The 57,671-nt window shown below is 39.1% G+C and carries 52 protein-coding genes (1 of these 52 running past the window's edge); 27 read left to right on the top strand and 25 right to left on the bottom strand.

Annotated features, from left to right (window positions below; genetic code table 11):
- The 3 genes from R2S10_RS19630 to R2S10_RS19620 form a co-directional block, all read right to left on the bottom strand.
- Nucleotides 1-399 carry the 5' end (the start) of a Gfo/Idh/MocA family oxidoreductase gene (locus R2S10_RS19630; protein WP_316842116.1) on the bottom strand. 762 nt of this gene lie to the left of the window's left edge, so 399 of the gene's 1,161 nt are visible here — the first part of the coding sequence; the start codon lies at nucleotides 397-399; its stop codon lies beyond the left edge, outside the window.
- 101 nt (nucleotides 400-500) lie between these two features.
- Nucleotides 501-2,204, bottom strand: coding sequence for a GMC family oxidoreductase (locus tag R2S10_RS19625; protein WP_316842115.1), 1,704 nt, complete (start codon nucleotides 2,202-2,204; stop codon nucleotides 501-503).
- 19 nt (nucleotides 2,205-2,223) lie between these two features.
- Nucleotides 2,224-2,883, bottom strand: coding sequence for a gluconate 2-dehydrogenase subunit 3 family protein (locus tag R2S10_RS19620; protein ID WP_316842114.1), 660 nt, complete (start codon nucleotides 2,881-2,883; stop codon nucleotides 2,224-2,226).
- A gap of 403 nt (nucleotides 2,884-3,286) precedes the next feature.
- On the opposite strand from R2S10_RS19620, the gene R2S10_RS19615 reads away from it, so the two are divergent.
- Entirely contained in the window at nucleotides 3,287-4,237 is a 951-nt protein-coding gene (locus tag R2S10_RS19615; RefSeq protein ID WP_316842113.1) for an NAD-dependent epimerase/dehydratase family protein, read from the top strand.
- 28 nt (nucleotides 4,238-4,265) lie between these two features.
- Nucleotides 4,266-4,991, top strand: a complete 726-nt coding sequence (locus R2S10_RS19610) for a YebC/PmpR family DNA-binding transcriptional regulator (RefSeq protein WP_316842112.1) — start codon at nucleotides 4,266-4,268, stop codon at nucleotides 4,989-4,991.
- 6 nt (nucleotides 4,992-4,997) lie between these two features.
- Here R2S10_RS19610 and R2S10_RS19605 read toward each other — a convergent pair whose 3' ends face one another.
- The 11 genes from R2S10_RS19605 to R2S10_RS19555 all read right to left on the bottom strand — a co-directional run bounded on the left by R2S10_RS19605 (nucleotide 4,998) and on the right by R2S10_RS19555 (nucleotide 22,377).
- Entirely contained in the window at nucleotides 4,998-5,786 is a 789-nt protein-coding gene (locus R2S10_RS19605) for a prolyl oligopeptidase family serine peptidase (protein ID WP_316842111.1), read from the bottom strand.
- 86 nt (nucleotides 5,787-5,872) lie between these two features.
- Nucleotides 5,873-8,170 (bottom strand): beta-glucosidase BglX, encoded by a 2,298-nt coding sequence (gene bglX / locus R2S10_RS19600; RefSeq protein WP_316842110.1) that lies wholly within the window; start codon nucleotides 8,168-8,170, stop codon nucleotides 5,873-5,875.
- A gap of 24 nt (nucleotides 8,171-8,194) precedes the next feature.
- The gene (locus R2S10_RS19595) at nucleotides 8,195-8,854 is read right to left on the bottom strand and encodes a GDSL-type esterase/lipase family protein (RefSeq protein ID WP_316842109.1); all 660 of its coding nucleotides are present in this window, start codon (nucleotides 8,852-8,854) and stop codon (nucleotides 8,195-8,197) included.
- 109 nt (nucleotides 8,855-8,963) lie between these two features.
- Complete coding sequence (locus tag R2S10_RS19590) at nucleotides 8,964-10,313, bottom strand: glucoamylase family protein (RefSeq protein ID WP_316842108.1); 1,350 nt, start codon at nucleotides 10,311-10,313, stop codon at nucleotides 8,964-8,966.
- A 12-nt stretch (nucleotides 10,314-10,325) separates the two neighbouring features.
- Nucleotides 10,326-11,954, bottom strand: a complete 1,629-nt coding sequence (locus R2S10_RS19585; protein WP_316842107.1) for a glucoamylase family protein — start codon at nucleotides 11,952-11,954, stop codon at nucleotides 10,326-10,328.
- 76 nt (nucleotides 11,955-12,030) lie between these two features.
- Nucleotides 12,031-12,858 (bottom strand): LamG domain-containing protein, encoded by an 828-nt coding sequence (locus R2S10_RS19580; RefSeq protein ID WP_316842106.1) that lies wholly within the window; start codon nucleotides 12,856-12,858, stop codon nucleotides 12,031-12,033.
- Between the two features lie 19 nt (nucleotides 12,859-12,877).
- Entirely contained in the window at nucleotides 12,878-14,365 is a 1,488-nt protein-coding gene (locus tag R2S10_RS19575) for a RagB/SusD family nutrient uptake outer membrane protein (RefSeq protein ID WP_316842105.1), read from the bottom strand.
- An 11-nt stretch (nucleotides 14,366-14,376) separates the two neighbouring features.
- Entirely contained in the window at nucleotides 14,377-17,409 is a 3,033-nt protein-coding gene (locus tag R2S10_RS19570) for a TonB-dependent receptor (RefSeq protein WP_316842104.1), read from the bottom strand.
- 249 nt (nucleotides 17,410-17,658) lie between these two features.
- A complete protein-coding gene (locus tag R2S10_RS19565) occupies nucleotides 17,659-20,562 on the bottom strand; it encodes a triple tyrosine motif-containing protein (protein ID WP_316842103.1) in 2,904 nt (967 codons plus the stop codon).
- A gap of 16 nt (nucleotides 20,563-20,578) precedes the next feature.
- Nucleotides 20,579-21,517, bottom strand: a complete 939-nt coding sequence (locus tag R2S10_RS19560; RefSeq protein ID WP_316842102.1) for a rhodanese-related sulfurtransferase — start codon at nucleotides 21,515-21,517, stop codon at nucleotides 20,579-20,581.
- A gap of 74 nt (nucleotides 21,518-21,591) precedes the next feature.
- Entirely contained in the window at nucleotides 21,592-22,377 is a 786-nt protein-coding gene (locus R2S10_RS19555) for an SDR family oxidoreductase (protein ID WP_316842101.1), read from the bottom strand.
- A gap of 149 nt (nucleotides 22,378-22,526) precedes the next feature.
- On the opposite strand from R2S10_RS19555, the gene R2S10_RS19550 reads away from it, so the two are divergent.
- Together R2S10_RS19550 and R2S10_RS19545 are read left to right on the top strand one after the other, a co-directional pair.
- Nucleotides 22,527-23,723, top strand: a complete 1,197-nt coding sequence (locus tag R2S10_RS19550; protein ID WP_316842100.1) for an aminopeptidase C — start codon at nucleotides 22,527-22,529, stop codon at nucleotides 23,721-23,723.
- 107 nt (nucleotides 23,724-23,830) lie between these two features.
- Complete coding sequence (locus R2S10_RS19545) at nucleotides 23,831-24,811, top strand: D-glycerate dehydrogenase (protein ID WP_316842099.1); 981 nt, start codon at nucleotides 23,831-23,833, stop codon at nucleotides 24,809-24,811.
- Here R2S10_RS19545 and R2S10_RS19540 read toward each other — a convergent pair.
- Nucleotides 24,806-25,492, bottom strand: a complete 687-nt coding sequence (locus R2S10_RS19540) for a S24 family peptidase (protein ID WP_316842098.1) — start codon at nucleotides 25,490-25,492, stop codon at nucleotides 24,806-24,808. The two genes, R2S10_RS19545 and R2S10_RS19540, sit on opposite strands and share 6 nt — an antisense overlap.
- 123 nt (nucleotides 25,493-25,615) lie before the next feature.
- Between R2S10_RS19540 and R2S10_RS19535 the strand changes: the two genes are divergently transcribed.
- Entirely contained in the window at nucleotides 25,616-26,350 is a 735-nt protein-coding gene (locus R2S10_RS19535; protein ID WP_316842097.1) for a hypothetical protein, read from the top strand.
- Nucleotides 26,351-26,401: 51 nt separating this feature from the next.
- Here R2S10_RS19535 and R2S10_RS19530 read toward each other — a convergent pair whose 3' ends face one another.
- Nucleotides 26,402-28,852 (bottom strand): DUF5686 and carboxypeptidase regulatory-like domain-containing protein, encoded by a 2,451-nt coding sequence (locus tag R2S10_RS19530; protein WP_316842096.1) that lies wholly within the window; start codon nucleotides 28,850-28,852, stop codon nucleotides 26,402-26,404.
- A gap of 141 nt (nucleotides 28,853-28,993) precedes the next feature.
- Here R2S10_RS19530 and kbl point away from each other — a divergent pair, with 141 nt between their 5' ends.
- The 7 genes from kbl to R2S10_RS19495 all read left to right on the top strand — a co-directional run bounded on the left by kbl (nucleotide 28,994) and on the right by R2S10_RS19495 (nucleotide 34,923).
- A complete protein-coding gene (gene kbl / locus R2S10_RS19525; RefSeq protein ID WP_265843111.1) occupies nucleotides 28,994-30,181 on the top strand; it encodes a glycine C-acetyltransferase in 1,188 nt (395 codons plus the stop codon).
- A gap of 104 nt (nucleotides 30,182-30,285) precedes the next feature.
- The gene (gene pheS / locus R2S10_RS19520) at nucleotides 30,286-31,323 is read left to right on the top strand and encodes a phenylalanine--tRNA ligase subunit alpha (RefSeq protein ID WP_316842095.1); all 1,038 of its coding nucleotides are present in this window, start codon (nucleotides 30,286-30,288) and stop codon (nucleotides 31,321-31,323) included.
- Nucleotides 31,324-31,328: 5 nt separating this feature from the next.
- The gene (locus R2S10_RS19515; protein WP_316842093.1) at nucleotides 31,329-31,742 is read left to right on the top strand and encodes a hypothetical protein; all 414 of its coding nucleotides are present in this window, start codon (nucleotides 31,329-31,331) and stop codon (nucleotides 31,740-31,742) included.
- Complete coding sequence (locus R2S10_RS19510; protein ID WP_062546894.1) at nucleotides 31,742-32,317, top strand: TetR/AcrR family transcriptional regulator; 576 nt, start codon at nucleotides 31,742-31,744, stop codon at nucleotides 32,315-32,317. The genes R2S10_RS19515 and R2S10_RS19510 overlap by 1 nt, the downstream gene beginning before the upstream one ends.
- Before the next feature lie 403 nt (nucleotides 32,318-32,720).
- On the top strand, nucleotides 32,721-32,831 hold the full coding sequence (locus R2S10_RS19505; RefSeq protein WP_182961826.1) for a phenylalanyl-tRNA synthetase subunit alpha: 111 nt from the start codon (nucleotides 32,721-32,723) through the stop codon (nucleotides 32,829-32,831).
- 177 nt (nucleotides 32,832-33,008) lie between these two features.
- A complete protein-coding gene (gene rlmD / locus R2S10_RS19500; RefSeq protein ID WP_316842092.1) occupies nucleotides 33,009-34,511 on the top strand; it encodes a 23S rRNA (uracil(1939)-C(5))-methyltransferase RlmD in 1,503 nt (500 codons plus the stop codon).
- A 7-nt stretch (nucleotides 34,512-34,518) separates the two neighbouring features.
- A complete protein-coding gene (locus tag R2S10_RS19495; RefSeq protein ID WP_316842091.1) occupies nucleotides 34,519-34,923 on the top strand; it encodes a hypothetical protein in 405 nt (134 codons plus the stop codon).
- A 68-nt stretch (nucleotides 34,924-34,991) separates the two neighbouring features.
- On the opposite strand, the gene R2S10_RS19490 is transcribed toward R2S10_RS19495, so the two are convergent.
- The gene (locus R2S10_RS19490; protein ID WP_316842090.1) at nucleotides 34,992-35,708 is read right to left on the bottom strand and encodes a head GIN domain-containing protein; all 717 of its coding nucleotides are present in this window, start codon (nucleotides 35,706-35,708) and stop codon (nucleotides 34,992-34,994) included.
- Nucleotides 35,709-35,843: 135 nt separating this feature from the next.
- On the opposite strand from R2S10_RS19490, the gene R2S10_RS19485 reads away from it, so the two are divergent.
- The 5 genes from R2S10_RS19485 to hemH all read left to right on the top strand — a co-directional run bounded on the left by R2S10_RS19485 (nucleotide 35,844) and on the right by hemH (nucleotide 39,984).
- The gene (locus R2S10_RS19485) at nucleotides 35,844-36,353 is read left to right on the top strand and encodes a phosphoribosyltransferase family protein (RefSeq protein ID WP_182961830.1); all 510 of its coding nucleotides are present in this window, start codon (nucleotides 35,844-35,846) and stop codon (nucleotides 36,351-36,353) included.
- A gap of 37 nt (nucleotides 36,354-36,390) precedes the next feature.
- Entirely contained in the window at nucleotides 36,391-37,014 is a 624-nt protein-coding gene (locus tag R2S10_RS19480; RefSeq protein ID WP_316842089.1) for a 1-acyl-sn-glycerol-3-phosphate acyltransferase, read from the top strand.
- Complete coding sequence (locus tag R2S10_RS19475) at nucleotides 37,011-37,970, top strand: hypothetical protein (protein WP_316842088.1); 960 nt, start codon at nucleotides 37,011-37,013, stop codon at nucleotides 37,968-37,970. The genes R2S10_RS19480 and R2S10_RS19475 overlap by 4 nt, the downstream gene beginning before the upstream one ends.
- Nucleotides 37,971-38,028: 58 nt before the next feature.
- Entirely contained in the window at nucleotides 38,029-38,877 is an 849-nt protein-coding gene (locus tag R2S10_RS19470; protein WP_316842087.1) for a 4-hydroxy-3-methylbut-2-enyl diphosphate reductase, read from the top strand.
- A gap of 90 nt (nucleotides 38,878-38,967) precedes the next feature.
- Entirely contained in the window at nucleotides 38,968-39,984 is a 1,017-nt protein-coding gene (hemH, locus tag R2S10_RS19465; protein ID WP_316842086.1) for a ferrochelatase, read from the top strand.
- A 33-nt stretch (nucleotides 39,985-40,017) separates the two neighbouring features.
- Here hemH and R2S10_RS19460 read toward each other — a convergent pair whose 3' ends face one another.
- Nucleotides 40,018-41,235: a 3-deoxy-D-manno-octulosonic acid transferase gene (locus R2S10_RS19460; RefSeq protein ID WP_316842085.1), complete on the bottom strand. Its 1,218-nt coding sequence runs from the start codon at nucleotides 41,233-41,235 to the stop codon at nucleotides 40,018-40,020.
- A gap of 63 nt (nucleotides 41,236-41,298) precedes the next feature.
- Between R2S10_RS19460 and R2S10_RS19455 the strand changes: the two genes are divergently transcribed.
- Genes R2S10_RS19455 through rfbB form a run of 5 tightly spaced genes read left to right on the top strand, consistent with a single transcriptional unit; the run spans nucleotide 41,299 to nucleotide 46,289 of the window.
- A complete protein-coding gene (locus tag R2S10_RS19455) occupies nucleotides 41,299-42,609 on the top strand; it encodes a UDP-glucose/GDP-mannose dehydrogenase family protein (RefSeq protein WP_316842084.1) in 1,311 nt (436 codons plus the stop codon).
- On the top strand, nucleotides 42,609-43,598 hold the full coding sequence (locus R2S10_RS19450) for a UDP-glucuronic acid decarboxylase family protein (RefSeq protein WP_316842083.1): 990 nt from the start codon (nucleotides 42,609-42,611) through the stop codon (nucleotides 43,596-43,598). Before R2S10_RS19455 ends, R2S10_RS19450 begins: the two co-directional genes overlap by 1 nt.
- 9 nt (nucleotides 43,599-43,607) lie before the next feature.
- Nucleotides 43,608-44,630, top strand: a complete 1,023-nt coding sequence (gene galE, locus R2S10_RS19445; protein ID WP_316842082.1) for a UDP-glucose 4-epimerase GalE — start codon at nucleotides 43,608-43,610, stop codon at nucleotides 44,628-44,630.
- Nucleotides 44,631-45,197, top strand: coding sequence for a hypothetical protein (locus R2S10_RS19440; protein WP_316842081.1), 567 nt, complete (start codon nucleotides 44,631-44,633; stop codon nucleotides 45,195-45,197).
- A gap of 21 nt (nucleotides 45,198-45,218) precedes the next feature.
- Nucleotides 45,219-46,289, top strand: coding sequence for a dTDP-glucose 4,6-dehydratase (gene rfbB, locus R2S10_RS19435; RefSeq protein WP_316842080.1), 1,071 nt, complete (start codon nucleotides 45,219-45,221; stop codon nucleotides 46,287-46,289).
- 73 nt (nucleotides 46,290-46,362) lie between these two features.
- Here the strand turns inward: rfbB and R2S10_RS19430 are convergent, their stop codons facing one another.
- Nucleotides 46,363-47,595 (bottom strand): ABC transporter permease, encoded by a 1,233-nt coding sequence (locus tag R2S10_RS19430; protein WP_316842079.1) that lies wholly within the window; start codon nucleotides 47,593-47,595, stop codon nucleotides 46,363-46,365.
- A gap of 116 nt (nucleotides 47,596-47,711) precedes the next feature.
- Nucleotides 47,712-48,065 (bottom strand): HesB/IscA family protein, encoded by a 354-nt coding sequence (locus R2S10_RS19425; RefSeq protein ID WP_074608891.1) that lies wholly within the window; start codon nucleotides 48,063-48,065, stop codon nucleotides 47,712-47,714.
- 88 nt (nucleotides 48,066-48,153) lie between these two features.
- Here R2S10_RS19425 and R2S10_RS19420 point away from each other — a divergent pair, with 88 nt between their 5' ends.
- The 3 genes from R2S10_RS19420 to dnaA all read left to right on the top strand — a co-directional run bounded on the left by R2S10_RS19420 (nucleotide 48,154) and on the right by dnaA (nucleotide 51,859).
- Nucleotides 48,154-48,684 carry a hypothetical protein gene (locus R2S10_RS19420; protein WP_316842078.1) on the top strand — a complete coding sequence of 177 codons (531 nt, stop codon included), beginning with the start codon at nucleotides 48,154-48,156 and terminating at the stop codon, nucleotides 48,682-48,684.
- A gap of 2 nt (nucleotides 48,685-48,686) precedes the next feature.
- Entirely contained in the window at nucleotides 48,687-50,234 is a 1,548-nt protein-coding gene (locus R2S10_RS19415) for a methylmalonyl-CoA mutase (RefSeq protein ID WP_316842077.1), read from the top strand.
- 194 nt (nucleotides 50,235-50,428) lie between these two features.
- Nucleotides 50,429-51,859: a chromosomal replication initiator protein DnaA gene (gene dnaA / locus R2S10_RS19410; protein WP_316842076.1), complete on the top strand. Its 1,431-nt coding sequence runs from the start codon at nucleotides 50,429-50,431 to the stop codon at nucleotides 51,857-51,859.
- 106 nt (nucleotides 51,860-51,965) lie between these two features.
- Here dnaA and R2S10_RS19405 read toward each other — a convergent pair whose 3' ends face one another.
- The 5 genes from R2S10_RS19405 to R2S10_RS19385 form a co-directional block, all read right to left on the bottom strand.
- Nucleotides 51,966-52,517, bottom strand: coding sequence for an NUDIX hydrolase (locus R2S10_RS19405; protein WP_316842075.1), 552 nt, complete (start codon nucleotides 52,515-52,517; stop codon nucleotides 51,966-51,968).
- Between the two features lies 1 nt (nucleotide 52,518).
- A complete protein-coding gene (locus R2S10_RS19400; protein WP_316842074.1) occupies nucleotides 52,519-52,917 on the bottom strand; it encodes a hypothetical protein in 399 nt (132 codons plus the stop codon).
- Between the two features lie 5 nt (nucleotides 52,918-52,922).
- On the bottom strand, nucleotides 52,923-53,693 hold the full coding sequence (locus R2S10_RS19395) for a TPM domain-containing protein (RefSeq protein WP_316842073.1): 771 nt from the start codon (nucleotides 53,691-53,693) through the stop codon (nucleotides 52,923-52,925).
- A complete protein-coding gene (locus tag R2S10_RS19390) occupies nucleotides 53,690-54,139 on the bottom strand; it encodes a TPM domain-containing protein (protein ID WP_316842072.1) in 450 nt (149 codons plus the stop codon). Before R2S10_RS19390 ends, R2S10_RS19395 begins: the two co-directional genes overlap by 4 nt.
- Before the next feature lie 81 nt (nucleotides 54,140-54,220).
- A complete protein-coding gene (locus tag R2S10_RS19385; RefSeq protein WP_316842071.1) occupies nucleotides 54,221-54,802 on the bottom strand; it encodes a LemA family protein in 582 nt (193 codons plus the stop codon).
- A gap of 307 nt (nucleotides 54,803-55,109) precedes the next feature.
- On the opposite strand from R2S10_RS19385, the gene R2S10_RS19380 reads away from it, so the two are divergent.
- Together R2S10_RS19380 and R2S10_RS19375 are read left to right on the top strand one after the other, a co-directional pair.
- Nucleotides 55,110-56,651, top strand: a complete 1,542-nt coding sequence (locus R2S10_RS19380) for an NAD(P)/FAD-dependent oxidoreductase (protein ID WP_316842070.1) — start codon at nucleotides 55,110-55,112, stop codon at nucleotides 56,649-56,651.
- Between the two features lie 247 nt (nucleotides 56,652-56,898).
- On the top strand, nucleotides 56,899-57,258 hold the full coding sequence (locus R2S10_RS19375) for a CoA-binding protein (RefSeq protein ID WP_316842069.1): 360 nt from the start codon (nucleotides 56,899-56,901) through the stop codon (nucleotides 57,256-57,258).
- The last annotated feature ends 413 nt before the right edge of the window (nucleotides 57,259-57,671 follow it).

Here is a 57,671-nt window from a genome sequence, read left to right as displayed (position 1 = left end):
AACCAGTCCTGTTTCTTTTACTTTTTCCTGTAATTGTTTGGCTTCCTCAAGAGATAATGCAATTGGTTTCTCAATCACGACATTAAAGCCATGATCCAAAGCCATCATTGCCGGAGCAAAGTGAGCAAAGTTAGGCGTAACAATCGTCACGAAATCTATGCGTTTATCTGCTGGTAGCTGACTTTCTTTTTCAATCATTTCCTGATAATTCGCATAAATGCGGTCATCATCAAGGAAAAGCTCCTGTCCAGATTGTTTACCAACTTCAGGGTTGACGCTTAACGCGCCGCAGCAAAATTCAACCTGACCATCCATGTTTGCCGCAATGCGGTGAACGGCTCCGATGAAGGCATCTTTGCCACCACCGATCATCCCCATTCTCATCTTTCTGTTGTTCATCAGAATATTTTGTTTTTGTTGATTTCAAAGTGTCTAAACCGACTTAGCATGGTTTAAACATAAAACCTGCATACTGGCTTTTACCAATATGCAGGTTAATATTAAAGGTTACCTTTTTTAAGTTCACTAACTGCAAAATCACAAGCTCTTGCGGTCAATGCCATATATGTTAATGAAGGATTCTGACACGCAGCAGAAGGCATACAAGAACCATCAGTTACGAATACGTTTTTCACTTCGTGCATCTGATTCCATTTGTTTAACACAGACGTTTTAGGATCAAGACCCATACGTGCAGTACCCATTTCATGGATCGCCATACCTGGAGTAGAACCATTGTCGTATGTTTTCACATCTTTCATACCGGCAGCTTCCAGCATTTCAGCAGCATCGTTCATCATATCTGCGCGCATTTTTTGCTCGTTATCCTTGAATTCACAGTCAATTGCCAAAACAGACTGTCCCCATTTATCTTTTTTACTTGGATCGATATAAACACGGTTCTCATGGTAAGGAAGAGACTCTCCGAAACCACCTAAGCCCATATTCCATGCACCTGGTACTGTCATTTGGTCTTTAAAATCACCACCAAATGCCATTTCAGCGACATCAGCATGCCAGTTTCCGCGACTTGCACCCCCCTGGTAACCGAAGCCTCTTACGTAATCGCGTTTGTCATTACCAATATTTCTATATCTAGGAATGTAAATACCATTGGCTCTTCTACCAAAAGTGTATTTATCATCAAAACCTTCTGCTCTTCCCGAAGCTCCGCAACGGAAATGGTGATCCATCAGGTTGTGTCCAAGTTCACCACTACCATTACCTAATCCATTTGGATGTTCTGGGGAGGTAGAGTTTAGCAATAAGAACGTAGAACCTAAAGTAGAACCATTAACGAATACAATTTTTGCAAAGTATTCTATGTGTTCATTAGTTTCAGAATCAATCACTACTACACCTTTCGCTTTCTGTGTTTCTTTATCATAGATGATTGTGTTCACCAATGAGTAAGGACGAAGTGTTAAGTTACCAGTAGCCACAGCAGCCGGTAGGGTAGACGATTGTGTGCTGAAATAAGCGCCAAACGGACATCCTCTGCTACAAAGGTTACGGTATTGACATTTACCCCTTCCGCCATGCTCTACAGTTAAGTTAGCTGTACGACCAATAGTCAGAATTCTGGATTTATTCCATTTACTTTCAATTCTTTTCTTTACATCTTTCTCCACAACGTTCATGTCCATCGGTGGAAGGAATTGCCCGTCGGGGAAGTGAGGATAGTTTTCTGCCTGGCCACTGATTCCTGCAAATTTCTCTACATAATCATACCATGGCGAAATATCTTTATATCTGATTGGCCAATCTACACCATGGCCATCTTTTGCATTTTCTTCAAAGTTCAGGTCACTTAAACGGTAACTCTGACGGCCCCACATTAATGATTTACCACCTACATGGAAACCACGGTACCAGTCGAAACGTTTTACCTCAGTATATGGGCATTCCAGGTCATTCACCCAGAAGCTTTCATTAAATTCCTGATAAGGATAATCTCTTTTTTGTACAGGATGAGACTCTTTTTGTGCTTCAGTTAGTCTTCCACGGTGTTCAAATTCCCATGGCTTTTTCATAGCCGTAGTATAATCCTTGATGTGTTCAACGTTCCTGCCTCTCTCCAGCATCAGAACTTTTAAACCTTTCTCTGTTAACTCTTTTGCAGCCCAGCCACCACTGATTCCTGATCCTACAACAATCGCATCATAAGTGTTTTGCGCAGTTGCTTTCGTATTTAAATTGCTCATTGTTTAATTTCTAAAAGGTTTATGACCAAACTTTTTGACCTGTTTTTAAAGGCACATCGCCGTCGTAACGACCAGGAATTTCTACATAGGCCATAGCCTTGGTAGCACCAATTTCGGAAGTAAAGTAACCCAGTAAGGTTAAGTCCCTGATGATGGCAAAGAATTGAGGTGTGGTTTTAGGTTTGTCCTTTGGCGTCATTGCGTTGCCTGGAGCTTCCTTTTCAGATTTCTTCTGAGTGATGTTTTCTTGTTGTTTCTCTAATTCCTCTTTTTCAGTTTTGTTTGCTGCAATCGTAGCTTCTCTCACTTTGTTTAAAAGCTCCTGGCGCTGTGGTACAGAAATTTCAAGGAATGATTTTTTGAAGGTGTCCTGAGACTGTTTTTCCAGATCTTCCAAACCTTTCACAAACGCTTTTTGAGCATCTTCTGGGTAGCAGTCCTTCATCATCATAGCAATGAATGGACCTACTCCGGCTGCTTTGGCTCCTGGCGTACTCGTGGTAGGGATAATGACATCAGCAACTTCCGTGATGACCTTTTCCTGATCGGCAGAAAATAAGTTCCCGGCTGCTTTTGTAGATGGTGAAGTACAACTATCTAAAAATACTCCAATAGTAGTTGCAGACAATGCGCCTCCCATTAAAAAGGCAACACTTTTCACTGCTTCTCTTCTGTTCATACTTGGCTGTTTAGGTGTTTTTATATGGTTAAAGTGTGTTTTGTTTTGTAATAATAAGCAAAAAATAATGGTTAGTGTGCGAAATACACAATAAATCTAATATATCATGTTTTTGTTACTTAATCAACTTTCCCCTTATTGTAAGCTGAAAAATAACTCATGTTAAGGCATAATTTAATGCTTTTTTCAGCTTTGCTGATACTCCTAAAACGTTATTTCCTTCTAGTTTTTTTGCCTTTTTTTTTGAGAAAATCTATATCCCTTTTAGTTGGTTTTTGCTCTCTTTTTACCTAGAAATCGCGATTGAAAAGGAACACAAAAAAGACAAAAACGTATAAATCATAAACATTTTATAGAGGTTTGTTTCGTTTTTTTAACTTTGTCAAAATCCATACAAAAATTCATGATTGAGAAAATATTAGTATTAGGTTCTAACGGTCAGATCGGCACGGAATTAGTAACCGCCTTACGTAAGACTTACGGTGAAAGTAATGTAGTAGCTTGCGACATTCGCAGACCTGATTATGACATCAAAAATTCAGGTCCTTTTGAGTTCGTAAACGTACTTGAAAAAGACATTTTGAACAGCATATTTCAAAAATATAAGCCTACTCAGGTTTATTTATTAGCGGCATTATTATCTGCTACTGGTGAACAGAATCCTAAATTAGCCTGGGATCTGAACATGAATGGTTTGTTGAATATCTTAGATCTTGCCCTTGTTTATAAAACGGCTAAAGTTTATTGGCCTAGTTCTATCGCAGTATTTGGACCAAATTCTCCAAAAGATCGTACGCCACAATACTGTGTAATGGACCCAAATACGGTTTATGGAATCAGTAAACTTGCAGGTGAACGTTGGTGCGAATATTACCACCAGAAATTTGGTTTGGATGTGCGTAGTATCCGTTACCCAGGATTGATCAGCTGGAAAGCCGCTCCAGGTGGTGGAACTACAGATTATGCTATCCATATTTTCCATGATGCTCTAACAAAAGGTAGCTATGCCTCTTTCTTAAACGCAGAGACAGAATTGCCAATGATGTATATGGATGATGCAATTCGTGGTACGATTGAATTGATGGATGCTGAGGCCAGTAAAATCTCCATCCGTTCCAGCTATAATTTCGGTGGTGTAAACTTTACGCCAGAAGTATTAGCTTCAGAAATCAGAAAACATATTCCAGATTTTAAATTATCTTACACTGAAAATGATCCACGTCAGGCGATTGCCAATAGCTGGCCGCGTTCTATCGACGACAGTTTTGCTCAGAAAGATTGGGGATGGAAGCCGGAGTTTGATTTGTCGAAGATGACAACAGATATGTTAACGAACTTACAGAATAATCATTAATAAGGAAATTCCTTAAATAAAAGATACAATGGGAAGAGCATTTGAGTTCAGAAAAGAAAGGAAATTTAAACGTTGGGCTAAAATGGCCGTACAATTTACCAGGATAGGTAAAGAGATTGTAATGGCCGTTAAAGATAATGGTCCTTCGCCGGATACTAACTCCCGTTTGCGTACTGCGATCCAGAATGCAAAGGCAGTGAATATGCCGAAGCATACTGTAGAAGCTGCAATCAAAAGGGCATCTAATAAGGATGAGAATGGCTATGAAGAGTTTGTTTATGAAGGATACGCACAACATGGTGTAGCGATCCTGATTGAAACTGCAACGGATAACACCAATAGAACTGTGGCTAACATCCGTAGTTATTTCAATAAAACTGGTGGTACATTAGGTAAAACAGGTTCTTTGGATTTTATCTTTAGTCGTAAGTCAATCTTCCGTTTCTTACCAGCGGAGAAAGATCTGGAAGAATTGGAGTTTGAATTAATTGATGCAGGTCTGGAAGAATTGTATCTGGAGGCAGATGAAGAAGGAAATGAAATAGCAGTGGTACAAACTGCTTTCGAAGATTTCGGCAAAATGCAGAAAGCACTTGAAGATATTGGAGTAGAAATGAAAAGCGCGAAATTAGAGCGTATAGCATTATCTACTATTCCAGTAACAGAAGAGCAGGCTGCAGATGTATTTAAGCTAATTGATAAACTGGAAGAGGACGATGATGTTCAAGCTGTTTATCACAATATGGCTGAGTAATCGCTATTATTTCTTTTGATTAGAAAATAACCATGGCAATAGTTTGGGATCTGCAAATGCAGCATCCCAACTGTTGTGATGTGCATCCGGATACAAAGTAAGTTTAGGGTCTTTTCCTAGTACTTTGAGCTGATCCGAAATCATGGTAGAGAATCCAACTGGAACTACCTCGTCTTTCTCCCCATGAAAGATCCATAATGGAACATTTTTGTATTTCTGGACGTTGGCTACATTGTCGCCACCACAAATGGCAATGGCTGCTGCGAAAAGCTTTGGCTTTCTTCTTAACAATTCATAAGTACCCATTCCGCCCATAGAAAGACCTCCTATATACACTTGATTGTGGTTCACATAAGGTTTGTCTAAAAAGTTATCAATCATACCCAATAAAGCTTTCATTGATTTTGTAGGTTTTCCTCTCTTTTGAAAACTAATCGATCGTTTACCCTGTTCATCTTTGTCGAATTTTACATTTGCCCAAAAGCTATCTTCCGTACATTGAGGGAATATAATGATCGCAGGGAATTGTTTACGGATTTCTGGTTTCAGGAAGAGTTTTCCTCCATGAGTCAATTGTTTTTCATTGTCATTTCCGCGTTCTCCACTTCCATGTAAAAAGAACAAAACTGGATATTTTTTATCGGCACTGAAATTCTCAGGAAAGAGAATACGATAGTAAATACTATCCTTGCCTTTGATAAAGTTTCCTTTATCAAATTTTTTGAAATCCTGTGCTTTTGAACCGAGGCTAAAAACCAGGATTATTATGGAGAGTGTTATTTTAATGCCGCTCATAATTCAAACTTAAACAATTTAAGAATCATTTAAAAGTAAAGAAACCCTGTTGAATTTTCACCAACAGGGTAGAGGAGAAAGAGATATTATAGCGTTAGTTTAAAAGGTATTCCCAAATTATCTCTGGAATTGGTTCCTATAAATAATTTGAATTCGCCGGGTTCTGCCGCAAAATTTAAGGCTTCATTATAGAATTTAAGGTCTTCTTCTGAGATTTTAAAAGTAAGCGATCTGCTTTCTCCCGCTTTTAGCTCGATTTTTTGAAATCCTTTCAGCTCTTTAACCGGACGGGTAATGCTGCCTACTAAATCCCGGATGTAAAGTTGTACAGTTTCTTTTCCTGCGAACGTACCGGTATTTTTCACTGTAATGGAAGCAGAAATTGTCTCTCCGGCTTTAAAGCTGTTTTTACTAAGTTTAAGGTTACTATATTCGAAAGTTGTATAACTTAAACCGTATCCAAAAGGATACAATGGATCGTTACTCACATCGAGGTAGTTGGATCTGAATTTGCTGAACCACTTCCCTTCTTCGAGTGGTCGGCCTGTATTTTTATGACTGTAATACAATGGAATTTGTCCAATGTTTTGTGGGAACGTTGCAGTTAGTTTTCCTGATGGATTTACTTTTCCAAATAAGACGTCCGAAATGGCATTTGCAGCCTCTGTTCCACCAAACCAAACATTTAAGATGGCAGGAACATTTTCATCTTCCCATTTCAGGGTCAATGGACGACCTGTAAATAACACCAATACTACTGGTTTTCCTGTTTTTAGCAGCGCTTTTAATAAGCGTTGCTGAGTCTCTGGAATGTCCAGATTCGTACGACTGGAACTTTCGCCTGTCATTTCGGAACTTTCACCAAGAGCAGCGATGACAACATCTGCATTTTTCGCAGTAGCTACTGCTTCAGCGATCATTTCTTCTTCAGAACGGGAATCTCTTGGCAGATCTCTGCCGAACATTGTTGCTCTTTTTTGATATTCAGGATCGGTTAAAAGGTTAGATCCCTCACTGTGTAGAATTTTTAGTCCAGAAGCAGCATTGGCTTTTAATCCTTGCAGCAGAGAAATGGTATTTTGTAAATCACTATTTACGCTCCAGGTTCCAGGCATATTTGTTCCTGTATTTGCCAATGGGCCGATTACAGCAACCGTTCCTGTTTTCTTCAGTGGCAACAATTGTCCTTGATTTTTTAACAATACAAAACTTTGGGCAGCTGTTTCCCTGGCAATTTTCAGGTGTTCCGGTTTTAGGATTTCCTTTTTTGCACGTTCTTCGTTGCAGTAGCGGAAAGGATCTTCGAATAAACCCAATTTATATTTCGCTTCCAATACCAGTCGACAGGAGTTAGTAACTTGCGCTTCCGTTACTTTTTTTTCTTCCACTGATTTTTTTAGTGTGGTTAGAAATCCTTCGCCTACCATGTCCATATCTACTCCCGCATTTAGAGCAAGTGCAGAAACTGTTTGCAGATCTCCCAATCCATGGTCGATTAATTCATTCACAGCGGTGTAATCCGTTACAACAAGGCCATCAAAGCTCCATTGTTTACGTAATAAATCAGTCATCAACCATTTGTTAGCCGTAGCTGGAACGCCGTTAATGTCATTGAAAGAGGTCATGATACTACCTGCACCTGCATCTAGCGCAGCTTTATATGGAGGGAGGTATTCATTATACATTCTGTTCAGACTCATATCTGTGGTATTATAGTCTCTTCCAGATTCGGCGGCGCCATATAAGGCAAAGTGTTTTACACAAGCCATCATGGTGTTATATTTAGAAAGGTCATCGCCCTGGTATCCTCTAACCATCGCTTTACCGATTTCAGCACCCAGGTAAGTATCTTCTCCAGATCCTTCAGAAATACGGCCCCACCTTGGGTCTCTTGAAATATCCACCATAGGTGAGAATGTCCAGTTTAATCCATCTGCTGTTGCTTCAATGGCCGCAATTCTTGCTGTTTTTTCAATTAGCGATAAATCCCATGTACACGATAAAGCCAATGGAATTGGGAAAGTCGTTTTATAGCCATGGATTACATCCTGACCGAATATAATGGGAATCTTCAAGCGGGTTTGTGTTACTGCAATTTCCTGTGCCTTGCGGACTCTGGCGGGCGTAGTTAAGCTAAACATACCGCCTACCTGACCTTTTTTAATTTTACTTTCTACATCAGTGCTGACTACAGAGCCTGTCGTGGCTTCTCCGCCAGTTAACAGGTTTAATTGGCCGATCTTCTCTTCCAAAGTCATTTTGGACAGCAAGTCTTTTATGAATATGTTCATTTGCTGATCGATGTTTGCTTTTTTCTGTTGCGCAGAACTGCTGCCAAAGCTAAAAATTGCGGCCAGGAAAAATAGGTACTTCGCTTTTCTCATTATTGTTTTATTATATGTGTCTATTTAGGGTTTAACCAGGTATGGTTTGATTTCTTTAATCCAGATGGTATAACCTTCTGGTTTTATGTGTAGCATATCTTCCAGAAAAAGTTCAGGACGTAGTGCGTTTTTATTTAGCATTTTACTATTCACATCTACAAATTTGGTATTAGGGTAGTGCTGCAGGTATTCTTTAATCAGCAGGTTGGCATGTGCATTTGTAGCGGCATACTTGGTTCTGGAAGGGCTGTCTTTAATGGAAATGTATAAAACAGGAACTGCTGGAAATTTCAGTCTGATGTTATTAAAAAATGCAGCAAACCGATTTAGCGTCTCAAGCGCACTTACACCATCCGTAGCGATGTCATTTTCGCCACTATAAATTACCACTTGGCGTGGCTGATAAGGATAAACTAGGTCGGCAATGTAGTAATTTGCTTGTGCAAGCGTTGAGCCACCAAAGCCTCTGTTGATTGCCTGGTAATCTTTGAAGACTGTTTCCAGGTCTTTCCATTTCTCGAAGGAAGAACTGCCAACGAATAAAATACCGTTTTTAGGAGGCATCGAAATGCTGTCTTTATGCTTGAAATCCTGTATTTCTTTCCAGAATGCTGGTTTTTGCTGCGCTTTACTGATTCCAGCACTAAGAACGAATACAAGAAGGAAGTAATAAAATCTTTTCATTTTTTGTTGTATTTATTTAAAACTGTTTTTTTGCGAGTATAAAGGTTTCTTTTTCCTTTATACTCTTAAAACGAGTAAAAATAAGGATACACCTTCATCAGCTGACCTGCTATTTGATGACAGGGCTGCTGAATCCTAATTTTGTAAGCCCGTTTTGTACAGCTGGATTACTCATAAAAAGCTTCCATAATAAACCGCTACGGTAGTTTTCTATCATCACGATGATTGGTCCCTGATCTATCGCTAGGTGTGATTTTGCCACCCAATTGTGTTGCTCACTAAAAGCATCTGCAAATCCATATTCCGTCCATAGCTGATCACCTTTGTCTTCATAAAAATGTCTTAAGGCCTGCATAGAATATTCCGGAGTATAAGGGAATGCGGATAAAGCGGCGGTAGGAGTGATGACGCCAAGATCTTCTGTTGGAGAATGTGCCGCATAACCTTGCCAGCTATCGCTTGCGGTTAATCCCCAGCTGTTGGCGCCATAACCTTTATAATGCTTTGGGTTTTGCAGACAATAGGCTCTGTTGATCAGGGTATGATTTCTGTTTTGTTCCCAATAATCCGCATAACGATCTTTTAATCCTCTTGGGTCTAATCCCAGATAAGAGTATTGAGAAAAGAACAATGGACCTCCACCGTCGAAACCTAATGGTAAAGTGATGTCATTGAATTTTTTTCCATTGAAAAAAGTATTGCTCATTGCCCAGCCTTCATGGTAAACTTTTGGGTCTATGGAGTATTTTGGGGAGGATGCTGCCAGCACATAAGTGATCAGACATTCATTGTATCCTCTGATCTGGTGGTCCATACTCCATCCGTTATTTGGGCTCCAATGCCAGTACAGTACTTTCTGGCCTTGGGTAAACCAATTCCATTCAATTCCTTCCCACATCCATTGAATTTTATTTCTTATTGCGCTTTCTGTCTCATTATCGGCAGTGTAATATTGCGCTGCGGTCAGTAATCCCTGGAACAGCAAAGATGTTTCTACGATATCTGCGCCATCATCTTTCGGACTAAATCGGATCACTTTACCGGTTTCTCCATTTAGCCAATGTGGGAAAGCACCATGAAACATATCTGCTTTCCATAGAAAGTCTACAATCTTTTTTGTTCTTGCAGCAGCCTGTTCTCGACTGATAAAATGTCTTTCGGCAGCCACAATAGTGGCCATTACGCCGAATCCGGTGCCACCAGTGGTTACGACTTCATTCCCATATTCAAAAGCGACATTGCTCCGTTCTTTTGCCATACCACTTACTGGATGAGCGAAATCCCAGAAATAACGGAAAGTTTGTTTTTGAACCAAGTCCAGCAATTGGTCGTCTGTTAAGTTTTTCTTTATTTTCAGGTCGAATTTAATGCTTTCTGTATTTTTCTGCTGTGCATTTAGCTGATAAGTCGAACAGATCAGGCATAGCATTAAAAAGGTATGTTGTAAGTTTCTTTTCATTTTATCTCGTGGTTATAGGTTGGGACCATTAAAGCCTAATTTCTTCATTCCTGTTTTTACTTCCGGGCTACTCATGAATAGTTTCCATAACAACTGACTGCGGTGGTTTTCAATCATAATCAGGATTGGCCCCTGATCTATTGCTAATGTGGAACTGGCAAACCAGGCATCATGGAGCGAAAAGGCATCAGTAAATCCATAATCTCCCCATATCTTATCTCCAAGTTTGTAGTAATAATATTTTAAGGCCTGCATCGATTCTTTAGGTGTATAGGGGAAAGAGGAGAGTGCTGCAGTGGGGGAAACTACACCATTGTCGTTGGCGAGTTCATGGGCAAGGTATCCATTGATATCGTCGCTTGCGGTAAGGCCCCAGCAATTTTCTCCATAGCCATAAAAACCTTTCACATTTGTTTTTGCATAGTTATAATGGCTGAGGGCATGGGCTTTCGTTTGATTTTCATAATTGCCATAAGCATCGGATAAACCGTTTGGGTTGATGCCTAGAAAGGAATAATGGGAGAGAAACAATGGACCATTCGTACCGATTTTCATGGCGCCATTACTGGCCCAGCCATTGTCGTAAACCGATTTTGGAATTGGGTATGTTTCTGAGGATACAGCCATCACATAGGTGATTAAAGCTTCATTCCAGCCTTTGATGGGTAGGTTCATTTCCCAGCCTACGGTTGGACTCCAATGCCAGTATAGGCTGTTGTTTCTAACAAACCAGTTCCATTCCACTTCATTATAAATACGGGTAATATCAGTTCTTAACTCAGTTTCTGCAGGACTCGCAGCGTCGAAAAACTGTCTGGCGGTTAACATGCCCTGCATCAATAGGGAAGTCTCTACCAGGTCTGCTCCATTGTCCTTTGGGCTAAAGGGAATAACTGCTCCAGTATTGCCATTCATCCAATGTGGGTAGGTACCATGAAAGCGCTGAGCTTTATTTTTCAGGAAGGAAACGATCTTTTGCATGCGTTCCAAACCTTGGTCGCGGCTAATGAAATTTCTATGGATTCCTGTTACCAGGGCCATCATTCCAAAGCCAGATCCTCCGGAAGTAACGATGTCAGCAGAAGTATTTCGTTCTCTGGCAAGGCCACTAACAGGATGTGCGAAATCCCAGAAATATTTAAAAGTTTGTTTTTGCACTAAATTCAGCAAGGCTTCTTCAGCCAGGACAGGGAATTTATCCGCCTCATCTACTGCGGTGATGAGGTTTATGGTAATCGGTGTTTTCAGATTCTTCCCGTTATCGGAAGTTAAATTCGTTTGTACATCTAAGAAGTACTTGGTGATGGGACTAAGGGGTAGGGCAGGTTTTACAACGAGTGTTTGTCCCTGGTCCTCATAACTCAGTTCCAATTTAACAGGCAGGCCATTTTTATCTTTAATTGCCACTGCTTTTTCCGTAGAACTTTTATCTATTGCTGCGGAAAAGGAAAGTTTGAATACCGGACTGGTATTGATACCATAATAACTGAACCCAGCAGACAGCTCATTTACTTTTAGCATGTTAAAGGTAAATGAATCAGGCAGAGAAGCTATTGGTTCAATAGGCATAGCAGTATCTTGTTTTGAGCAAGAGAATAACAGCAATGAAATGAATACCAGAAGACGAGGTCTTAACTGCATGTGAGATTGGGGGCTTTTAGTGTAAAAAGCGTTGCAGAACCGAGCCTGCAACGCTTCATGATATTGAGGTCTGTGGTTATTTTCCTTTACTCTCTAATTTAGATAAGGCACCGATTTCATCAGCAGTCAATGCTTTGTTAAAGATTCTAACTTCATCCAGCTTACCGTTTAGGTTTGCGGCCCAGGATTCTTTACCTCCTCCAGTAGTTAAACTTGGAGTAGTTTGAAATTGTAAGGTTCCAAAAACCATTTTCGTTGCATTTTGAAAAGTTAGGGCTCCGTTGTTAGGAACATTCATGGTTTTGGTCTTACCTCCGTTGATGTACAGGATAAAATTAGAACTTATCTGGTCGTAACTTAAAGCCAGATGTGTCCATTTTTTCCAGATGCCAGGTACTTTAATGTTCTCAGAAGCAGTAAGCACACCATTATTATTAACACGGAATTGAATAACCCCATTTGCGGCATCGCCTCCATTTTCCAGGAATACGGTTAAATTACCCCAGCCTGCGGTGGTATTTGCAATGTCAATCAACCCTGTTGCACCAGTATTCAGGTCTGAATTAAACCATAAGGTAGTGGTGAAACTTTTTAATTTCTGCACTTCTGATGGTGTATCAGAAATTACATATCCTGCTGAGGATCCTTGTAGAGCATTGCCTTTGGTTCCTGCAGCAAAAGAGGTACTGGTAGATACGCCGCTAACTTTCGAAACACTGTCAATTAAGCTGCCATCGAAAGCCCAATGTGCAACGAGGTTAGCAGAAGCCACTTCTTTGCTACTCGTATAACCACCAATATTTAATGCTGGTGCATAACTGGAAGGATCGAATTTTTTTGTACAGGAGCTAACCGCTAAAGAAACGGCTGCTGCTGATAATATATAAAATAATCTTGTTTTCATTTCTTTTCGTTGAATGAGATTAATAACCTAGGTTTTGTGTAAGGACACCTACACTTAGTTCAATCTGAGTATTTGGAATTGGCCATACTTCATTTTTATTCGCTTTCCAACCTTTAGGACCGAATACCGCAGCTGCGCGTCCCTGACGGATCACATCGAAATAGCGATCTGACTCCATAGCCAATTCTACATGTCTTTCATGGTAGATGGCTGCGCGAAGTGCAATCTGGTCTGTGGTGGTTACTTTAGGAAGAATCGTTGGATTTCCCTGTCTAGCTCTTAACCTCACCTGTTCTAAAGAAGAAAGTGCCTGACCAGAATTCCCCAGTTCATTGGCAGCTTCTGCATTCATTAACAATACATCTGAGTAACGGATTACCCTAACATTTTGCTGTCCACCTCTTGGGTTGTTACCGTCAAAAGGCGTGGCAAAAGGCACGTAGGGTTTGTGGTTATACCTTACAGGATCTCCAGGAGCTGAAGTGATTAAATCACCTTGAGGAGTCGTATTACCTACAAAAAGAATAGTACCTTCTCTACGTGGATCTCCATCTTCAAAAGCATTTGACAATGCTAATGATGGTGCATTGAAACCCCAATAGCCGGTTTGATCCCTTACTCCTTGAACTTGTGAATACTGACTGTTACTGGCATCTTTTGTACCAGGATTATACTCACATTGAATCTCAAATACAGATTCTGAGCTGTTTTCATGATTCAAACGAAACAGTGACTGATAGTCTGGCAATAGGCTATATCCTAAACCCATTACGGTATTGGTTAAGCTGAGTACCAGAGGCCAATTCTTTTGATACATGGCTACTTTGGCATGCAGTGCTAATGCAGCACCTTTAGTTGCACGGCCAAGGTCGGCGGTTGGATAACTTGTCGGCAATACTGCTGCAGCTTCATTCAGGTCTTTTTCTATTGCCGCATAAACTTCTTCTCTTGTAGCTCTTGGTATATTAAACTGTGCTGGTGTTTTAGGAATGGTTAGGTGTAACCTTACGCCCCCAAAAGCCCTTACCAATCTGAAGTAAGAATAGGCCCTAACAAATTTAGCTTCGGCAAGGAGGCGGCTTTTTAAATTCGCATCCATTTCTATGGCCGGGATATTATCCAATACCTGATTACAAAGATTGATGTTCTGGTATTGACCTTCCCAAAATCCAAGCACCTGCCCATCGGTAGAGGTGACATTAAAGTTTTCAAAATCGTTCAGATAACTGGCGTCATTTGTTGAACTTCCTTTATCTGCTTCATCAGAAGCAATGCTTTCTACAGCAAGTGCTGGAAAGGCTACATTTGCCCAACTTCGCAAATTACCATAAATGGCATATACGCCAGCTTGTGCATCCTCCTGAGATTTCCAAAACGTTTCTGCAGGTTGTTTGGCTTGTGGCGGAACATCAAGGAAATTCTTGGTACAAGAGGTACTGAGTAAGATAGTACCTGTGATGACTATTACGCATGCTTTACGCAGCGCGGTATGGTTATATATTTTCATTTCCGGATCAATTAAAAAGTAACGTTTAGACCTAAGTTATAAGTGGCGTACAATGGATATACATTTGCATCTATACCAGCACCCAGTGGAGAATAATTACCTACGGTAGGTTTTCCGATCTCCGGGCTAAAGCCTTTGTATCCAAATAGATTTACAGGATTTTGAGCATTAGCAAATACCCTTACCTTTTGCATTTTCCATTTGTTCATTAAGCGAGTTGGTAAAGTATAGCCGATTTGTACGTTTCTTAATCTGATGTAATCTCCTTTTTCGACAAAGAAGGAGTTTGGTGCTGAATTTTTAGTGGTTCCTATGTTTGCAGAAGGGTAGGTGTTAGAAGTACCTTCACCATGCCATCTGTTTTTAAAGAAGTCTTCAGTGAAATTCTCATTACCATATCTTACGCCTAGGTTTGCATTATAGATGCTGATTCCTGCAACTCCCTGGATGTCCAGAGAAAGGTCGAAATTCTTATAAGCAAAAGTTGTATTTAGGGCGTAGTTAAACTTTGGGTTTGCATTACCAAGAGAAATACGGTCTTTCCCGTCAATCACACCATCACCATTTTGATCTACATATTTGAAATCTCCCGCTTGTGCATCTTTTTGAACAGACGCTAAAACTTCTGCTGCATTCTGGAAGATGCCTGCCACTTTATAGCCATAGAACTCGCCAATTGGTCTTCCAAGAACGGTACGTGTAGCAAGGGAGCCATTCGCTAATCCTTCACCACCGTCGTAAATTGGATTTTCACCCGTTACTACTTTAGTTACTTTATTTTGGTTGTAACCAACGTTTCCACTGATGGAATAACTGAATCCACTTTCAGTTTTATCTCTCCAATTGGCAGTGAATTCAAATCCACGGTTTCTGAAATCGGCTTGATTGCCAACTTGTTTTGCTATTCCTAATCCAAGGTCAGTTGCTACTGGGATTGCAAAAATTGCTCTTTCAGTTATTTTGTTGTAATAATCGGCCTCAATAGTCAGTCTGTTAGCTAAAAATCCAGCTTCTAAGCCAATATCAGTACCAGAACTGCGTTCCCAAACGATAAAGGGAGGTGTAATCTGATCAATAGATTTACCTGTATAAGCAATGCCATTAAAATAAGCTACATATCCACCTTTCTGAGAGATAGTAAGCTGAGTTGGATTTGTAGGAACTCCTGCATTTCCGACTTTACCCCAGCTACCACGGACTTTCAGATTGCTAAAAATCTGCTGATCTTGCATGAAGGGTTCATTACTAATCACCCAACCTGCCCCAATAGAAGGGAAATGAGACCATGGATTTCCATTGGAATAGAATTTTGAAGAACCGTCTGTACGCATCGAAGCATTTAGCAGGTAACGGTCTTTAAAGGAATAGTTTACGCGACCAAAGTAAGAGGCAGCAGTTTGTAGATTTCCACCATCCAATATCGAACGTCCTGCTTCACTACCTAAACTCAGGTAAAGGTCTCCCTCACTAGAGTAAGGGACATTTAAAGCTTTGCCATTGATGAAATAATTTTTGTTACGTTGTGCAGTTTGTCCTGCTAATACCGTTAAATTATGGTCACCAAAAGTGTTTTTGTAGGTCAAGGTGTTTTCAACGATCCAGTTTCTATCTTCTGTTCTGTCGATTCCTAATATACTGGTTTCATTACGTTGTGCATTTGTTGCTTTATATACCGGAGTATAGCTTCTTACTTCAGCCTGTGAAAAATCGCCACCAAAGCTGGTTCTGAAAGATAGGCTTCTAAGTATTTCCAGTTCTGCATAAACATTTCCAGTGAATTTATAGTTTTTAGATCTTCTATTGAAGTAATCAATAGTCGCTTGTGGGTTTGCACCTGCGCCACTACCCAGACCAAAATCATTAGGATCTCCGTAAGTGCCATCTGCATAATAAACAGGAACTACAGGACCTGCAGTAAACATCTGACGGAAGATCACGTTGTCAATATCTTTAGAGTTACTTGCTGTTCCAGAAACATTGTATCCCACTTTTAAAGGTTTCAATATTTGGAATTCACTGGTTAATCTGGCAGTGTAGCGAGTATAGTTATTGCCTTTTACGATCCCATCCTGATCTAAATAGCCAAGGGATAAGTTGTAGATGTTATTTTCGCCACCACCACTAATAGATAGCTGGTGGTTATTTACCTGCGCATTTCTAAGTATTTGACCATACCAATCTGTTCCTTTTCCGAAAGCAGTAGGATCTTTGAAAAGCAGATCTTCATTTTTAGAAGCGTAGATTTCGTTAATAATGGTCGCATATTGAGTTGCATCTGCCATTTTCAGAGGATTGGTTACACTTTGTAAACCAAATGTTCCGTTATAGTTGACTATCGCATTGCCTTTTTTACCTCTGTTAGTCGTTACCAAAACCACCCCATTGGCAGCTCTGATACCATAGATAGCTAAACTAGAGGCATCTTTCAAGATGCTCATATTGAAAATGTCAGCAGGATTCAGGAAGCTGATATCATCATACCAAACTCCATCTACTACATAAAGTACTCCTGTATTACCATAAATGGTACCGGTACCACGGATCGTGATGAGTGGAGAGGCGCCTGGAGCACCATTATTGGTAATGGAAACGCCGGCAACTTTACCTTGTAAAGCACTTACTGGATTTACAGAAGCTTGCTTGGAAATTTCTTCTCCTTTGATGCTGGCAACGGAACCCGTTACATCGATTTTTCTTTGTGTACCGTAACCAACTACCACCACTTGTTCTAGGTCCTGAGCGGAAGAAGTCATGGCTATATTAATTGTAGTTCTATTGTTTACCGGCACCTCTTGTGTGGTATACCCGATATAAGTGAATACCAATGTGGCAGTTGCCGGAGCGCTGATGGAATAGTTCCCATTGGCGTCTGTTTGTGTTCCTGTTGCTGCTCCTTTTATCTGTATACTTACAGCTGGAATAGTGGTTTTATCACCGCCATCTGTCACCTTTCCTTTTACAATAATCTGCTGTGCAAAGGCAGAATAATTAAAAAGAAAACAGAGGAATGCTAAAACAGAAAATTTTGTAAAGATTCTTTTCATGCTCGTTTAGGTTATGTTTATTTGATTCACTAAATCTCAGTGACTGCTGTGGCTATTGCAAAGATTTGACCTCTACATGAATACGTCAGGAATGATGTGTGGTGTTTTTGTAGGCTTTTCCAACTTGGTTTTTGGTTCAAAAACCTGCTTTTGCAATGATTGAGTAGAAAAACAGTGATTCCAGCTGGCTAAGAATAAATACAGGATTGTGGGGCTAAAGAAGAAGGTGTGTGTGGTAATGATGTAGTATTATAGCTCCATTAAGAACTCCACAAGGTTCTTGTCATGAGGGATTTCGAGCTTTTTACGGAGTCTATACCTTCTGATTTCCACTCCTCTCAGAGAAATGTTAAGTAAAGACGCCATTTCTTTGCTACTCATATTCATGTGTAAATAGGCACATAGTTTCAGATCATTTGGCACGAGGTCCGGATGGTTTGCTTTTAATTTTTTAAAGAAGCTTTCATGCGCTTCATTGAAGCTGCTCTCGAATAAATGCCAGTCGCGTTCATCGTTCATTCCTTCGTCGATGACCTTCTGAATCTTTCTCAATTGATCTTCCGAAAGTGGCTTTCCATTGCCATCTTTTAGTTTGGCAATCTCCTGACTAAGCTTCTGTAGCAATTCATTTTTATAGACCAGGCTCATGGCCGAATTGGCCAGTTCCCTATTTTTTCCGGCAAGTTCTACCTGCAGTTTTTCGGTTTGTAGCTTAATGATTTGTCGCTCATTTGCTTCTGCTTCTTTCTTTAGGAAGACCTCTTTCTCTGCCTGCATTTTTTTTGTAATCGCATCCTGATCTCTTTTCAGCTTGAGTTCATACAAGCGTTTAGCAGCAATGATTAAAGCAATCCCGCATAGTGTATACAAGGCTAAAGCCCAGTTTGTAGCATAGAATGGAGGAAGAACCTGAAATTCAAAGGTGCTTTCTTTAGGAATAACCTGATCATTGATCTTTGCCCTTACCCTGAAAGTGTAATTTCCTTTACTCAGGTTTGTGAAGTCTTTTTGTGAAGCGGTACTCCATTCCGACCATTGTTTAGAATATCCTTCTAAAAAATATTGGAATTTGATTTTGGCCTGTCGGTAATACGGCAGGGCATAGGAAATACGGATGTTATTTCTGGAATAAGGAATCTCCATCTTTATACCTGGCTCTCCAATTTCACTCAATAGCTGATATGTGTCAGTGATGTCTTCAATTTTTCTAATGAGTACCACGGGTAAATCCTGTGTCTTGAGGTTTGCTGGAACATTGTTCCCATTGTAGATCACAAAGCCATCATCAACGCTGATGAGGTAAATATTATCACTGATTTTGCTGATGTTTTCATAATACTGCACCATTCTTCCATCCAGAATATTAAATCTGTTGGAGTCAATTTGGAGCTGCCCTGATTCTTTCAGCTGTACCAGGGCCATTTTACCCCGGTTAATAAACCAGTATTTGGATTTACCGGCATTAATGATTTTGTTGGCCGTTGAAAAGCCTTTTAGTCCCTTATTGAGTTCTTCGTAGTTTTTAAATCTATTGCTGATGTCATCATAAATATAAAAACCCTTATCTGAGGAGAATACCAGGTTGTTTTCGATTTTGAAGATATTGATGTTATAATCGTCCGGTAATCCATTTTTCTCATTATAAGTTCTGGTGGCGATGACCTTGCTCAGGTCCGGGCTTAAAGTGAGTTTGTACAGACCTTTATAAGCATGACTTACCCAGATGTCTCCTTTTTCATCTCTTTCAACGTACCTGGATGGCGCATCAAAATTAGCCACCTTATTGTTGAAACGCCACAATCCCCGGGCATCCTTTTTATAGATCACCAGACCATTATAAGTTCCCTGAATCAAACAATCTTGTCCATCATCAAGCTTCTTTATAGTCCATCCACCGTTGGCATTAGAGATTTTTTCCAGTTTATTTCCTGTGACATTAAAAGTGCCATTGTTGTGGCCACAAATCAACTGTCCATCTATTACGGTGAGTTCCCATACCTGTCCCTGTGAATTTGGAATCAGCTTGAAGTCAAAAGAATTGAACGTATTTTGTTTTCCGGATACCCATGGACTATAGAACAAGCCCTGATTTGTTCCTAAATAGATGGTATTGTTATAGATCAGGCTGGAATAAACGGTTCCAAACTGGCCGGTTTTATCAAAGTAAAAGTATAAAGGAGAGTTTAATTCTATGCGGTCTATTCCATTGTCTAGTCCTGCCCAGAGGTTTTGATCCTGATCGGCATAAAGACTAAGAACAGTATTGTTTTGCAGACCACTTGACTTATTGATTTGCTGAACTACGTTTCCCTGCTCATCTATGATAATTAAGCCATTCAAGATTGTGCCATATGCATAATATTTATTTAAAACCTTTACGCCATTGTTGAGGTGAAAGGTTTTTAAAAAGCTATTGGCGGGTGTATTAAAGGTGCTGAATTTTTCCCCATCGTAGAGGAATAAGCCATCCTTACTGGTACCAATCAGCAATTTATTACCTTGGTAGGGTAATATGGACAAGACATCAGTTGAATTTGTGGGGTTACTGCCCTTTAATGCGATGAGTTGATCCGCTTTGAGTTCAAACAGTCCACTGCCTAATACTTCTACAAGAAAACGTTTCCCAACCTGATGTAGGAAGAGGAAGGGTTTTGAGGCAGTAATGGCTTTTATTTTGTTATTCTCGTAGATGTATATGGTAGAGAAGGACTGGAAAATTACCCTTTTCCCATCGGAACAGATTTTCCAGATTTCATCTTTTACCGGATTATTCCTGGGAATAAGCTTTGTTAAAGAGGAATAGGTTAATTTATCATTTTTATAAGACCAATAACCAAGTTCACCAAAACCGCCAGTATAAATGATCCCAGAAGGATCAGCTAGAACGGATCTTACAATTTGCCGGTTTGGTAGCTTGTATTGCTGCCAGTATTTGCCATCGTAACTGAGTAAGCCTTGTGCATTTCCAAAATATAGAACACCATTTTTATCTTTTGTAATCGACCAGTTTTGATTGCCGGATAGATAAAGCGACTTTGGGTAATTCTGGACATAGGGAACCCCGATACTCCTGATATCATTTGCTTTAACAGCAACGGAAATAAACGCAAATAAAAAGTATAATATGAGGTATCTCCGTTGACTGGTCTTCATGAAGGGCTAAAAGTAGCTATTTTGAAGCAGTGTTTACAGGTTGTGGTACTTTTACATAATATCCGGTTCCATCATATTGACGTTTACGAGGATGAGTAGTACAAGCAACAGAACAGCAGCCTTCTAATTCTTCTCCACAGGCATCACATTGCGTAATGTGTTCATTACACTCTGGATTTGCACAGTTGATCATTTTTGGAGTAACTATTCCACAAGAATAGCAAGTAGAAACAATGCTTGGATTTACAGAGTTGACATCTACAGCAATTCTGTTATCAAAAACATAACATTTTCCGTCAAAATCCTCTCCGCCGGCCTCTTTACCATATTTGATAATTCCACCGTGAAGCTGGTATACATCATTGAAACCATGGTGTAACAGTAGGGCAGATGCTTTTTCGCATTTGATTCCGCCTGTGCAGTAGGTTAACACCTTTTTATCTTTGTATTTCGCCAGTTCATTGATCTGTTCCGGGAAATCCCTGAAGTTTTCAATATCTAAAGTAATGGCATTTTTGAACCTGCCTAAATTATGCTCGTAGTTAGAACGCACATCAAGAATGATCACATCTTCTTCCTTAATCATCTTTTGGAATTCTACGGGCTCAAGGTGTTTACCTGTGCGCTGATTAGGGTTGATGATGTTTGGATCTTTTAATCCTGAATGTACAATCTCGTCTTTGTAGCGACAGTGCATTTTAATAAAAGAAGGCTCCTCAACCTCATCAATCTTAAATTCTGTTTTGGCAAAACGTTCATCCGCATGAATGGCAGCCATATAAGCTTCAACATTGTCTTTGGTTCCTGAAATTGTACCGTTCAGACCTTCATCAGCCACAATAATACGGCCTACAAGGTTTAAAGATTTACAAAAAGTAAGGTGAGTGGCAGCAAATTGTTCTGCGTTTGCTATTGGACTATAGCAATAATAAAGTATGGTCTGGAATTTTTTCATATCATCATTGATACTGTTGCATACAGCGTTTAATGTGGGACAAAGTTAATAAAGATAAATGAGATTGAAAAAAGCTAAATCGCAGGCGTTCTGCCTCCATCTACTCTGATACTTGTTCCGGTAACATAGGAAGCTGCAGGAGAAGCGAGGAAGGCAATTACATTGGCAATTTCTTCGGCCTGCCCAAATCTAGCCATTGGAATACTTGAAATCATGCTCTTCTCTATTGTTGCTCTATCTGTTTGCTGGTTGGCTGCGGTACTTTCAATTAAACTACCTAATCTGGCAGTATCTGTTAACCCAGGTAAGATATTGTTGACAGTGATTTGATAGATACCAACTTCATTAGCTAAAGTTTTAGCCCAGGAAGCCACAGCTGCCCTAATCGTGTTGGAAACGCCAAGATTTGGCAATGGAGTTTTAATGGAGGTAGAGATAATATTGATAATCCTTCCGTATCCGAGTTTTTTCATCCCTGGAAGAACTGCAGTCGCTAATAGGTGATTTCCAACAAGGTGTTGTTGAAATGCCGATTCAAAGTCGTCTGAGCTGGCTTTGGTGATTGGGCCGGCTTTTGGTCCGCCAGTATTGTTTACCAGAATGGCAACCGGATGTTCCGCTGTGATTTTTTGGATGGCATCAGACAACTGCTGCTTTTCTGAAAAATCGGCAACAGTATAACTGTGTTGCTGATTTCCTTCTTGCTGTAATTGTGCCACTGCTACTTTTAGCCCATCTTCGTTTCTCGCCATTAAGATGCAATTGGCACCTAAACCAGCCAAAACTTTTGCTGTAGCTAATCCAATACCCTGAGTACTGCCGCAGATTAACGCGTATTTACCTTTTAATGAAATGTCCATCGTGATGTTTTATAGCTAAACTTATACAAAAATTATGAGGTAACAATGTTTTTATGCTGTTGTTGGGTTATTGGAATATTGTTAAGTTTGCCTTCGTCATTATAAATCAGCGGATGATTTGTGAGGCGGAATAAATTTAAACACAAAAAATGACCAAAATTTCTATGAAACCAGTGCTATTGGCGGCAGGCCTTTTATTTAGCGCAGGTAGTGTATTTGCTCAGGATAACCTGGTAAATGCCTTAAGCAACAATCACAGTACAGATAGTAAAAATAGCTTCACTTTTACCCCGGTAATCAATGCAGAAGCAACTGATGTAAAGAACCAACAGTCTTCAGGAACTTGCTGGAGCTATAGTACCAACTCATTCTTAGAATCAGAAATGATTAAAGCAGGTAAGAAACCAGTAGATCTTGCTGATATCTTTACTGCCCGTAATGCTTATATTGAAAAAGGAATCAACTATGTACGTATGCATGGCGCCCTAACCTTAGGTGATGGTGGTGCTTGTCATGATGTAATCAATATGTTTGCTTTGTATGGCGCATTGCCACAATCTGTTTATGATGGAAGAAAGTACGGTACATCAACAAACAAATCTGATGACATGAACAAGCTGACTAAAGCTATTCTTGAGAAAGCAGTAAATGCACCATCAGGAAAGTTTGATCCAACTTGGAAAGCGAAATATATCGCTACTATTGATTCATGTTTAGGTGCAGTTCCTGAGAAATTTACTTTTGAAGGAAAAGAATATACGCCAAAAACTTTTGCTAAAGAAGTAGTAGGAATTAATCCTGCTGACTATGTAGAACTTTCTTCATTCACTTCAGCGCCTTACTATACTAAAGCCGTATTGATGGTACCTGATAACTGGTCTTATGATCAAGTTTACAATGTGCAAATGGACGACATCACTAAGGTGATCGACAATGCTTTGAAAAAAGGATATACTGTTGCTTGGGCTACAGATGTAAGTGAGAAAGGCTTTAGCTGGAAAAATGGTGTTGCTTTTGTTCCTGAAAAAGATTTCGAAGAGATGTCTAAAGAAGAACGTGCTACAATGTTTAACGGTCCTAAACCAGAAAAAGAAATTACTGTAGAGATGCGTCAGGAAGCTTTTGATAACTACAAAACTACTGATGACCACGGTATGCAGATTACTGGTATAGCAAAAGATCAAAACGGTAAAGAATATTACATCGTTAAAAACTCTTGGGGTCCATCTAATGATTATAAAGGTTACCTATACGTAAGCAAGAACTTTGTGAAATTCAAAACCACAGCTTTCTTGTTAAACAAAAAAGGTATTCCTTCAGATATTCGTAAAAAACTTAGTCTTTAATTCGATAAAGACAGATGAGAAAGGCGGTTCCAGGTTTGGACCGCCTTTTTTATTTCCAGAACATTTGCCCGGAAACGGTTGTTGATTTTATATAAAAGAAGATATTTATGAAGGTATTTATTACGAGGGTAATTTCTGAAGAAGGTAGGGTATTATTAGAAGAAGCAGGAATTGAGGTGCAGGAATGGAAGGAGAAGAGGGCACTGACGCAAGAAGAATTAATTTATAATTGTTTAAAATCTGATGCCTTATTGAGTGTAGGAACCAGACTGGATGCCGATTTTCTTCAGGCCTGTTCTCATTTAAAAGTAATTGCGCTGCATTCCGTCGGATTTGACCATGTAGATGTGGATAGCGCTACCTCTTTAAATATTCCTATTGGAAATACCCCAGGTGTATTGAGTGCGGCAACAGCAGATACTGCTTTTTTGCTGATGCTGGCGACCTCCAGAAAAGCATTCTACCTCCATAAAACCATTGAAAAAGGAGAGTGGGTTTTTTTTGATCCAACGGCTAATCTGGGTATAGAGTTAAGAGGAAAAACCCTCGGTGTTTTTGGATTGGGTAAAATAGGACTGGAAATGGCCAGATGTTGTAAAGCAGCATTTGGAATGAAACTACTTTACCACAATAGAACCAGGAATGAGGATGCTGAACAGGAACTAAAGGCCAAATGGGTGCCTTTTGAAGAATTACTCCAACAAAGTGATGTAGTGACCGTACATACTGCATTAACTCCTGAAACAGAAGGTAAATTTGATTGGTCTGCATTTGAGCTCATGAAGCCCTCTTCCATCTTTATCAATACCGCAAGGGGTGCGATCCACAAGGAAGAAGACTTGTTAAGAGCGCTGGAAGAAGGAAAGATCTGGGGCGCAGGATTGGATGTGACCAACCCTGAACCTATGAGACCCGACCATCCGCTATTGCAAATGCCCAATGTAGCTGTACTTCCTCATATAGGTTCTGCTACTCAGGAAACCCGTGCCGCCATGTCTGTGCTTGCCGCAAGAAATGTGATTGCAGGATTAAATGGAGTGCAGATTCCATTTGCAGTGAACCCGGAAGTATATATCAGCAGCCTATAAATGATTTCTGGTCACCTTACCCTTGACCAGAAACATTCGTTTGATGGCTTTCCTTTGCAGGACAGTATCACCAATATATTTCGGATTTAAGGAGCGTAAGAGTATCAGCTCAGGATCCGAATGTTCAAAAAGTAGCTTTACCGTAGTGATGTTATTGGAAATGTCATCGGTAATGACCAAATAGGCCTCGCCCCATTGGATGATCTCCCGGTTTTTAATTTCTTTGACAATGATGATTTCTCCATTCGTGAATTTGGGGTACATGCTATCTCCATAAACAGGAAGGTAGGCATCACAATCATTAAACGGACGGTAATTGACATAGTATTCCGGAGGTTCCTGAAATACATTCAGGTCTCCAACCGTGATTTCAGTAAGATTGACATTGAAATACGGTACACCTTCCTCTAGTTGTGGTAAATGTTCATTCGGATCTGAAGAGCGTATAAACATTTCTCCCATCCCAGTATTCAGATACCTTGGATTAATCTTGTGATAGTCAATGATGTCTTTCGACAGCCTTTTTCCAATATTTCTCCTCCCACTTTCAATAGAAGAACAATTTCCAATGTGTTTTGTAATCGGAAGGTAGAACTGTATTAGCGTCATTTGTTTCGCTAAACGTATTTCCCTGAGCCTGGCGCCGGTCTGTGCGCTCTCTAAATAAATGTTTCTCCTCATAGCTTTAATTGTTATGTAATTTAGTTTGTCATTTGATTAATTATACGTAAGATTGTGTTAATTATTTAGCTAATATAATATTTTAAAATTCATTATTTATACTATAAATTAATTAAGTGTATTATGAGAAGAAGATATGAAATGAAAGGCATGCCTGGATTCAGGTACCTGGAAGATGAAGAACTAGAAAATCCACTATTGGTTGCAGAGGAATTCTTTGATGCAATTGATCTGGAATTGTTCAGGCAGGAGCTTCGGTTATTTTTTGCCCTGGCCTTTAATAATAAGGCGTATAAAAATGGCAAGTTATATGAACCTGCAAGGCAGACCAGTGTTCATCAACAATTAACACGATTTTTAGAAATGGCTTGGTTGATCCTGAACAATGATAAGATTGATTTATTAATTAAAACTGAAGAGCCACTTTTTCAAATTGCCGGAGCGTGGAGAAGGGGAGGTTTTATTGAAGTAGAAAAACGATTGAAAGATGATACCATGAGGTATTGCCGCGTACTAGAAGATGAAGAAGTGAATAATGTAAGACTGGTATTTGAGAAGATCTTCAATTACCTCTCCTTAGCCGCATGGCAGGATGAACTGGATATGGTGCTGTTTTATAGTCTTTGTGACATACCAATGTCTGATGAATGCGAAAATGGGCACACCTCTTCTCCTATGCATGAGCATTTGGAGAAGCTATTGGAATGCGTTCATGTAATTCATGAACTCCGGATCAAAGGGGATGAAGGCTGGAAAGTAATGCCTGTAGATGCCGTGATTCATAATAAGGACTACGAGGTTTTTCCAGCTCAACTTATCATGAGTATTTATCGGCAACAAGAACTGATTCCAGTATAAATGCATGAGCATACCTATGCTGTTATAGTTATGCTCATGTACTGAATTGTTTTAAAGTCCGTAGGAGAGTCTGAATCCATGGTTGATTCTTTTATTACCATCATAAGCAAAGCCATATGCAGCTCTGAAGATCAACCTTTGCAATCCGAAGTAAAACTCCGTATAGTTTCTTTTTAAAGGCTGGCTAAGGTAGCTTACCCCAACCAATTCTTCCAGTTTTAATTTACGCAGGATAGGAATCTTGCTACTGAACCTTCCAGAGAAGTTATGTTCAAAATGAGCTTCGAAATACTCACGGTCTGTACTGAATAGATAGAAATCAAGGAATAGGAATTTCCTCATATTTGGCAATCCAAATAAGGAGTTATTACCTCTGAAATGCTTGAATTCCGGATAATAAACCTGATCGTTGTTTAAGAATTTACCGGCACCAATTACAATAGAAGAGTAACCCCATAATCCGGCACTAATTCTGTTCTGATAAATTTCTGCAGCGATGAGGTCGTAATCAACATCACTACTCATCACGCCCTTGATCCCTTTTTTATACCATAAGCTGATACTTGGGGACTTTGATTCCAGATAAATCTTACGATCCGGCATGGTCATATAGTTTTGTCCGAAGGTATAAGTTAAGGAAGCATTGATGCTAAATGATTCATAGGTTGGAAATAATGGGCTTTCTGTTTCTGGAGTAAAGGGGTTATTGGAAGTAAAAGTCTCACCCTTCAAATCCTTAATTTTAAAACCAGTAGTATTCACCAGGTTATAGTTTTTCGCATAATCGACTTTTATACTTCCCATTAAGCCGTTGGCCAATTCTCTACTGGTTCCGATGTTTACAAATTCTTTCTTATAGAACTTTGAAAAATTGGTTTCAAAAAGGAGGGAGTTGATAGAATTTCCCATTAAGCTCATGGTACCAAGATTATTTAAGTCGAAGATGCCAGAGCCAGCGCTCGCAGTGATGCTGGCACGTTTAACGGCATCATAGTAATAAGTTCCACTAAGTGATGCGGTAAGCTCTTTATTAGATAGACCATAGCGTACTTCTGGTCTGATTTGGTAAAATTCACCATATTCCAGGCGCTTCGTATAGGTGATGCCATACCTCATTCCAAAGCCTTCTACTGTATTGTAAAATAGCGCAGGTAGAATCGGGTCAAACCTTAAACTTTTTTTATCATAGCGGTTGTTTAGGGTATAGCCAGTAATTAACAGTTTAAATGGACCTAATTTATTGTTTGCTTTTTCAAGAGAATCAAGGTAGCGTTTGGATGTTTTTAATGCCGCAATGCTATCTTTTCTGATGTAGTCGCGACTTTCTTCAGCGGTCAGCGGGATCGGTCTGTTGTTTAACCAAAACAGCGAGTCTTTTTTATTTACTGCCTTTGTAACTTTTAAGATCTCTCCATTAAAATAGTTTTTTGGAAACTTGGGATCGATGTTATAATTACTATATACACCTGCATAATAACCTTCGAACTTAAATCCCAATACATTTCCATTAAATTGGAAATTGATACTTGAAGGCATATATGTTTTTTCGACTTTAAGAAACTGCTGTGATATTTTAAGGGTATCGATCAGGTTGACGCCTGAACTTTTGGTGAGGTACACATTAGCATTGACCAAGTGCCAGCTGTTGTCATTGATATAAATGATTCCATTGAAAGCCGGATCATGTGCCCTTTTTGCGATGACTTCAATTTTATTGATCGTTTGCCCATTTTCATTAATCACACCCAAAAGCTTGTATTTATAAAAGGATAAGGCATTGTCGGCAATTGGCGATACAAAGCCACGGGCACTCAATGTGTTTTCCAAAAGGATGTTCTGGTAGAAATTAATGATCAGATCCGAAGCTTTGTTGAAACTGAATGCATTGTTTCTTCCGGCCACTTTAGAGGAGATCATCTCTTCATGTATTTTGTCGGGAAGCTCAAAGGAAAATATAGAAGTGGATTCGGATAAATAGAGAATTCCTTTTCTATTCGTGTCCAGATTCAGTGTTTTTTGAATATCTCTTCCAAAGAATTTTTTAGGTGCCCCGACCAGCTTCTGAACTCCTTTTATATATACATCCGCAGTATATGCGGGCACTTCAGTGAGGTGCTGTTTTCTTTTTTTGATGGCCTGACGGATAATTTCGTAGGCAGGATCTTCCGCATTACCATCAATAGTTACGCCGGTTAAGGTATAAGATTCCGGGCTTAACACGGTGTTTTCTATCATTTCCTCCGTGATGCTAATGTTTTTTTCTATGGCTTTAAATCCTATTGCTTTGTAAACAATGGTAAAGGTTCCTTTATTTAAGGCAAGAGCATAAATCCCATCCACATTGGCAGAAGTACCTTTGGTGGTATTTTTAACATAAACAGAGGCAAAGGGGACTACCTCACCGTTTGTGTCCTTAATATTTCCTTTTAATTTGAATTCCTGGGCAAATAGTATTGTGGTTCCAGCAAGTATCAGTAAAAGCGTGAGTTGGATTCTCTTCATATATGGGTTAAAGCCTAAATATCGGGTAAGTATTCTTAGTTAACAGCAAACTTTTGTTAAAGTTTGTTAAAGGGTATTTAACAAGGTTGTTTGGGTAAGACGATATTTTCATAACTTTGGTTGCAACAAGCAAATAATAGTATGTATAAAACATTACAACCTGTTCTTCAACAAGAATTGGAGCAAATAGAAAAAGACGGTTTATTTAAACGTGAACGTGTGATTGTAACCCCACAGGGTGCGGACATCAAAATTAGTACTGGGCAGGAAGTGATCAACTTCTGTGCAAACAACTATTTAGGATTGTCTTCTGATCCACGCGTAACTGAAGCGGCTAAACAAGCAATCGATAAATATGGCTATGGAATGTCATCAGTTCGTTTCATCTGTGGTACTCAGGATGTACACAAAGAGTTGGAAGAGAAATTATCTAAATTCTTAGGTACAGAAGATACCATTTTATATGCTGCGGCTTTTGATGCGAATGGCGGTGTTTTCGAACCACTTTTAAATGACCAGGATGCAATCATCTCTGATGAATTGAATCACGCTTCCATCATTGACGGCGTTCGTTTGTGTAAAGCAAAACGTTTCAGATATAAAAATGCGGATATGGCTGATTTGGAGCAACAGTTAATTGCTGCTAAAGATGCTAGACACCGTATCATCGTTACTGATGGTGCTTTTTCTATGGACGGTGTAATCGCTCCATTGGATAAAATCTGCGATTTAGCAGATAAATATGAAGCATTGGTAATGATTGATGAATCACACTGTACAGGTTTTATCGGAAAAACTGGTCGTGGAACACACGAGCATTTTAACGTAATGGACAGAGTAGACATCATTACTGGTACTTTGGGTAAAGCATTGGGTGGTGCATCTGGAGGTTTTACTGCTGGTAAAAAAGAAATTATTGACATGTTACGTCAGCGTTCACGTCCATATTTATTCTCTAACACTTTGGCTCCGGCAATTGCAGGTGCTTCTGTCGCCGTATTAGATATGTTGAGTGAGACGACTGATTTAAGAGATAAATTAGAAAGCAACACAGTTTATTTCCGCAAGAAAATGACTGAAGCAGGTTTCGATATCAAAGAAGGTGTTCACCCAATTGTTCCGGTAATGCTTTATGATGCTAAACTGGCGCAGGAATTTGCTGCTAAAATGCTGGAAGAAGGCATTTATGTAGTTGGTTTCTACTATCCTGTAGTTGCACAAGGCAAGGCTAGAATCCGCGTACAGCTTTCTGCTGCTCATGAGCAACACCATTTAGATAAAGCTATTGCTGCATTTACCAAAGTAGGTAAAGCACTTGGTGTGATCTAAAATATTCTCGCTGAGTCCAATTTCTACTCGGACATCGTATTCAAGTTGATTTTTGGACTCAGCGATTATAAAAATATTATATAAATAGCTGTATATTTGGCCTCATGTTACAAGAGAAGATAACACAATATACTGCTGAAATAAATGCGTTTTCTACGGATAACGTTGATGAATTAGAGCAATTCCGCATCAGATTCCTTGGTACCAAAGGAATCATTAAAGATATTTTTGATGAGTTTAAAGCAGTTTCACCTGAGGAAAAAAGAGTCCTGGGTAAGGTTTTAAATGAGTTTAAGCAATTAGCGGAAGCTAAATATCAAACGCTTAAAGATCAAACTGAAGTAGCTGATACCACTAAAGATCTGGGTTTAGACCTGACTTTACCGGGTGAAGGCTTTGAAATCGGTGCCCGTCATCCACTGGCATTGGTGAGAAGAGAGATCGTCGAAATATTCAACAAACTAGGTTTTATTGTTGCTGAGGGTCCCGAGATTGAGGACGATTGGCATAACTTCTCTGCATTAAACTTTCCTGAAGAGCATCCGGCACGTGATATGCAGGATACTTTCTTTATTAAGAAAGGTGGAGAAAAAGGGGATATCGCCTTGCGTACCCATACTTCTTCCGTTCAGGTGAGAATGATGGAAGCAGGAAAACCGCCATTCAGAGCCATTATGCCAGGCCGTGTATATCGCAACGAAGCGATCTCAGCTAGAGCACATTGCTTCTTCCACCAGGTAGAAGGATTGTATGTGGATGAAAATGTTTCTTTCGCTGATTTAAAGCAAACGCTGTTTTATTTTGTGCAGGAACTATATGGTGAAGGTACAAAAGTTCGTTTCCGTCCTTCTTATTTTCCCTTCACTGAGCCTTCTGCTGAAATGGATATTTCTTGTACCATTTGTAAAGGTGCGGGATGTCAGCTATGTAAACAAAGTGGCTGGGTAGAGATCCTGGGCTGCGGTATGGTAGATCCTAATGTATTGGAAAACTGCGGTATCGATGCTAAGAAATATAGCGGTTTCGCTTTCGGTATGGGAATTGAACGTATCGCTAACTTAAAGTTCGAGATCAAAGACCTGAGGTTATTCTCAGAGAATGATGCCCGTTTCTTGAAACAATATAAAACATCATTGATATAACTTAAATGATCAAAAGGATAACCGGTGCATTTGTAGTATTACTGCTATTTATGGGTTGTGGTAAGGACGAAGGAACGTATATTCCTAACGTCCTTGTCAATTACCGGATATCTGAAGCAGAGTTTATCAACACTGCAAAGAATCGTATTTTATTGGTCCCTAATATGGGGGTAGCCGGTTTGATGATCATTAAAGTTGCACCTGGAAATTATGTGGCTTTCGATCAATGTAGTTCAGTAAATCCTGAACAACGCTGTAAAGTAGTACCGGATGATAATTTGATCACGGCAACAGATCCTTGCAGCGCGGCGAAGTTTTTACTGCTTGACGGTAGTCCGCAGAAAGCGCCGGCTGTACGTTATTTAAAGGTATATCGCACCTCTGTTGGAAGCGATGGGATGATAAATGTATCTAATTGATGGAACCAGAGAAAATTAAAGAAAGCATAATCAGGGCTGCAAAGGAGTTATTCAGAAAATACGGTTACCACAAAACAAGTGTAAACGAAATTGCGAAGAAAGCCAGAATAGCTAAAGCAACTATATACAAGTATTTCGAGAGTAAAGAACAGGTTTTAGATGCAATTTTAATGGATTATCTGGATTTAAATCTCCATGAAATTCTAAAGAATAAAGCGCAGTTCTCAAATGAAGAAGAACACCTGACGGCACTGGTGATGAAAACCTGCAGGTTAACTTATACGGTTTGCAATGAGTTTATCGGTTGGGATTTCGTAAGAGAGAATGCAAACTCTCAGGAATTCTTAAAACACCTGTCGGATCAGTTGGAGTCGCTATTGCTTTCTGCCTACCTGGAACTGGATCATTTCAAAAATAATCCTTCCCGCAAAGAGGGACTGGCCTTTCTATTAAAAGCCAGTAAAAGCATCGTCTTTTCATTTGCCTTTACATCGGTAAGTGATTCTGATGTGAGGAAGAACTTTGTAAGCTTCCAAAAAGAACTATTGCCTTTTCTGGTGAAAGCAGCTTTATAATAGAAGAGATTTCTTGACGTAGGACAACCTAATGTCATTTTTATAATTACAATAAGCCTCCTGAGTTGCTCAGGAGGCTTTTCTATTTGGTGCTTATTTTGTTGATTTGATAAAGAAATCATTTAGATTGCAAATAGAAGTCAAATAGAAGGCGGAGGCATGAACGATCTGATTCGAGATTGCTGCGGGATTACAAGGGCATTATACCCTTGCAATCCCTAGCAAACCCCCAGCAAATTCTGAATAGATGCCTAAAGGTTCAGTACGCTATTCAGCATCTATTGCCGATGATGAAGTGATCAGGTAGATATTTTTACACAAACTTATTGAATTGATAACGTATACCGTTTTGGTATTCGGTATGGAAATTGCTAACTTGTTCTTGTTATCAACATAAAAGACAATGAGTAAAGAGGTTTTAGAAATTTCTGTTTTGGTTGATGAGAAGTTTGATATGAGCTTTAACCTGGTTGAAGGCGTTTTTGGTTTTATCCTGCGTGTTTTTGATAAGTAAAAGATAACATTTAGATTTCTTGTTGAATAGGCTGTAAAAGCCTCATGGAAACCCCTATGTCTTAAAATTCCATTTTCCCCTTCTTTTACTGTCCTGGATTTAGTTTTTACTGATCCTCCTGGCTACCATTGAAAAACATTTACAACGCAATGAAAAAAAACTTAAATTTGCGGCATAATGAGTAGAAATAGAAAATCCGGAACGGTAACCATTATCCCCAATTTAAGTATTATTGATATTGCCGAAGAAGGCAAGGGAGTAGGTAAAGCAGATGAATTGGTGGTATTTGTGGATAAAGCTGTACCCGGCGATGTCGTTGATGTTCGTATCGTAAAAAAGAAAAAGAATTTCGCTGAGGCTGTAATCGAAGCTATACATGAAAAATCTGAGTTAAGAACAGACCCGTTCTGTCAGCATTTTGGTACTTGTGGTGGTTGTAAATGGCAACACATGTCTTACGATGCCCAGTTGACATTTAAACATAAAAATGTGGAAGCTGCATTGCAAAGGTTGGCTAAAGTTGATACATCATCAATGGAGCCTATCTTAGGTTCAGCGGAGAACAAATACTATAGAAATAAATTAGAGTATACCTTTTCAAATAAACGCTGGTTAAATAAGGCAGATATGCCGGTGATAGATGCAGCCGCAGAAATCGAAGCCGAAGCGACTGAAGAGGGAAGCACTCCTGAAAAGGCAGAAATGGAGATGAATGCTTTAGGCTTTCACGTTCCACTGCGTTTTGATAAAATTTTAGACATCGAGCATTGTTATTTACAAGCAGAACCTTCCAATACGTTGAGAAACAAAGTGAGAAGCTATGCTTTGGAAAATGGATTGAGTTTCTATGACCTGCGTAATCATGAGGGTAGCTTAAGAAACCTGATTATCCGTACTTCTTCTACAGGCGAAGTAATGGTAGTAGTGGTTTTTGCCTATGTGGAGCAAGCACAGGTAGATGGTATGATGGAATACCTGAAAGTTAACTTCCCTGAAGTAACCTCTCTTCTATATATCATCAATCAAAAGAAAAATGATACTATTTTCGATCAGGAAGTGATCACCTACGCAGGTAGAGATCATATTTTTGAAGAAATGAATGGACTGAAATTCAAAATCGGTGCCAAGTCATTCTATCAAACGAACTCTATGCAAGCGCTGGAATTGTATAAGATTACTAAAGAATTTGCTGGTTTCAGCGGAGATGAATTGGTATATGATCTATACACTGGTGCTGGTACCATTGCCAACTTTGTTGCAGGTAGCGTAAAGCAAGTGATTGGAGTAGAATATGTACCTACTGCAATTGAAGATGCTAAATTTAATTCTGAATTAAACGGAATTAATAATACCACCTTCTTTGCAGGTGATATGAAAGATATTTTAACCACAGATTTTATTGCAACTCATGGTAAGCCGGATGTAGTGATCACCGATCCACCAAGAGCAGGAATGCATGCTGATGTAGTGACGCGACTATTAGAAATGGAAGCTGAGAAAATCGTGTATGTAAGTTGTAATGCAGCAACACAGGCCAGAGATTTAGCCTTGTTAAAAGAGAAATATGAAGTAGTACGTATTAAACCTGTAGATATGTTCCCACATACACAACATGTTGAAAACGTAGTATTATTGAAGTTTACTGGTCTGACTACTGAAGAAGTAGTGGAAGCAAATTAGAGATAAAATGGATATTGAAGAATTATTACCTCAGCAAGACCCGGAAGGCAAAAAAGAAGAGCCAAAGAAACAAAGTCCACTGTTAAGTTTAGAAAAAGACCTGGAGCTGTATTCAGATTCTATCAGAGAAGTTTCAATTGCAATTATCAATGAAGGGATCTCAACTCACCCGATTTTTGTTGCACACCAACATACGGTATCGATAGGAGAGATGATTCTGGATAAAACAGAGTTAAATACTGACTGGACGATTCAGGCTTCAACACTGGATGAGTTTGTGCAAAAAGGGATCATTAATCCTGAAAAGAAAGCACTATTCTTAAAAAGCTATAAAAAACCACAAGAATTTATGTGTGTATTTGTGATTGTTCCAGAAGGAGCAAACTTCATTTACTACCCATATAAGAAATAAAAGACCATAAAAAATCCCTACCAGGAAATTCCTGTGTAGGGATAAACTAAAAACTAATGGTCTAAATATTATTTAATATGAGTTACATCCCCACTTTTAGAAGAGGATGTTTTATTCAAAGCTGCATTTCCTTTGTAGTTGATATCGCTACCACCACTCGCACTCGCTTCTAATCCTTTATTTACATACACACTTGCATCCGAACCACCACTGGCAGTAACTTTTGCATAGTCGCTGATGAGCTGGTAGGCTTCCACATCACTTCCGCCACTGGTTTGTACGATCATGTTTTTTACTTTTCCTTTCAGTTTGACATCAGCTCCACCACTTGTGGTAAGGACTAAATCATCGGCATGGATATCTAAAGAGAGATCAGCACCCCCAGAGGCACGGATGTTTAATTTTTGGGTTCTTAGGGTATTCTGTCCGTAAACATCACTTCCTCCACTGGCCGTAATGGCATTCAGTGTTTTGTAGTTGACATAAACTTTGATACTTTGTCCCTTAAATGTTCTTCCCCAACCCTGGCTGTTCTTGTATTTTACAATTAAGTTACTGCCTTGCTTCTCCACCACCACATTTTTCAATAAGTCCTCATGGGCAGTTACTTTAATGTTTTCAGAATGGCTCTGTGTCAGGTAAAGGTCGATTCCACTGGAAACGGTTACCTCATTGAAATTTGTTAAGGCTATGTCTTTATTTTGTTGTGCTTTTGCAGAGATCGTATTTAAGGAAAATGCAAGAAGTACGGGTAAGGCGGTCTTAAATAGTAAGGTGCTTTTCATGAGGTCTAAGTTTTAGGTTACGGAGATTAGACGCCATCCATACCCAAACGTTGCAGAATTTCGATTTTATTTTTTAAATATTTGAATATGCCCCTTAAAATCGTTCTTTTTGTAGTATAAACAATGAAATAACAAATGGCAGAATCTCAATTGCTTATTCTTGATAAGAAGCAGATACAACAAAAGATTAATAGGATTGCTTACCAGATACTGGAAGATAACCTTAATGAAAAGGAAATTGTATTGGCTGGGATATGGGACCGTGGCTATAAAGTGGCCCTGCGACTAAAGAAAGTATTGGCCAAGATTTCAGATCTTAAAATTACCATGTTGAAGATTGAGCTGGATCGCTTAAATAGTAAATTGGTTGCCAATACAGACCTGGATGAAAGTCACTGGAAAAATAAAGTGATCATTTTAGTTGATGATGTGCTGAATAGCGGTAAAACATTAGCCTATGGATTGGGCGTTTTTCTAAATACTCCTCATAAGAAAATCAGAACTGTAGTGCTGGTAGATAGGAGTCATAAAATATTCCCTATTGCCACGGATTTCGTTGGTTTACAGATGGCTACTGTTTTAAAGGAGCATGTGGATGTTGTGATTGATGTAGAGGGAGAAGAGGATCGGGTTTATTTAAGTTAGTCTTGGATTTAAGGCATATTTTTCTCATTTTAGAGAGATGTACCCGTCCCGCAAAAGCAAGTTAATCTTTCAATTCTTTTCCTGGTATATCGCTTATATCATAAAGAAGGACTTTTCTAGCTATACTTACGACCGGCTTAAAATTAAAGAGGGCGAGGCAATATTGCTCCTTGCCAATCATTTTAGCTGGTGGGATGGCTTCTTAATGTTTCAATTGAATAAGGTTGTTTTTAAGAAGGAGTTTCATGTGCTGGTGACAAATGAAGATTATCAGCGACAATGGTACCTAAAATACCTGGGCGCATTTGCTTCGAAACCTAAGGGAAAAGATGTGGTAGAAACCCTGACTTATGCCGGACAACTATTGGACGATCCAGGGAATTTAGTGCTTTTATTTCCGCAAGGCAGATTGTTCACCAGTTATGTAAGCAATGTATCTTTTGAAAAGGGCGTGATGCAATTGATCAATGCCTCTAAAAAGAAGTTTCAGGTGGTGTTTGCAGCAACTCTTACCGATTATTTTGATAAAAGAAAGCCGAAGGTGAAAACCTATCTCTGTACCTGGGAGGCCGAAGAGTACATCAGTTTACAATTACTGAAAAGAGAGTATAACAAACATTATAACGAGGCCATTCATAAACAAAGTAAAAAATCTGCATGATTTTTTTTCTCTACATCGTACTCGTCTTTTTAGTCCTTCGTTTTTCAGTTACCCTATTTAATTTTGTTTCCAATCCGAAAATGGGTAATTATGGCCGATCCTTTACGGATAAGGTGATGATCATTATCAAAGTTCGGCAGTCGGAGCAGGAAGCAGAAAAATTAATAGCCAGTATTAAGTCCCAGGACTATAAAAATTATGAAATACTGATTCAGTCAAGCGATGGTCCCGATGTGGCTGAAAATGCTAAAGGTGCCTATTTTTTATTTCTAGAGGCAAATACCTTAATTGAAAAAGGATTCATTAATAGCCTGATTTATCGGACTTCCGTATTTAAATTAGCCCTGCTGAATATTATCCCTACGCCAAGGACCTCCGGATTCATCGCCAATTGCATTTATCCCCTAAGTGATTTTGTCTTGTTGAACCTATTCCCTATAAGGCTGGTACGGCTAATCAATCATCCGGCTTTTGCAATGGCAAATGGTGCCTGTTTATTCTTTGATGCTGATATCTACCGTCGATACGAATGGAATCATACCTTTATAGACCCAGGGCTAGCGGCTTTGGAAATGCTAAAAAGTGTAAAACAAGAAAAGCTGAATGCAGATCTTTTACTAGGAAACAAGCTGATTTACCAGGAAGAAAAGGAACTTGATATTGCTCTTCTTTCCCGACGTCTGATGCTCAACTTCAGTAATCAGCCCATTATAGCATTGGGTTATCTGGCATTAGTGATTGCGGGCCCAATAGTGATGGCTATTAATTTAGCCCCCGTATTTCTATTGTTGCCTTACGGCCTGATCTTTCTATCAAGAATGATGATCGCTTACTTGTCTGTTCAGCCACCTTTTCCGAATATTCTGTACCACCCATTACAAATGATCAGCTTAACTTATTTGCTGTTGCATAGCTGCTGGAACCGTTGTATTACAGTTCTTAAATCTAAGAAATAGCATATCAAACTCTTTTTATGTAATTTTGTACCTTCAATAGGTTCCATATAATTAATTTATGAAATACGATTTAGCCGTCACGATAGATAAAGCATCAGGTTTCTGTTTCGGAGTAGTATATGCAATCGACATGGCCGAAGATATTCTGGACCATGAAGATTATTTATATTGCCTGGGTGACATTGTACATAATGATGAAGAGGTGAAGCGATTAACTGCTAAAGGACTTCGTATCATCGATCATGAACAACTGCTGACTTTAAAAAATGAAAAGGTCTTGATCAGGGCACATGGAGAAGCGCCGGCTACTTATAAGTTGGCGATGGAAAATCAATTGACTTTAATCGATGCCTCCTGTCCGGTGGTTTTAAAACTGCAAAACAGAATAAAAAACTCACACGATGATGAGGAACAGATTCTGATCTTCGGAAAACATGGCCATGCAGAGGTGATCGGTTTACAAGGGCAAACTGATGGAAAAGCCATCGTGTTTCAGGATCTTGCCGAATTAGATCAGGTGGATTTACCTTCAAAATTTACGCTGTACAGTCAGACCACTAAAAGCACGGATAAATTTTACCACATCAAAGATGAGTTACTGAGCAGGGGGTATGAAGTGAAAGCAAATGATACCATTTGTAGACAGGTTTCAAACCGTTATGGTGATCTGGAGAAGTTTGTTGTTGATTATGATAAGATCATTTTTGTATCCGGTAAGAAATCTTCCAATGGAAAGGTTCTTTACGATGTCTGCAAAAAATACAACCCCAACGCTTACTTTATTTCAAATGTAGAAGAAATCGACCAGAGCTGGTTTACTGCAAATGATAAGGTGGGCATATGCGGAGCTACCTCAACGCCAATGTGGCTGATGGAACAGGTGAAATCAACATTAGAATCTTATTAATACATTATAACATCATAAAAAAGTAATTATTGGTTTTCCCTTTAGAGATACAGGGTTATAATCAATTGATTAATTATTTTTGCTAAAATTATGGGAAAAAAGGGCATACTGCTAGTGAATTTAGGAACTCCGGATAGTCCGGAAGTAAGTGATGTACGAAGATATCTTGATGAGTTTTTGATGGATGAACGCGTGATTGATATCAACGCTTTTCAGAGAACCCTATTAGTAAAAGGAATTATTGTTCCTTTTCGTAGTCCTAAGACTTCTAAGTTATATAAAGAGATCTGGGACGAAAACGGATCACCTCTACTATACTTTAGCAAAATTCAAGCAGCAATGCTTCAGGAAAAACTTGGTGAAGAATACCAGGTTGAACTCGCTATGCGTTATCAAAACCCTTCTATAGATGCTGGTCTGGATAGATTAAAAGCTGGTTTGGTCGAAAGTATTCAGGTGATTCCTTTATTCCCTCAATACGCTTCTGCAAGTACTGGTTCTGTGATTCAGAAAGTGATGGAATTGGTTGGGAAATGGCAGACCGTTCCGCCGATTAGTTTTATAAACTCTTTCCATGATAATGAATTGATGATCGATACTTTCGCTGAAAATGCAGAAAAGTACCAGCCGGAAAGCTATGATCAAATTTTATTTAGTTTCCATGGCCTGCCAGAAAGACAACTAAAGAAATGTGACCATACCGGACAACATTGTCTGCAGAAAGACGATTGCTGCAGCACATTAACAGATGTCAATAAGTTCTGCTATTCTGCACAATGCCATGATACTGCCAGATTGATTGCAAAAAGATTGAACATTCCTGCTGAAAAGTATTCAGTATGTTTTCAATCGAGATTGGGTAAAGAGCCTTGGGTGCAACCTTATACGAGCGATGTGTTAAAAGAACTTGCGGAAAAAGGTAAAAAAAGACTTCTGGTATTCTGCCCGGCTTTCGTAGCCGATTGTCTGGAAACTCTTTATGAGGTAAGCGTAGAGTATCATGAAGAATTTAGAGCCCTTGGAGGTGAAGAAGTTCAGTTGGTAGCCAGCTTAAACGACGACCCTAAATTTATCGATGCACTGGTTGCAATGGTAAAACCAACATAAGCTTATCATAGAAAACGATATATAGCTGGTAAATTAAAAATTACCAGCAATATAATTAAGGATCTGGTCCGTAGAACCAGTTTTATCTTGTACATATTTTCGAGCGATCTTTCCCGCAACTGCATTTTTTTGGAATTGTAGAAAAGCGGCTGAAAGATCGCTTTCTGTTGTAATGCTAATGGCTGCGCCAAGCTGAATCAGATCTTTAGCCTCCTGAAATTTATCATACTTAGGGCCGAAGATAACAGGGATCCCAAATGCAGCAGCTTCCAGTGTGTTGTGAATGCCAACCCCAAATCCCCCTCCAATGTAGGCAATAGTTCCATATTGGTATAAAGAAGACAGCATGCCAATATTGTCGATGATCAAAGTTTGAGCAGTTTTCTCGCTTCCATTTAATAATCCTGAATGAGTAATTGCTGCGGGAATCAATTTTTTTATTTCTTCAATATGAGCCGCATCGGTTTCATGTGGTGCAATTATGAATTTCCAGTCCGGATGATGTTGAATAAGGCTAGCAATCAGACGTTCATCAGTCGGCCAGCTACTACCAGCAATAAATACCGGGTTTGATTCGCAGAAATCGGCAACCTCTTTAATGTTTTTTGGCGATTGTGCATTCTCAGCAACACGGTCAAAACGGGTATCCCCACTAAGACTTACATTGTTTAGCTGAATACTCCTTAACAAATCAACACTTTGTTGGTTTTGAACGAAGAACTGAGTCACAAAACTTAAAATTTTCCGATGAAAGGAACCGTACCATTTGAAAAAGATTTGATCCTGGCGGAAAATCCCTGAGATGAGGTAAAGGGGAATGTGCTGCTGATTCAATACCTTGAAATAGTGATACCAAAATTCGTATTTGGTAAAAATGGCAATCTCAGGTTTGATCGCTGCAATAAATTTCCGGGCATTTGCTGCAGTATCCAGCGGTAAATAAAATACACCCGCCGCTAAGGCATAGTTTTTCCTGATTTCATAACCTGATGGAGAGAAAAAAGTGATGACTATGTTTTTATGGGGATAACGTTCTTTGATCTTTTCCAGAACGGGTCTTCCCTGTTCAAATTCACCAAGAGAAGCGAAATGAAACCAAATGTTCGTTTTTGTAGGATCTAATGTTTTTTCTATCTGATCAAAAAGTTGAGACCTTCCCTCGATGAACAGTTTGGCCTTTGCATTGAATAAGGAAAATACACCCACCACTAATCCATAAAAAGAGATTCCTATATTATAAAGCCAAAGCATTTTGTGTGTTTATTTATTATCTTAGCCGAAGATACTTCATTAAAATTAAAACGTAATTAATATATGAAAATAGCTGTTATTGGGACAGGATATGTGGGTTTGGTTACTGGTACCTGCCTTGCAGAGACAGGAAACAAAGTAATTTGTGTTGATATAGATGCTGCAAAGGTAAAGAAAATGCAGGATGGTCAGGTGCCAATCTATGAACCAGGTCTTGATGTATTATTTCATAGAAATATTGCTCAGGGTAGACTAACTTTTACAACCGATCTTGCCCACGGTATTCAAGATGCGCAAATCATTTTTATGGCTTTACCGACTCCTCCTGGAGGCGATGGTGCTGCCGATCTTTCCTATATCCTTGGTGCAGCAAAAGACATTTCTAAATTGGTTACGGAATATAAGGTGATCGTTAACAAATCTACCGTTCCTGTAGGCACAGCTGATAAGGTATTAGCAGTTTTCAAAGAAAACACCAACATAGAAATTGATGTGGTTTCTAATCCGGAATTTCTTCGTGAAGGTGTAGCTGTGGAAGATTTCATGAAACCTGACCGTGTAGTGATCGGAACCAGAAGTGAAAAAGCACAGAAGCTAATGGCTGAACTGTATGGCCCATATGTGAGACAAGGAAATCCAATCTTGTTTATGGATGAACGTTCTTCAGAGCTGACAAAATATGCAGCCAACTCATTCCTTGCAACAAAAATTACATTCATGAATGAAATCGCGAATCTTTGTGAGATTGTGAATGCAGATGTAGATGCAGTGCGTAAAGGAATTGGTTCTGATGCAAGAATTGGTAAACGTTTTCTTTTCCCTGGAATCGGATACGGAGGAAGTTGCTTCCCTAAAGATGTTCAGGCTTTAGCTAAATCTGCCGATGAACATCAGTATGATTTCCAGATCCTGAAAGCGGTGATGGATGTAAATGAGAAACAAAAGACAGTTTTGGTAGACAAACTGCTTAAATATTATAAAGGTGACCTAAAAGGCAAACATTTTGCTTTATGGGGATTGGCCTTCAAACCGGAAACCGACGATATTCGTGAGGCTCCGGCATTGTATATTATCGATGAATTGCTGAAACAAGGTGCAACTGTTGCTGCCTTTGATCCAGAAGCAATGGGTAATGTGCAACGTCTTTTAGGAGATAAAATCAGCTTTGTTGGAGATCAATATGAAGCTTTGCAAAATGCAGATGCATTATTAATCGCTACAGAATGGTCTGTTTTTAGAAATCCTGACTTCGAAAGAATGGAAGAAACCCTAAGTAACAAAGTGATTTTTGATGGACGTAATTTGTATGATCTGGAGAAAATGATTGATTTGGGTTATTATTATAATAGTGTTGGTCGTAAACTAATAGATTAATGGGACGTAAAAGAGTATTGATTACTGGAGCCGCTGGCTTCCTGGGTTCACATTTATGTGATCGTTTTATTAAAGAAGATTACCATGTCATTGCAATGGATAACCTGATTACTGGAGATCTTCAGAATATTGAACATCTGTTCAAATTGGAGAACTTTGAATTTGCGCACCATGATATCTCCAAATTTGTTTATGTATCAGGAGAACTGGATTATATCCTGCACTTTGCCTCACCGGCAAGTCCGATTGACTATTTGAAAATACCAATTCAAACCTTAAAAGTAGGCTCATTAGGTACACATAATTTATTAGGTCTGGCGAAAAGTAAAAATGCCAGGATGCTGATCGCTTCCACTTCGGAAGTGTATGGTGATCCAAATGTTAATCCTCAACCAGAAGAATATTGGGGGAATGTAAACCCTGTTGGCCCAAGAGGGGTATATGATGAAGCGAAACGCTTTCAGGAAGCAATGACCATGGCTTATCATACTTTCCACGGCTTAGAAACCAGAATCGTAAGGATATTTAATACCTATGGCCCAAGAATGCGCCTAAATGACGGTCGCGTTTTACCAGCTTTCATCGGACAAGCATTGCGTGGAGAAGACCTTACCGTATTTGGTGATGGTTCTCAAACGCGTTCTTTCTGTTATGTAGATGATCTGGTCGAAGGTATTTACAGATTGCTACTTAGTGATTATGCAATGCCAGTGAACATCGGTAATCCAGATGAGATCACCATTAAGCAGTTTGGGGAAGAAATTATCAAACTAACCGGTACCAGTCAGAAATTAGTACTGCGTGATCTACCTGTTGATGATCCTAAACAAAGACGTCCGGATATTACCAAAGCCCGTGAGATTTTAGGCTGGGAACCTAAAGTAAGCAGGGCAGAAGGTTTGAAAATTACTTATGAGTATTTTAAATCCCTACCCGCTGAAGCATTGGTGAATAAAGAACACAAAGATTTTACAACTTATAACCGTTAATATATAATAATGTCGAAAATACTAGTAACCGGAGGTACCGGTTTTATTGGATCACATACTGTGGTGGAGCTATACAATGCAGGATATGATGTAGTGATCGTTGATGATTTTTCTAACTCTAATCCTAAAATCCTTAAACAGATTGAAGCGATCAGTGGAAGAGTACCTGAATTTGTTGAACTGGATTTATGTGATGAACTAAAAGTTAAAGCATTTGTTGAAGCAAATACTGATATCTCTGGCGTAATTCATTTTGCAGCCTTTAAAGCAGTAGGTGAATCTGTTCAACAGCCTTTAAAATATTATAGAAATAATTTTTACTCCCTGATCAATGTGATCAATGGATTCAATAGCAAGGTAAACCTTGTATTCTCTTCTTCTTGTACTGTTTATGGTCAACCGGATGTGTTGCCAGTTACAGAAGCTGCTCCAGTTAAAAAAGCAGAATCACCTTATGGTAATACTAAACAGATCGCAGAAGAGATCTTGCAGGAAAGTTGTGCAGTAACACCTGAATTAAATGTGATTGCTTTGCGCTACTTTAACCCGGTAGGTGCCCACGATTCTGCATTAATTGGTGAACTACCAATCGGCGTTCCACAAAATTTAGTTCCTTTTATTACACAGTCGGCTATTGGTAAACGTGGTCCGATTACGGTTTATGGAAATGATTATGATACCCCGGATGGTAGTGCAATCAGAGATTATATACATGTGGTAGATTTAGCTAAAGCACATGTGGCTGCAATCCAACGTTTGGAAAGCAACAAATCGGAATCAAATTATGAAGTTTTCAATTTAGGAACAGGTACAGGTACTACTGTATTACAGGTAATTGAAGCTTTTGAAAAAGCTACTGGCCAAAAATTAAGCTATACAATTGGTGCAAGAAGAGAGGGCGATATTGAAAAGGTTTGGGGTGATGTTACTAAATCAGCAAGAGATCTAGGATGGAAAGCTGAACGTGATATCAATGTCATGATGTCTTCTGCATGGAACTGGGAGAAATATTTAAAAGATAACCCTTTTTAGATGCTACTAAGCGAACATAAAGACCTCAAGCTGGAAATTAAATCCCTTCCTGAAAAGGAAAAGGATAAGCTTTTGCTCCGGTTGATCGCTAAAGATAAAATCTTGACGGAACACTTGCATTTTTTATTGATGGAAGGCGAGCAAGATCTGGTGGACAGAGAAGAGCAGCTTAGCGCACGTATTGATGAGGAAATTGAAGAGCTAATGTCCAATAAAAGGAGGAATGCGAAAGAGGCTTTACTCAAAATGAGGAAGCTAAATGGCAGTATTACTCATCATTTTAAAGTGACGAAAGATTTGAATAGCGAAATAGAATTGCGAATTCATCTTTTCAAAGGAATTCCCATTGATTTCAATGAGGGAGTATTCTCTACCTTGCATAAGTTCAATGAAAAGTTAATGATCTACTTTGCTAAATCTGTATTTTCTGTATATAAAAAGTACCTGAAAATGCATGAAGAAACCCAGTTTGACCTTAAATCAGACTTTAATCAGGTTTTAGTAAAGCTATATCAGTATAAAACAGCTCCTGTTGCTGAAGAATTGGGCTTGCCTAAGGAAATTTAAGGTAAAGCCAGCTATTAAAAAATGAAATCTATCGAAATGAAAAAGAAAATATTGATAACGGGTGGGGCCGGATTTATTGGTTCACATGTGGTACGCCGCTTTGTGAGTAACTATCCGGATTATGAAATCCTGAATCTTGATGTGTTAACGTATGCCGGAAATTTGGCAAACCTAACTGATGTTGAGGACTTGCCGAATTATCGTTTTGTAAAAGCAGACATTACTGATGCTGTTGCTATGAATGACTTGTTCGAGCAGGAGAATTTTGACGCAGTGATACATTTGGCTGCAGAATCTCATGTAGACAGATCTATTGCCGATCCAACTGCATTTGTGATGACAAATGTGATCGGGACTGTAAACCTGTTGAATGCAGCAAGAGCGCATTGGAAAGGTGCTTATGAAAATAAGCGCTTCTACCATGTATCTACTGATGAGGTTTATGGTGCATTGGGAGAAACAGGAATGTTTACAGAAACCACGGCCTATGATCCGCATAGTCCTTACTCTGCATCAAAAGCTTCATCTGACCATTTTGTTCGAGCTTACCATGATACTTATGGTCTGGATGTTGTCATCTCTAATTGCTCAAATAACTATGGTTCTCACCATTTTCCTGAGAAATTGATCCCATTAGCGATCAATAATATCAAGAATAATTTACCTGTTCCAGTTTATGGAAAAGGAGAGAATGTGAGAGATTGGCTTTGGGTAGAAGATCATGCACGTGCGATTGATGTGATTTTTCATCAGGCTAAAACGGGCGAAACTTATAATATCGGTGGACATAACGAATGGAAAAATATTGATCTTATTCATTTACTATGTGATATTATGGACCGTAAACTAGGCAGAAACCCTGGTGATTCTGCAAAATTGATTTCTTTTGTAACGGATAGAGCAGGGCACGACCTACGTTATGCGATTGATTCTACGAAACTGCAAAAGCAATTAAACTGGGTGCCTAGTCTTCAATTTGAAGAAGGACTGGAGAAAACAGTAGAATGGTACCTTGAAAATGAAGAATGGTTGTCAAATGTGACTTCTGGAAACTATAAGGCCTATTATGAGACACAATATCAAGGCAGATAATACCTGATTGTGCGATACAAGGAAGGGCCATCTTTTTAAAGATGGCCCTTCTTATTTTATTTAGTTTTTCAAGTTACTCATATCTTAAAGCTTCTACCGGATCTAATTTTGATGCCTTCTTTGCAGGATAATATCCAGACATAATACCAACAAGTACACAAAGGGCAAATCCTCCAAAGATCCATAGCCATGGTATGATAAAGGAGCCACCCATCGCCAATGAGATCACGTTCCCTATGGCTATACCGAGGAAGATTCCAAATGCACCTCCCATCAGACAAATGATCACGGCCTCAATTAAAAACTGTTTACGGATGACTGAAGGATTTGCACCTATCGCTTTTCTAATGCCAATTTCTCGGGTTCGTTCCGTAACAGAAACCAACATGATGTTCATTAAACCAATAGAGGCGCCAATCAAGGTAATCGCTCCAATTGCAATTCCACCCCATACTACCCATTTTAAGTTCTCAAATAGCGTTTGTGCCATTGCATCACTTTTAGTGATTTCGAAATTGTTAGGTTCTGCAACCTTGATCTTTCTAATGTTTCTAAATTCAGCAGTAGCCTCTCCAATGATCTCTTCCTGAAGGTCGTTTGTTGGAACCATCACTACAATATTGTAAGAAGGATTTCCATTGGAATTGATTTTCTTGGCTTTTAACAAGGGAACATACACGGCTCTGTCGCCGCTAAACCCCATGCTGGATCCTTTTGATGCCAATAGTCCGATAACCTTTAGTCGGTTTCCGCCAACATTGATGACTTTATCTATCGGAGATTCTTTCTTGAATAGCTTTTCACTAACCTCACTTCCAATAATACAAACGTTATTTCCATTTTCAACTTCTGTTTTACTGAAATTTCTACCCGAGGTCAGCTGTAACCCCATGGAATTTAACCCGTTTTCATCAATTCCCTGGATGTTAATATTGGGGTTGGTTTTCTCTGCTCCATATTTGATGGTTGCACCATACGTAACCATTACATTGATTGCCACTGTTGCCGGAGTGTTCAACTGATTCTTAAAAGCAACCGCATCTTCATAACGAATGCTCTTGAATGGCTTAGGTCTTTTACCTCCACCGCCAATCCGAATGCCCACACCACGATTTCTAATCGTAAAAGAGTTGGCACCCATACTGGAAAAAGCTTCAGTCATACTAGTTTTTACCGCATCTAGCGTGGTCAGAATTCCTACTAAAGCAGATAAGCCTATTGCAATGATCAATGCAGTCAGCATGGTGCGTAACCGATTACTTTTTATGGATTGCAGGGCAATTCTTACGTTTTCTGTGTAGGTCATTCTTTAGAAATAAGATGCTTAAAGGGATAAAAATAAAAAGTCCCGTTGTTAAGACAACGAGACCTGTTATAATGTTACAAAGGAAACTTAAATAAAGTACCTGTATGAAATTCTATTTATGCTGAAAAGCTAGTACCACATCCACATGTGCTGGCTGCATTCGGATTGTTGAAGGTGAAACCTCTTGAATTTAATCCATCTTGCCAATCTACCTGCATTCCCATTAAATACATCTGGTGTGCTTTATGCATGAAAACTTTAATACCATCAATGATATATTCCTGATCTCCCTCTTTCTTCTGATCGAAACCTAGAACATAACTCATTCCTGAGCAACCACCACCTTCTACTCCTACACGTAGGCCGAAGTCTTCAGCGATTTCTTGTTGGTCTTTTAACTTAAAAAGTTCTTTCACAGCAGTTTCTGTAAAGGTAACCGGTGCAAATGCGGTATCAACTGTATTACTCATGTTATTTAAAATTAGGAAGAACAAATATAAATAAAATGTACATTTTTGTCGGGTTAATCGCTAATTATTACGGTATTTAAACAAAGGAATGAGCATAGAGTCTATATTAACAGCAGTCGTACCAATAACAGTTGCCGGCGTAGTGACGATTTCGGTAGGTTATTACCTGATCAAAAGTGATATTGATAAGTATTTTAGATTAAGGTTTGCCAGTGCTAAGAAAGAGGAAAGAACACAGCTGTTCTCCTTACGTCTTCAGGCCCATGAGCGCCTGATTGTTTTTGTAGAAAGAATTAATCCCAGTAATTTATTTCTCCGCTTGTATGTGCCTGGTATTTCAGTAAAAGAACTACAAGGACTCGTATTGAATGAGATCAGATCGGAATATCAACATAACGTAACCCAGCAATTGTATGTTTCAGAAAGGGTCTGGAATGTGGTACGTAAACTTAAAGATGATACTTTAGCGATGGTCAATCATGGGGTTCAAGGGTTACCTGAACAGGCTACAGGTATGGATCTAAGTAAAAAAGTGTTGCAACATATGGCAGAAATTGCTGATAATCCTTACGATTTGACGCTTGATTTGGTTAAAAAGGATATTCATCAATTGTTTTAATTATGAAAGAGAAGAAGATTACGACGACTTCTGGTATAGAAATCAAAGAATTATATACCAGCGCTAAACCTATAACTGAATTGCCAGGAGAATTTCCTTATACCAGAGGGATTCAAAAGGATATGTATAGAGGCCGTTTATGGACCATGAGACAGTATGCCGGTTTTTCTACTGCTGAAGAGTCTAATAAACGTTACCATTACCTGTTGAAACAGGGAACAATGGGTTTGTCGGTTGCATTTGACCTCCCTACTCAGATTGGATATGACTCTGATCACGAGATGGCTGAAGGAGAGGTGGGGAAAGTAGGTGTTGCAATTGATTCTTTGAAAGATATTGAGATCTTATTTGATGGAATTGAACTTCAAAAGATCACGACTTCTATGACCATCAATGCTACAGCGTCTATATTGTTGGCCATGTATATTGCACTGGCAAAGAAACAGGGAGCGGATATTAGACAGATTTCCGGAACTATACAAAATGATATCCTAAAGGAGTATGCGGCAAGGGGAACCTATATCTATCCGCCTAAACCCTCTATGAGGATAATTACTGATATTTTTGAATACTGTAGCAAGGAAGTCCCCAAATGGAATACAATCTCTATTTCAGGATATCATATTCGGGAAGCTGGCTCCACAGCAGTCCAGGAGCTTGCTTTTACGCTCGCAAATGGTAAGGCGTATTTAAATGCTGCTTTGGAAAAAGGATTGGATATCAATGTCTTTGCAAAACGTCTTTCTTTTTTCTTCAATTGTCACAATAATTTCTTCGAAGAAATTGCGAAGTTCAGGGCTGCAAGGCGGATGTGGGCAAAAATCACTAAGAATTTAGGTGCGACAGATGAAAAGGCACAAATGTTGCGTTTTCATACGCAAACCGGTGGTTCTACGCTCACTGCACAACAACCCTTGAATAATGTAATCAGGGTAACCAGTCAGGCGATGGCCGCTGTACTTGGAGGAACACAGTCTTTACATACCAATGGTTATGATGAGGCTTTGTCGCTGCCCACAGAAGCTGCAGCCAAAATCGCCCTGCGTACTCAACAGGTGATTGCTTTTGAAAGTGGAATCACAGATACGGTTGACCCATTGGCAGGTTCCTTTTTCGTGGAAAATCTCACGGATGAGATTGAAACTGCAGCACAGCTTTACATTGATAAAATTGATGCCATGGGTGGATCTGTTAATGCCATTGAAAACGGATACATCCAGAATGAAATTGGAAATGCTGCTTATCAATATCAATTGGAAATTGAGGATGGAAGTAGAGTGATTGTTGGGATAAATAAATTCACTCAGGAAAAGGAAGGAATTAATGACGTATTTACGATTGATGAATCGATTAGAACTATTCAAACCGACAAGTTAAACAAGTTAAAATCTGAGCGTGATCAGATGGCTGTGGATAAAGCTTTGAGTGATTTGTTAGTTGCTGCAAAGGGAACAGCAAATCTGATGCCTTTTATCCTGGTAGCTGTAGAAGCTTATGCAACCCTTGGTGAGGTATCGGATGTCCTGCGTAGTGTTTTTGGTGAATATTAATAGGGATGTTAAAAAATAGTTATCCACATAAAAAATTCAGGTTAAGTGCGCTAATTATCTGCTATTTAAGTGATTACTGAATATATTAAAATTTAGTTTTTTTTGTTGATAATTTTTTGAATATTCGATATCTCGAAAGGGCATTGTCAATGTGCCTGTATCGCCCCTGTTAACCAACTAATTGTATCATAAAAATGGAAAAAACTTGTACCGAAGTATGGAAAAGCTGTCTCCAAATTATAAAGGATAACATACCCGGCCAGAGTTTCAAAACCTGGTTCGAGCCAATATCCGCTCTCAAGTTGGATGGCAATGTTTTAACAATACAAGTACCGAGTTTGTTCTTCTATGAATGGCTGGAAGAACACTATGTTGGACTATTACGAAAGACAGTCAAGAAGCAGTTAGGTGAAGGGGGAAGACTCGAGTATAATATCGTAGTAGATAAGTCTTCGAAAACTGGCTCGCCTTACACTACCAATATGCCAAGTAATGGAAACGGCGCGGAAGCTAAGTTCCAATCCATGCCAATTCCAGTTTCTATCAATAAAGACATTAGAAATCCTTTTATTATACCGGGATTAAAGAAATTAACTGTAGATCCTCAGTTAAATGCAAATTATACGTTTGATAATTATATTGAGGGGGATTGCAATCGTTTGGCACGTTCTGCAGGATATGCCGTGGCAGCTAAGCCTGGTGGAACGTCTTTTAATCCACTAATGATTTACGGTGGGGTAGGTTTGGGAAAGACACACCTCGCACAAGCAATTGGTAATGAGATTAAACGAAATTTGCCTGATAAATTGGTCATTTACGTTTCATGTGAAAAATTTTGCCAACAGTTTGTCGATTCATTAAAAAACAATACCATTAATGATTTTGTGAATTTTTACCAGGCGATGGATGTGATCATCATGGATGATGTTCATAATTTTGCCGGTAAGGAAAAGACTCAGGATATATTTTTCCATATTTTCAACCATCTGCACCAATCTGGGAAACAAGTGATCTTATCCTCTGATAAAGCACCGAAAGATTTGGCTGGGTTGGAAGAGCGCCTATTGAGCCGTTTTAAATGGGGCTTATCCGCTGATCTTCAGATTCCAGATCTGGAAACCAGAATCGCAATTCTTAGAAAGAAAATGTATGCGGATGGAATTGAACTTCCTAACGAAGTAGTCGAATATGTTGCTCATAATATTGATAACAATGTACGGGAGTTGGAAGGCGCGATGGTATCGCTGCTGGCACAATCAACTTTGAATAAAAAAGATATTGACCTGAACCTTGCTAAGCAGATGTTGAAGAACTTCATCAAAAATACTTCGAAAGAGATCTCAATGGAATATATACAGAAGTTAGTTTGTGAATATTTTGAAGTTCCCGTAGATATGGTGAAATCTCCTACAAGAAAACGTGAGATTGTGCAGGCTAGACAGATTTCCATGTACCTGTCTAAAAGCCATACCAAGTCTTCATTAAAAACTATAGGTGCATTTTTTGGTGGTAGAGACCATTCTACGGTGATTTACGCTTGTCAAACGGTTGAGGATCTAATCGATACAGACAAAAAGTTTAAGGGCTATGTACATGATATTCAAAAGAAATTAAAAATGACCTAAGCCTGGTCAAAGGTTATTTACTAAAAATGCCCCCAAATAGTGTATAACTTTTTGGGGGCAGTCTAAATTGAATTGGGAGTATTTTTATTTATAGAACAATTGTATGTTATTTGATCGCTTCCAACTTCATCAAGCCATAAAACAGGGCAGAGGCATGTAAAGATTGGGCAATTTGATTGTCCAAGAGCAATTGCTTAACCTCTGAAATGCTGTATTTTTCTACCGTTAGAATTTCATGCTCATCTAAATGCTGTTCCTGAGTTTTAACTCCTCCAGTTAGAAGGTAGGTAAAGGTCACATTGTTTGCTGTTGCCGGATTGGGGTATAAAGTTGCCAAATGACTGATGGATTTAAAGGAATAACCGGTTTCTTCCAGTAATTCTCTTTTAACGGCATCTTCTGGCTTTTCATCTCCATCAATCACTCCACCCGGAATTTCTAATGAAATAATATCTGCACCGTGACGATACTGCCGAACCATAATCACTTCGTTCTCTTCTGTTATTGCAACTGCATTTACCCAGTTAGGGTATTCAAGTACATAATAATCATCTTTGGTGCTGCCGTTTTGGAGTTTACAAGTATCTACACGTAAAGTTGCCCATCGTTCTTTCACCAGGTATGTTGATGAAATCTTTTGCCATTTTAATATTTCCATATTAGGTATTAAGGTATTGTTGGATCTTTTTTTGTCGATCCAGATTGATCATGCTGATGATATGGTGTTTCTCCTCTAGCACCTGGTAAATCAATAATAATTTTTCTGCAATTAACTTATTCCTTTCCGGTTTACGGTTAGGAGTCAGGTCTGCATAGAGGAATTGGCTTAACATATCTAGTTTTTCCGCTGGAAATTCTTTGTGATGAAGTATTGAGTTGAAGTCTGTAATGGAGGCAGATAGCAGGTCATCTTCAGTGATTTCAAATTCCTTTAATAAGGACTCTTTGAAAAGATCTTCCGATTCTTCTACTTTTCCTTCCAGTTTTAGGCCCATAATCCGGGCCAGTACCTGAGCTAATTTTTGTATCTCAGCAGTGATTAAATCTCTTCTAAGCATAATAATTACCAGCTACCACTACTACCGCCACCACCAAAACTACCTCCGCCGAAGCCACCAAATCCTCCCCCTCCACTACTTCCACCGCCGAAACCGCTCCCACCGGAACCTCTTCCACCGCTAAGTAACATACTCCAGAAAAGTGCATCTGCAACGCCACGACTACCAATAACCTGGCCTCCACCACCGCTGCCACCACCTTTTTTCATGATCACAATAATGACAATCACAATGATGATAATAATGATGATGCTCGATGCCCCACCTTTACTTTGTCCAACTTTAGGTTTGTCATTTTTGTATTCACCTTTGGTATAACTAATAATGGCATCGGTGCCCGCCTGAAGTCCGGCATAATAGTCGCCAGCTTTAAAATAAGGTTTAATATCGTTGTCGATTATTCTGCGGACGTATAAATCAGGAAGTGCCCCTTCTACGCCATAACCAGTTTGGATAGAGATTTTTCGATCCCCTAATGCAGCAACGATCATGATGCCGTTGTTTTTACCTTTACTTCCTACACCCCATTTTCTGCCTAGTTCCAGCGCATATTCTCCAATATCGTAGTCACCAACAGATTTTACAACGGCAATAGCGATTTGTGTAGAAGTCGAATCATCAAATGCTACGAGCTTTTGCTCTAACTGCTGCAGCTGACTAGCCGTTAGTGTTCCAGTATAATCATTGACAAGTTTATTTGGTTTCGCTGGAAATTCCTGAGTAAAACCTAAAGTGGAAATTAGTGTAAATAAGAAAGCTATGATCAGTTGTCTCATGGCTTTACGGATTTATGTTGGTCCATAAAGATAATCTCATTAGGTAATTCATTGATGTCACCTCCTTCAAATGGAAAAAAGGTAGCTAGCTTTTCTCCTGCTAAGACGATTCCTGCAATAATGCCCTGAACTAGGTTCCCTCCGGAGAAGTGTGCCTTCATCGCCACTTTTGTGGTTTCCCAGAAATCTTCAGGGACTACTTTATTAATTCCGCTATCGCCAATAATAGCAAATTTGTGGTCAATATAGGCCAGGTAGATCAAAATGCCATTGTGTTTGGAGGTTTTTTCCATTCCTAATTTTGAGAAATAGGAGGTTGCTTTCTCTAAAGGATCGCCTTCGCAGTGTTTATCTACTGCTATTCTAATTTCGCCTGAGGTTGCTTTTTCAGCTTCTGAAATCGCATTGGCTATTAATTCTTGTTCTTGTTCTGTGAAAATTCCCATAATAGGATGACTGGATAAAGATAAGGGTAATACATGTTTTTAACTTAAACACGGATTACCCTTAAATGTTATGACGGTATTTTAGAATTCTACTTTTGGCGCTTTTTCTGCACCAGCTTCTGCTTTAAAACCTGCTTTTTGGCTAAAACCAAATATACCAGCAGTAATGTTATTAGGGAAAGATCTTACTTTGGTATTGTAGGTCTGTACTGCCTCATTGAAATCTTTACGCGCTACAGCAATTCTATTTTCTGTTCCGGCAAGTTCAGCAGAAACATCTCTAAATTGTTCAGTAGCTTTTAACTCAGGGTAGTTTTCAGTTACCATTAATAAACGTCCAAGTGCCTGGCTTACCTGTCCTTGTGCTGCCTGATATTTTTCAATGTTTTCAGGTGTCAGTTTATCCGGATCAATGGTTACCTGAGTTGCTTTAGCACGAGCTTCTGTAACTTGAGTTAAAGTAGATTGTTCGAATTTGGCCGCACCCTTAACAGTGTTTACAAGGTTAGGAATTAAATCTGAACGTCTTTGGTATTGGGTTTCTACTTGATTCCATTTTGCTTTCACATCCTCATCTAATTTAACCAGGCCGTTGTAGCCACATCCGCTTACGACTACTAATAAAACTAAAATACCGACTATTGCTAATACTGTTTTTTTCATAATTTCTGTTTTTAATTACCCTGATTGCTAAAATTATTATGATCAGGTTTTGCGTTTTGTTTTCTAAGTGTTAATTTACACATTAGAACTCAATTTCCGTACCTTTGTTACGAATCCGCTTAAAAACATGACAGGTTTTTGGAAAAATGACGAATCAGCCTGTAATTCCTAATTAAACGGTATTTCTGTCAGGTAATTAAAGGTTCATCAAAGTTGGGCTCTAGCTTATTAGCAAGCCCATCGTCTTTATCTTCAGCTCAGGATTTCGTACATTTGTTGCGGTTCAGGATAAAAACCTGACGTAGGTATGCAAAAAGAAATTGAAATTAAACTGGCTCCTGAAGATGTTGATCAGGAAGCAATATTGAAAAACGCCTTATCTGAAGCGTTAGAAATAAAAATCATAAGAATTAAAGGGTACAAAATTTTAAAAAGATCTATTGATGCACGTTCAAGAAGAGTGATTTATCGCCTTCAAGTTCGCGTATTTATTGATGAGGAGCCTTTGAACGAGGTTTTTGAGGTTAATTATCCTAATGTTAGTGATAAAAAAGCGGTAATTATTGTCGGAGCTGGTCCTGCCGGTTTATTTGCTGCTTTACAATGTATCGAGAACGGATTTAAACCCATTGTTCTGGAACGTGGTAAGGACGTGAAACAGCGTAGAAGAGACCTGGCAGCAATAAATAAGGAAGGTATTGTAAATACAGAATCCAATTATTGCTATGGCGAAGGTGGTGCTGGTACTTATTCTGACGGTAAACTTTATACGCGTTCTAATAAACGTGGTGATATCAATAAGGTATTGCAGGTTTTTGTTGAACATGGGGCAACTGAAGATATTTTAGTAGATGCCCGTCCTCATATTGGGACAAATAAACTTCCGCAAATTATAACTGCGATTAGAGAACGGATTCTAAATGCTGGAGGAGAGGTACGCTTTGATCAGAAAGTGACTGATATCCTGATTGATTTTGGAAAGGTTAAAGGTGTAGTTATAAATGGTGAAGAGAAATTGATGGCTGATGCTGTTATTTTGGCTACTGGACACTCGGCTAGAGATATTTATGAGTTGTTGAATAATAAAAACATCCTTGTGGAAGCGAAGCCTTTTGCCTTGGGCGTTAGAATTGAACATCCTCAGGCAATTATTGATGCTGCTCAATATCATTGTGATATTCGGAGTGAGTTTTTGCCTCCAGCCTATTACAGTTTAGTGGAACAGGTTGGGAGTAGGGGAGTCTTCTCTTTCTGTATGTGTCCAGGTGGAATTATTGCACCTTGTGCTACTTATGAAAATGAAATTGTGGTCAATGGATGGTCCCCATCCAAAAGAAATAACCCATTCGCTAATTCAGGAACTGTAGTGCAAGTTACGCTGGATGATGTGAAAGGGACAGATCCATTAAGAATGATGAATTTTCAGGCTGAAATTGAGCGTACAGCTTTTCAACTAGGTGGAGGTAGCCTTGTAGCCCCAGGACAAAGAATGCTGGATTTTGTTGAAAATAGGGTGTCAGTTGATTTACCTAAAAATTCTTACCTGCCTGGAACGAAGAGTGTAATGCTAAAAGATACCTTACCTGATTTTGTAGCTGCAAGCTTAAGAAATGCTTTGCCGCTTTTTGGAAAGAAAATGAAAGGATATTATACAAATGAAGCGATCCTTGTAGGTGTGGAAAGCAGAAGTTCATCTCCTGTACGTATTCCAAGAGATAAGGAGACCTTTCAACACCCACAAGTTGCAGGCTTATTCCCTTGTGCTGAAGGCGCTGGCTACGCTGGAGGAATTGTTTCAGCTGCAATTGACGGTGTAAATTGTGCAAATGCAGTGCTCAAATTTTATTAATAGAAACAGATCTGCACTATTATTGTTATCTCCAGACCAAGAGTTTAACTAGTAGGGCCCACAGTTGCTCTGGTAACTTAAGCTTTACTTTAACATTTTAATTTTGTTCTGGTGACTTTGGCTCGATTATTTACTTGACCCTATTGGTTTTCATCAAACGGAGTAATGATGTGCTGAAAATATAGCTTTACTACAGTGGAATTCTAAAAGAACTGTAATAGGGTAGCTGATATTAATATTTAGGACTATGAAAAATACATTAATTATTGGGGCATCCCCAAATCCAATGCGTTATGCTTTTAAGGCTGCTCAAATGTTGAAAGCAAAAGGACACCCTATTGTTAATGTTGGAATAAAAAAAGGGAAAGTTGCCGGAGTGGCGATTGAACAGCCTGGGACTTTGCATAAGGATATTGATACTATTACCTTATATGTAGGAGAAGAAATCCAACATAACTATTATGACTATATTCTTCAAACTAATCCTAAACGAGTAATCTTCAATCCAGGTACAGAAAATGAAGAACTCGAGTTGCTTTTGAAAGCAAACAATATTGAACCAGTAGAGGCCTGTACCTTGGTTTTACTATCAACTGGTCAGTATTAAATTGATCTTCTTCCTTTTCTTAGCGTAGTTTTTGGTATTGCAGAATAGGTTTGCACCTGTTTATAATTGTGATTATCACATTCAATAATGTTAGTTAAGCTGGTGATGTATATTATTATACCTGGTAGCTGATGGTTATGCCTAGTCTTGCTTTACCTTCTAGGGTCTTTGTTGAGCTGAGAAGATGATTAAAATCCTTATTATCATATGTGCTTTATATATAATATATCAGCTCCCTCAAACAGACCTAAAATAAATCCTTGTTCTCTATATCCTGCTGTTTGACTTATCTTGTTGCGGTTCAGTGTGTTGTTGAATATTGTTTTGTGCATCTCTTCTAGCGTCTTTGTGAACGAGGTTTTAAATCAACTATTTTCAATTAGGGGTTTGCAGAGCTGGTTAATTTTCGTACT

This window comes from Pedobacter gandavensis (genome assembly GCF_032678745.1).
GTDB classification, from domain to species: Bacteria; Bacteroidota; Bacteroidia; order Sphingobacteriales; family Sphingobacteriaceae; genus Pedobacter; species Pedobacter gandavensis_C.
The sequence above is the reverse complement of the archived record's forward strand: the minus strand, read 5'-3'. Positions and strand labels throughout refer to the sequence as shown.

What these genes read in the sequence shown, in the direction of transcription:
- R2S10_RS19570 (WP_316842104.1), bottom strand. Translation starts at nt 17,409, where the DNA reads ATGAAAAGAATCTTTACAAAATTTTCTGTTTTAGCATTCCTCTGTTTT.
- R2S10_RS19380 (WP_316842070.1), top strand. Translation starts at nt 55,110, where the DNA reads ATGCAAAAAGAAATTGAAATTAAACTGGCTCCTGAAGATGTTGATCAG.
- R2S10_RS19485 (WP_182961830.1), top strand. Translation starts at nt 35,844, where the DNA reads ATGGCAGAATCTCAATTGCTTATTCTTGATAAGAAGCAGATACAACAA.
- R2S10_RS19580 (WP_316842106.1), bottom strand. Translation starts at nt 12,858, where the DNA reads ATGAAAACAAGATTATTTTATATATTATCAGCAGCAGCCGTTTCTTTA.
- R2S10_RS19610 (WP_316842112.1), top strand. Translation starts at nt 4,266, where the DNA reads ATGGGAAGAGCATTTGAGTTCAGAAAAGAAAGGAAATTTAAACGTTGG.
- R2S10_RS19470 (WP_316842087.1), top strand. Translation starts at nt 38,029, where the DNA reads ATGAAATACGATTTAGCCGTCACGATAGATAAAGCATCAGGTTTCTGT.
- pheS (WP_316842095.1), top strand. Translation starts at nt 30,286, where the DNA reads ATGTTACAAGAGAAGATAACACAATATACTGCTGAAATAAATGCGTTT.
- R2S10_RS19395 (WP_316842073.1), bottom strand. Translation starts at nt 53,693, where the DNA reads ATGAGACAACTGATCATAGCTTTCTTATTTACACTAATTTCCACTTTA.
- bglX (WP_316842110.1), bottom strand. Translation starts at nt 8,170, where the DNA reads ATGAGAAAAGCGAAGTACCTATTTTTCCTGGCCGCAATTTTTAGCTTT.
- R2S10_RS19505 (WP_182961826.1), top strand. Translation starts at nt 32,721, where the DNA reads ATGAGTAAAGAGGTTTTAGAAATTTCTGTTTTGGTTGATGAGAAGTTT.
- R2S10_RS19455 (WP_316842084.1), top strand. Translation starts at nt 41,299, where the DNA reads ATGAAAATAGCTGTTATTGGGACAGGATATGTGGGTTTGGTTACTGGT.
- R2S10_RS19475 (WP_316842088.1), top strand. Translation starts at nt 37,011, where the DNA reads ATGATTTTTTTTCTCTACATCGTACTCGTCTTTTTAGTCCTTCGTTTT.
- dnaA (WP_316842076.1), top strand. Translation starts at nt 50,429, where the DNA reads ATGGAAAAAACTTGTACCGAAGTATGGAAAAGCTGTCTCCAAATTATA.
- R2S10_RS19545 (WP_316842099.1), top strand. Translation starts at nt 23,831, where the DNA reads ATGAAGGTATTTATTACGAGGGTAATTTCTGAAGAAGGTAGGGTATTA.
- R2S10_RS19460 (WP_316842085.1), bottom strand. Translation starts at nt 41,235, where the DNA reads ATGCTTTGGCTTTATAATATAGGAATCTCTTTTTATGGATTAGTGGTG.
- galE (WP_316842082.1), top strand. Translation starts at nt 43,608, where the DNA reads ATGTCGAAAATACTAGTAACCGGAGGTACCGGTTTTATTGGATCACAT.
- R2S10_RS19535 (WP_316842097.1), top strand. Translation starts at nt 25,616, where the DNA reads ATGAGAAGAAGATATGAAATGAAAGGCATGCCTGGATTCAGGTACCTG.
- R2S10_RS19605 (WP_316842111.1), bottom strand. Translation starts at nt 5,786, where the DNA reads ATGAGCGGCATTAAAATAACACTCTCCATAATAATCCTGGTTTTTAGC.
- R2S10_RS19540 (WP_316842098.1), bottom strand. Translation starts at nt 25,492, where the DNA reads ATGAGGAGAAACATTTATTTAGAGAGCGCACAGACCGGCGCCAGGCTC.
- R2S10_RS19595 (WP_316842109.1), bottom strand. Translation starts at nt 8,854, where the DNA reads ATGAAAAGATTTTATTACTTCCTTCTTGTATTCGTTCTTAGTGCTGGA.
- R2S10_RS19575 (WP_316842105.1), bottom strand. Translation starts at nt 14,365, where the DNA reads ATGAAAATATATAACCATACCGCGCTGCGTAAAGCATGCGTAATAGTC.
- R2S10_RS19420 (WP_316842078.1), top strand. Translation starts at nt 48,154, where the DNA reads ATGAGCATAGAGTCTATATTAACAGCAGTCGTACCAATAACAGTTGCC.
- R2S10_RS19415 (WP_316842077.1), top strand. Translation starts at nt 48,687, where the DNA reads ATGAAAGAGAAGAAGATTACGACGACTTCTGGTATAGAAATCAAAGAA.
- R2S10_RS19510 (WP_062546894.1), top strand. Translation starts at nt 31,742, where the DNA reads ATGGAACCAGAGAAAATTAAAGAAAGCATAATCAGGGCTGCAAAGGAG.
- R2S10_RS19430 (WP_316842079.1), bottom strand. Translation starts at nt 47,595, where the DNA reads ATGACCTACACAGAAAACGTAAGAATTGCCCTGCAATCCATAAAAAGT.
- R2S10_RS19405 (WP_316842075.1), bottom strand. Translation starts at nt 52,517, where the DNA reads ATGGAAATATTAAAATGGCAAAAGATTTCATCAACATACCTGGTGAAA.
- R2S10_RS19530 (WP_316842096.1), bottom strand. Translation starts at nt 28,852, where the DNA reads ATGAAGAGAATCCAACTCACGCTTTTACTGATACTTGCTGGAACCACA.
- R2S10_RS19495 (WP_316842091.1), top strand. Translation starts at nt 34,519, where the DNA reads ATGGATATTGAAGAATTATTACCTCAGCAAGACCCGGAAGGCAAAAAA.
- R2S10_RS19480 (WP_316842089.1), top strand. Translation starts at nt 36,391, where the DNA reads ATGTACCCGTCCCGCAAAAGCAAGTTAATCTTTCAATTCTTTTCCTGG.
- R2S10_RS19590 (WP_316842108.1), bottom strand. Translation starts at nt 10,313, where the DNA reads ATGAAAAGAAACTTACAACATACCTTTTTAATGCTATGCCTGATCTGT.
- R2S10_RS19625 (WP_316842115.1), bottom strand. Translation starts at nt 2,204, where the DNA reads ATGAGCAATTTAAATACGAAAGCAACTGCGCAAAACACTTATGATGCG.
- hemH (WP_316842086.1), top strand. Translation starts at nt 38,968, where the DNA reads ATGGGAAAAAAGGGCATACTGCTAGTGAATTTAGGAACTCCGGATAGT.
- R2S10_RS19400 (WP_316842074.1), bottom strand. Translation starts at nt 52,917, where the DNA reads ATGCTTAGAAGAGATTTAATCACTGCTGAGATACAAAAATTAGCTCAG.
- kbl (WP_265843111.1), top strand. Translation starts at nt 28,994, where the DNA reads ATGTATAAAACATTACAACCTGTTCTTCAACAAGAATTGGAGCAAATA.
- R2S10_RS19440 (WP_316842081.1), top strand. Translation starts at nt 44,631, where the DNA reads ATGCTACTAAGCGAACATAAAGACCTCAAGCTGGAAATTAAATCCCTT.
- R2S10_RS19390 (WP_316842072.1), bottom strand. Translation starts at nt 54,139, where the DNA reads ATGGGAATTTTCACAGAACAAGAACAAGAATTAATAGCCAATGCGATT.
- R2S10_RS19515 (WP_316842093.1), top strand. Translation starts at nt 31,329, where the DNA reads ATGATCAAAAGGATAACCGGTGCATTTGTAGTATTACTGCTATTTATG.
- R2S10_RS19565 (WP_316842103.1), bottom strand. Translation starts at nt 20,562, where the DNA reads ATGAAGACCAGTCAACGGAGATACCTCATATTATACTTTTTATTTGCG.
- R2S10_RS19450 (WP_316842083.1), top strand. Translation starts at nt 42,609, where the DNA reads ATGGGACGTAAAAGAGTATTGATTACTGGAGCCGCTGGCTTCCTGGGT.
- R2S10_RS19425 (WP_074608891.1), bottom strand. Translation starts at nt 48,065, where the DNA reads ATGAGTAATACAGTTGATACCGCATTTGCACCGGTTACCTTTACAGAA.
- R2S10_RS19375 (WP_316842069.1), top strand. Translation starts at nt 56,899, where the DNA reads ATGAAAAATACATTAATTATTGGGGCATCCCCAAATCCAATGCGTTAT.
- rlmD (WP_316842092.1), top strand. Translation starts at nt 33,009, where the DNA reads ATGAGTAGAAATAGAAAATCCGGAACGGTAACCATTATCCCCAATTTA.
- R2S10_RS19555 (WP_316842101.1), bottom strand. Translation starts at nt 22,377, where the DNA reads ATGGACATTTCATTAAAAGGTAAATACGCGTTAATCTGCGGCAGTACT.
- R2S10_RS19560 (WP_316842102.1), bottom strand. Translation starts at nt 21,517, where the DNA reads ATGAAAAAATTCCAGACCATACTTTATTATTGCTATAGTCCAATAGCA.
- R2S10_RS19550 (WP_316842100.1), top strand. Translation starts at nt 22,527, where the DNA reads ATGACCAAAATTTCTATGAAACCAGTGCTATTGGCGGCAGGCCTTTTA.
- R2S10_RS19585 (WP_316842107.1), bottom strand. Translation starts at nt 11,954, where the DNA reads ATGCAGTTAAGACCTCGTCTTCTGGTATTCATTTCATTGCTGTTATTC.
- R2S10_RS19490 (WP_316842090.1), bottom strand. Translation starts at nt 35,708, where the DNA reads ATGAAAAGCACCTTACTATTTAAGACCGCCTTACCCGTACTTCTTGCA.
- R2S10_RS19615 (WP_316842113.1), top strand. Translation starts at nt 3,287, where the DNA reads ATGATTGAGAAAATATTAGTATTAGGTTCTAACGGTCAGATCGGCACG.
- rfbB (WP_316842080.1), top strand. Translation starts at nt 45,219, where the DNA reads ATGAAATCTATCGAAATGAAAAAGAAAATATTGATAACGGGTGGGGCC.
- R2S10_RS19620 (WP_316842114.1), bottom strand. Translation starts at nt 2,883, where the DNA reads ATGAACAGAAGAGAAGCAGTGAAAAGTGTTGCCTTTTTAATGGGAGGC.
- R2S10_RS19385 (WP_316842071.1), bottom strand. Translation starts at nt 54,802, where the DNA reads ATGAAAAAAACAGTATTAGCAATAGTCGGTATTTTAGTTTTATTAGTA.